This is a genomic window from Bacillus sp. Au-Bac7, from assembly GCF_021341655.1.
Lineage (GTDB): Bacteria > Bacillota > Bacilli > Bacillales > Cytobacillaceae > Niallia.
The window spans coordinates 1-49,034 of record NZ_JAJTTG010000022.1 but is presented as its reverse complement, the minus strand read 5'-3'; the positions used below and the strand labels follow the sequence as shown (position 1 = coordinate 49,034).

Below are 49,034 nucleotides of genomic sequence, written 5' to 3'. Positions count from 1 at the left end.
CCTTAGATACTGTTGAATACGACCTTGAATAGTCACCTAAACAACTATCAATAAAGTCAGTTATGCTAATTTGATAATGGTTTAAAATAACATCAATCACTCGAAACTTATCAATGTCCCTTAAAGCTGCGTAATTATTTGTGAAAAGGGAGAGGTATCCCTCTTCCCCTATAGAATCAAGAGCTCCTTTGATTACATTATTAGCCGTAGTATTTTCAATAAAATACATGTGATTTTCCAATAAATTAGCCCCTTTATAGAAATTTTAGACATAAAAAAAAAAGACACCTATTTTAGAGTGACTTAGATTGCAATATTCTTCCGTGATCTTCCACTTAAAATATTGTAAACAGATATTTCGTCCATTCCATAGTGTTTACTTATTTCCCTTGCATATGTAGTAACCGCAATACCAGATTCCTTTTGTTTCTTTCTATGTTTAATTACATCCTCATCACTCATTTTCTTAGGAGAACGTCCTTTTGCCTGCTCTGACATTTTCCTTCTAAGTTCCTTATCATGTTGATTTAAGGTAGGGGTGATATTGGAATAGTGGTTGTTGTAGACGTTCCCATCTCTATGGTGTAAAGTAACTCTTTTCCCGTTCTCATCTTTCGTCCAGGAGCCGATAGATACCCCCTTATTGACACTATGAGAAATCCAATGCGTGTATACCGTTTCCTGTCTACCTTTATAATCAGCGGGCGTTAAACAGTAAAATAAGTAACCTCCAAATGATTGAGTCACCTTTAATTTTTTAATCTTATTCTTTCTTAGGCTATACAATTCTACATTATCCTCATCAAAATAATACCCTACAAATCTTTCGTCAGGTATTTCTTTTAATTTAAGATCCTTTATCATTTGTTCTTTAATAAGTGCGAATTCCTCTTTAGTCATTAACTTTTTCTGTTCCACAATCTATGTTTCAGTCCTTTTCTTAGTTTTTAAATAGGTCTACTTCGATTCCTTGCTGTTGTAACGATATAATCATTTCCTTTTGTATTTGAATGGTATCCTTAAATAACCGCTCTCTTTCTGGATCTGGTGAATATAAGTAGGTCTGCTTAGGTTGTTGCAGGATTACCGCTTCATTTTTAGGCTTAAATAGGTAATCTCTAATAAAATTTCTCATAAATATCCCCTTACTTATTAATTAATAAAAGTTATGTTTTATTGTAATTCTTCGTTCTTTTCTTCCTCTTCGATCATCTTTTCAATTCTCATTTGGAGCTTATCCAACATACCCTCTTCCTTAGAATCAATAAGAGTATTCATGTTGTGTTGGAATTTCTTCATCATTTCCTCATACAGTTTGATACTTTCTGCAGGGTAAGCACTAATTATGTCTTCGTAATGGTCGTATCTTAACAATTCATCAAATGCCAATACCTTTTTACTAAATACGCTTGGAATACCAAGATCAGCAAATTTATAAAGCAATGCAAAAGTAGCCCAATCCGTCATATTAATTTTCTTAAATGCTTTTTGATTCTCTGCGAATTCAGTAAATGTTTCTCCTAACAAATTCATTACATCTTTCTTAGAAAAGTTAGGATAAATAAATACATGGTTTCCGTCTGGTAGTTCTACACGTTTCTTTTCATCGAATTTCTTATTAATTTTCTTTACTTCTGTTAGTGTTAATTTATTAGCCATATGTACACGCTCCATTAATTTTATTTTTAGTATTTATAAGTATTGATATTGCTATTAATCTAGGATAAAATTAAAATGAGTGAGTTTATCCTCTAACCATTTATCGAAATTAGGATCAGTTTCTTTTAATCTGTACAAAATTTTCTCATTCAAAGAATTAACTTTTTCACCTGTAACCCTTTGACTTTCCTTTAGTTCCTCTATATTCAATTCAACTAATTCAGACATTAATAATTTCCTCTCTGCTTATAAATTTCAGGGCTTCATCCAGCCTCTATCCAGCATTGCTGCTAACCTTTTTGTCTTTCTATAGATACAGATATTTTTACCACTCAAACTAAAACCTACGAAAAATGGCTTAATTCCCAATTTCTCTAATCTATTACTTGTTTCATTTGAATAGCAAAAATACATGTCCTTTTTAAAATCCTCTAACACCAGGACACCCTCCTTTTGCTCCTATACATCCTTAAATCGTCCTATCCCTTGATAAAATCCAATTAAACTCCCTTATTAATAAGTGATAGACAATATCCTCATCCTTGCTATAATCACCTCTTGTACTCACGTTATATTCGTTTTCAGTAAGCTCTACATAGCTATTAAAATTAATTCTGTCTCCTGTGTATTCGTAAAATATTTTCACTGTGTCATCGTGCTTATCAACTTTAGTTACTTGAATCATACAAATTCACCCCTTTTCCATAAAAAAGAGTATGCCATTTAGCACACTCTTAATCTTCTAATGACTGCATTGCACTTTCGTACGTATCACCATATAAACCTTCCTCATAAGCAGCTATAATGATTTCAGCAAGTTTCATGTAGGCATTACCCTTGATATGTCTTAATCCCTCTGTCTGAGCAAGGAATGCAATTATACAGCCCATTTGCTCTTGTTTGGTTTCTGCACATTTTAACTGCATACACAAACCTTCAAGTTGCTCCTCAAATGGATCTTCTTCAATTGGCAGTTTCACCTCTTTTTCTTCTGACTTATCTTTATAGACTTGTGCTCGCTCAATCCCTGCTGGTGTAAGTGAAATTTCCCATTCCTCAGAATCAATAATTTCATTAATAACAATTAAGTTTGTAGCCTCTAAATACTTATAGTCTTCTTTTCGTTCTTCCATATTGTGAGCATACATAATACTAGGATAAAAGTAATTTTTATTTTCAACAGCATTATTAAAAATCTCGACCATTAACTCTCTTCTTGTTTGTCTCATTAAACCATCCCCCTAATTTGTACAGTTTTATATTCAACATCTAATTTTAAATCTGGATACTCAGAAACAAAGACAGGTAATACTGCTCCCTCTTTAATGAAATCAGTTAATATGTAGTGATAATTATTATTGAATAAAATAAAATCTGCCATCTTGTCAAATAATTTCACAGAATAAAGATCTCTGTCCAAAATGTCTTCATAAACAATATGAGAAACTAAATTTTTAAATAATTCATTTGATCCATATCCCATTTGATAAACCCTCATTGCTGACGCTAACTGAATATATGCTTTCTTTAAATGTTCATTATTTTTTACTTCTTGAATTATATTGATTTTAACCACCTCTTATTTTTATTAACATTCATTAACGGCTTTTTACTTTGAAAAACCTCTAAAAAACCAATTAACTCCTTTTGCGTAACCCCATAATCTGTTGTTTTTTGAACAGTCTTTATTAATTTTTCTGATATTTAATCCTCTCCTTTAATCAATTTGGTAAGTGAATTCTGTTTCGATCATGTACAAAACACTTTCTATATCCTCAAATGTATCGTAATAAGATGTTTGGTAACTTCCTATTTTCGTATTGTTATGTATTACATATATAGTTGCTATGTCATATTTTAAAAATGTTCTAATGGCTTTACTTCTTTTTCGTATGTATTTCTCATCTGGTTCACCAGGATTAATTAAGTAGCTAAATTCTGAATTCACTTATTGCTATCCCTCTCCTTAGTAAAATTAGTTTTTATTACAATCGCATTGACAACCACATTCTCCGCAAGGAGGTATTTCGTAGTCGTGAACTAGCTCATATATCCTTTTCTGTATATCTGGAGGGAAATCATATTTCGACTTTAAATACCTCGTTATTAACGATGCACTCTTGCCTACTTCCTTAGCTAACCACACTCGTGTAATTCCTTTTGCAGCAATTAACCGAACTAAATCTAACCTTTCCTCTTTTGTTAAACGCACTTGCCTATTCCTCCCACTTATTCATAATTTAACTTCAAAAACGAATAAAAATTTTATTATTTTTATTGCTTTTTTATTTTAAAAGTGATAAATTATTATTGATTGCCTATTTTATTAAATAAAAGATGTAAAAAGAAGTGAAGGAGCCCATCTACTTTACTCAATGAGTTTTACTTCGATGCTGCGACATTGGGTACCGTTCGCATTTGAACCTTCACTCTCTTCATCTAGTCAGCCTAAAAAAAGGAGAAAACACTGATAACACTAGGTTTCTCGCAATATAGTGGTGCATTTTTGCCCTTTTTAATTTTCATTTTTTCCTAGTTTAAAAGCTTCTAAGAATACATTTGGACTAGATTTGTATAAATGACTCATCAACCTAACACAACTGTTATTCTTTTCTTTAGTTTCTCCATTTGACTTTAACTCCGTTTTTTCATGAATCTTCATTAAAATTGCGTACATGGTATTAGAATTCACTTTGATCTTATCAAACTTATCATGTTGCTCATCGATAATATTATCCAATATCACTGATAATTCATCTTCATCAGAATAAGCATGAGTAGCATTAATTAGATTCTGAGTTTCTTCAGCAACCTCTTGTACCTCTTTAATTTGTCTGCGATTTCCTTTTCTAACATCTTTATCAATTAATAACCAACCTAGCTTTTTAGGTTTAATTGTTTTAGGAGCTGGAGTTAAATTACTGAATTCATCATATAAGTAATCCATGGGAGTGTTGTAATGTGTTCTTACTAATCCATCTTTCTTTTGTTTCTCTCCGTCAGACTCTTTAGTTTGATCTTTTTCCGCTTCTATATTTGATACATCTTTCTTTTTGTATTTATCATTTTGAACATATACCCAAAAATTAGGCTTCGCTTCTTCTCCGTTATCATCTAATTTCAAAGCCAATCCTTTAGTTAACTCTCTAAGTTGTTGACTAGCTTTAACTTTATATTGACGTTTGCTGCTATCTATAGCAATTCCTGATAAAACAGAACATATTTGAAATACATCCGTTAAATAGTCTAATGTTTCTTGGTTAGGACTATCTTTAGAAAGTTCATTGAAATACAGGCTTAAAGAAAGTATCCCTTGATTAGTAATTTCTCCGATTTCAGTAGTAGCAAGGGCATTTTTACTATCAACCAGTGCCATATCCTCTGGAGTGAATTGATATTCCGTTTCCTTTGAGTTTTCCATTAGAGGTATTCTATTTACAGGTACTTTATACTTACCTAGATTATCTCTAATGGATTTTCTAATTACTTCGTTATCTGTCAAAAGGCAAGAATCCGAGTCAAAGTCGCACCCATTTAACTGATCCATTAAAATATGAGAAATGGAATTGATTAACACAATGTTTTTTGTTAGCTTAAAGTACTTTAAATACTTATGATATTCATTAGATTCCTCATCTATTGAAACACTGTTGAACAATATAGAATTTGCAGGTGAAACGTGTGGGTTGCGAAAACCCGCTAATTCACCAGGAGGAAACATGGTTGTAATTATCTCATTTCCCTTCAGTGCTAAAGGTTTTTCTATTTCCCTCTTATCGTTTAATTTGATTTCTCCTACTGACACGAGAAAATACTCAGCCAAATTTGAAGCCATAATAGCATAGTCTCCACACACTCTAATTCCACCTGATTGGACTTGCTTTCTATATTCCTTAATTTTGTATGCTTTGAAATCTCTAAACACCTTATTTTCAGCAATTTTATTGTTACGATTATATAAAGATACAAACATTTCATTGGCGTTTACTGTAGTTTTTGTAAAGTCGAGATATTCAATAAACTTTTTAGTGTCATTCTTCAATGCAGAAATATAATTCAATTCATATTGAGCTAGTTTTTTAATCTCTTCTTTTGTAGTTTTAGGAATCAAGGGAAGAGAATTAACCATTTGATATGACATCCTTTGGAGAGGAAATCCTTTATCCTCACCTCTTCGTGATATTTTTTCCGCCTTACAAATTCCAAAGATTGAGCCATTTGCCTTTGTTTTCTCTTTCCATCTTTCCCACACAGCCTTTTTACTTCCCAGTGTATAGTCATACTTCCCAATTAATTTTAATGTGCTTGGATTTGCAATCATGCGAATTTTGGAAGCCTTAATTGAATCTCCAAACATGTCCTCTATATACCAAGTATCAAAATCAATGCCTTTTTCAATTGCATAGGCTCTAAGCATATCCTGCAGCCTAGTGTTGAAAGCAGCGCCTTTGAACCAAAATCCACGCAATAACATAAAACCTTTCTTTGCATAGTCACCTTTAAAGCAACTTTCATCTAACAATAACTCACCGTCAAAAATTTCATTTTCAATCGTAGCTTTTCTTGGTGTCCTAATTAATTTACTTTCCTTAATTTCTTTACCCTTTGGAGTAACAATTGTATTTTCCTCTAGTTCTATCACGTCAACTTCATGTTCAAATATACTCATTACTTTATCAATCATCAGGATTGAAGAAGGATTAATCTTCACAGTTCCTTCAATAGCTGAACAGATTAAGCTTAAATAACTTTGTATTCCACTTAAATCAACTGAGCCGGTTTTCTTACTGAAATCTAACTCCAACATCATCCATTTGAGCATATCATCACGTAAACTTTCCTTGATCATTAGGCATTCGCCTTTTCTACTTTTGGAGGTTGTTCTGCAAAAAAACTTAAAAGTGTCTTTACTTAATATTTCACCAGTTTTATAATCAGTTTCAATTACAGTTACACCATGCTTATAAATTTCTTCTCTTAATTGTTTAGAATTAAAACCTCTCCATTTTGGGTTTTCTATATCAGATTCAATTTCTTTCTTTTTATTTTCCCAATAACTCTTAGATTCTTCATCACACACCCCTGTTTCATTTTTTTCTTTTTCCAATTCATCTAGTTTGTCATTAGCTATTTTGATTAATTGTTTACCGCTTTTTACTTTTTGCGTAAATTTAATCGCAATGATATCTCTTGTTGAATTCTTTTTTGTTCTTCCAGTAGTAAATTGTATGTAATTATCTTGTTTTTTCAAATGGCGTACCATTAAGCTATCTGGTAATGACCCTTTATATTTAAATTGAATTTGTTTGCCTCTATGTTCGTTTTCCCATAGTAATGCTGCCTCAATTTGCGGAATGTATGTAATTTTATTATTTTGTTTACCCATTATTGTTTAACTCCTTATTTGTAATTAATTAATTTTTCACTGTTTAATATGTATAACTGTATAAGTGTTACTTTGTTTAATTATCTAATCCGTTATGTTGTCTAATGATTTTGTTTACTTCATCTGTCCTGAAATACTGCCAATACATCCTACCTTCCATGCTGTAGGCTTTAGTTATGTAGCGGATATGCGCTTGTTTTAACTTTTTATGTAATTGGAAATCGTAACAGAAAAAAAGAATGCTACTATCAAACTGTCGCATTCTCGTCACCTCCTGTTTATTCAATTAATTAATTTTCATTAAAAATTCATTTGCTCTGTACAATCAGTTTAGGAAAGCTGGCTGCAGGTAATTGATCTTCCGTAATATTTAACTCTACTTTAATTGCTTTAGTGCAACCGACTCTAACTAAGTCATACTTATCTAACAAATCACCTATACAACGCTTTATTTGAGCCTCTTTGTGCTTCTTTTGACCTTTGTAATACAATTTAACGTTATCCAAAATTTCACGCTCATACGTCCATCCTTTGGCTTGTACAAGCTCCATTGTCGATTGCTCAATCAGAGAAACAATTTCATCGTTCAACTGTTCTGTTTTTTGATTCTTTTGTTGAGGGAATACTCGATTAGCTTCTTCTTGACCAAAGTTTCTAAGGATTCCTTCATAGTTCATTGTTTTAGTTGTTAACCCTTTACTAATCCAAACTTCACAACGTTTTTCTAAGTCGTCAAAAAAGTCGAGCGTTTGTTCTTTAACTTCATATGTACTAGCCATATACTTATAGTTTTTTAATTTTTTTCGGTTTTTTAACATTTTGTAAATATTGGAAGGGATTTCTTTTTGATCCAATTTGTAAATCAATTCAAAAAATGAATAAAAGTTCATTCTCATATTGGTATTAGTTGTACTTCTTCTCATTCGACCAGCTATCTTTTCAGTTGATTGCCAAAACAAAGCTCTAGGATTTTCTTCATCAACTGAAATATTTTCTTTTACTAAATCAAGCAGTATGTAAAAGTCTTCAAGAAATCCATTGTTCTTAAACAACTTATAAAAATTAGGATATATGTCAGCTAAAGTTGAGGATTGAAGCATAATTTTATATTCATCAATTTCAGCTTTTACTCGTTTCTGAGTATCACTTTCAACAATTTCAATTTTATAAAGTTCCATCAAAAACAATTTAGCATCTAAAGGTTTACTATTATGTAATTTCTGTACAATTTGAATAATACTTCCAGTGAATGAATGAGAAGAAGAATGACACTTATATAACCAATGTCCGTCTCCTTGATTAGATTGAAATATGCTACCACTTGGACTATTTTCATCATGAAATATGTCATAAATGTGATTAGATGTTGTTCCAAGAAACTGTTTCAAGTCACATTTACATAAGTATTCATTAACTTGACTGTTTGTATATACTGTTGTTGATACTGGATTAAGCCGTTTTTGTAACTCTTTAATGTTTCTACTTTTAATTAAATCAATGTTACTTGTTTTATGATAAGTATTATTAACTGGTATGTATTCACTCTTAGTTACACTTACTGGATTATCAACTTTACTTAACTTGTAATCATCTAAACTAACTACCGTTGATTCTGTGCTGATGCTCGACCCTTTGGTAGGATATATATTGTAGTTAACCCTAGTATATTCTCCCAAAGGGGTAGTTAGGGGGAGGGTGTTCGTGTAGGCATTTATCGGTATTATTTCCTTACCACCGTAAAATAACCTAGTTCCATCACTACAAGCTTCATCTGCATCAGGGTACATTTTAAGTAGTTGCTTAATGGTATCCTCCATTTTTTCTCTGTCATATATCGGCTTATCTAAAACAAACACAACTCTAAATTTAGGATGTTCGTCAGTATATGAAAAAGTCTTATAAGCAAACGCAGCGTGAGATTGAATGAATTCATCTTTCTTTATAGTCTCGATAGTTGTAGTTACGTGTTTTACTTTTATGTATTTATTATTTTCATCTCTTAGGATCTCACCTTTATTATTCCGTAGGAATATTTCATTATCGAAGTCTAATGCAATTACCTGTTGAGAATTCCAATATTGTTTATTCCTTTTTGGCAATCCTTCATTATCAAAAAGAAAGCTACAAAGAAAAGTTTTACCTTTTAATACCTCTTCGGCTAATTCCTTAGCGTCAATAGTCCTTGGATACCTAACAATATTCTGATTAATACCTGCTGTTTGTCTCGGTGTAGGTTTATTGCTGTATGTCTGTGAATCAATCATTAATTTAACTTTCAATCCCATTTTCTTAACTCCTCTGTTTAAATTATTAAATACTTGTTTACCTATTATTATTTATTCACACTAAAAGTTACGGCTTGCCTCGGATACTCATATTCCTTTCACCTCCTTAAAAATTTGTATACAAAAAAGGAACCTGCATAATTGCAAATTCCTTTTCTCGTCTATATATTCATTTTTTAACTTCAGAAATGAATAAAAAAAAATAAAGAAAAACGTATTCCCTACCAAATAGTACTAGTTTACCTATTTTGCTATCAGCCCAGATACAGCAGGCACTATGACAAGTTCCTAATGCGTTACATTTCTATTCTTATATTACAAGGTTGCTTAAATTGAATTTATTCCAAGTACAGAAAGGATTTCAGCTTCTGTCTAACTGCTTAGATATTCACGTAGTACAAGTTTACCTAATTCTTCATGAAGCCATGTAGCTCAACTGAAACAGCGTTTTAATTACTGTCCACATTCCCTATCATAGGTACAAGTTTACCTACTGCCTTTTAAAGCCGCTTATAATGCGATATACAGCGTTTTTCTATTTTCTCGCTTACTCGTATTCTTGTAGTACTTGTTTACTCATATCGGCTGAATATGCGACTATAACAACATTCTGGACATGGTTCTGTTTTATAATCACTTCATTTAGTACAATTATTCCTATTGACTTATGAATCCATGTTTATCAATTGATGAGAGGTCATCAAACTTTCTTAACATCCTATTCTTATAGTACTTGTTTTCCTTTGGGTAGCTTAAACCCTATTCAAACCAATGATATCAACGTACTGCTAAACCGGTAGCAATATTTCGTTTTCGCTACTGACTCAATGGTTGAATACTCTCCTTTAAAGAGGATTATCTAAAAAACGGCTCAATCGCTTGGGAGAGTAAGGATGAAGACACTTTTTTCACACTGGTAAATTACACAGAATCACCAAACACCTTGGCGCTCTAAGGCTCGTGGATTTCCAGAAACGTACACTCTAAGAATTACCGCTGTTCCTAAATAGGCAATTAACTAAGTGAAGTGCAAATTACTTACAGGAGTAAGACGGATTATGTTTTAGTACGTTTATTTATTTGCATCTGAGCGTCATTTATTATCCATACTGAGATATAAATCATTTAACGGTCTTATCTATACTGATAAATACCATTAACTGTCCATATACCATACTGAGACATAAGCTTTAATGCGTTACATTTAACTTATCCATTTGCACACTTTCGGATTGCTTATGTGACTTACCTTTGAGCTTTGTTCATCGGAAAATTAATTTAATTTTTTCTCTATCAAATGTACAAGAAAACCACACCTGCTAAAAATCCTTTAATATCAACCCTTACAGCAATTTTCTATTTTTCTTCCTGATTGAATTCCTATCTTATAGTACAAGTTTTCTATTTAGTTTTAAATTGATCCACAAATCCAACTCCTGTAAGGGTTTGTTAGTTGTAAGTACTTTGTTTCTGATGGTGGTTAAGCCTCTGCTACTTAGTACAAATTTTCTCCCCTATACTCGTGACCTTTGATAACAAAGACTTTATGACTGTTTTCTATTTCCCTAAACAACGCTCAGGCGGTCATATCAGCCTCGTATGAGCTTTTAATTATCAAGGTAATATAAGTGAAAGCACAAACCTGTAAAAGCCCATATAAGACCTAATAAAACTTGTCTTTTATTGATTGAATATTTAATTCTCACAATCATTCAAATTTCATTCTCTCAACATAATCTGAATACTTCCTCATGACACCTAATAGAAAATTCATATCCTTAAGTACCGATTCTCTCTGCAAGACAATCCTATCGACATGTGTATTTTCTAGCTTGTTTCGTATTGATATAATTGATTTCAGCCTGTTGATATAATTCTCATCACCCAGCACTGCTTTATTAATGTAATACAGCCTCTCATAACCCTTCAGATTACCTGGTAAATTAGTGAAATATATATATCTAATAGCCCTAGAGGTGATTTTCACCGTATCAATCAAGGAAACCATCTGTACTTTAATTACTTCTTCCAATGCACCAGTTAGCATTCCATCAGCAGCAAATGGTAATTTACTATTCTTCTTATAATATTCTATTTGGTCAAAGTGAGCTTCAATCAGTTCAATACCTTGCTCGAATTTTTCATACATAGTTGGAATATTTATAATGATCTTTTGATTAACCTTAGAAGTCATAATGTCACCCTTTTCGCATTTTCTAAGATGATGTTACTTCACTCGTCTTAATAATGGTTTAATCTCATCTTCTTTTACTGTTACCTTAGTGTGATCCTTAGTCCTAAGAACATATTTTTGTTCCCACTCTTCATTTATGTAATCAGATACTACTTCGGCGACTTGACCGTTTAGAGAATTTTCTTTTGTTATAATCACTTTTTGTTTAGGCATGGTTTCTGCCTCCTTTAAATCTTTGTTACTTGTTTAGCATTTTAATTTCAATACCTACAGCATACATAACTTTCATTAAATCTGCCACGCAATGATCGAAGATAGCACACAAACGTCAGAGTGTATAAGTGCGCTATTCCAAAAATAGATAAAGCTAATTCTTTTTTGTAGTCCAATTCCTACGAGATGAATTATTAATATTTTCCAATTTGAGAATGAATGATTTTAATATTAGGCGTTTTCTCTCACTCACTTTTCTCCATCGAATACCTTCTTTAATGAAATCAATGTCTACTCCTAAGTAATTTAATTTCTTAATAATTACTTTCCTCAGTTTCGCATCTTTATTTTTTGCATATCGCCATTCACTTATAACATCTTTAATTTCGTTTAATTGATCCTTATTAATATCTTCTCGTACAATTTCAATTTGGTCTGCAACAGCTAAAGTTCTGTTTTTCCCTGCATATAACATACCTTTATTAAAGAAAACTACACCTTCAAACTTTTTACCTGTCGCTTTATTGCCCGAAAAGTATTTAACCCTATCACCTTCGTAAACTTCCTGACCAGTTATGTCTGTTATCTCAGAACCTCGTTTACTTTCTTTAATTAAGTTATTTAGCTTTCTTTTTGTATACCAACCTGCTTTTAGTTCCATCTTGATTAACACCTCCGATTTAATTAATTTAATTTCTTATATTTGTTAAACACTAATAGTTCAATTAATTTAATTTCTTATAAATTTGTTGACATACGTAAACCGATTGTAGTATTATTTCATTATCTAGTACATCACTACCCACTTTTCATGGGCTTTCTATTGTTTGAGTTTGTCGGGATTTTTAAGACGAAAAAAGACAATATTCAGTTTTCAAGGAGCGGGATTATCTCAAATATCAAAATAATTGAGGCAAACGGTCGGGAAACTGAATGTCAATTTTTTGATATTGTTTTTTTTGATACTTATTTCTAGTGTACTACTGTTCTCTCAGAAGAACAACCATTTAATTAATTTAATTTCAATAAAATATTCATATAGGTCAAGATACTAGAATATCTTAACCTATACTAAGTTTAGGAATCTGCAAATTCTTAAACTCTAACGGGAACATTAATTTACTTTTCTGTGGTAGGGAAAGGGATTATCGTTCCTTTTTTATTTGCCGTTTTGTTCTCCCATCGTTCTTTAGCTGCTGTATATTCTTCCTCTGGTATAAAATCGCTATTTGCAATATCTCCATAAGCATCCATTAACCCCCATTGAATGAATGAATTTGTATCAAATGAATTAAGAATATGATCCTGACCGTCTGAAGTTGTTATTTCTAATCTTAAATTACTTATATTCTCAGGATGAAAGAAATCCTTTAACTGTTCTAAAGATTCAATATCTCTGTAGTTCTTTGAAGATGCGATAAAAGTAGTGCCGCCTAAGTTTGCCAGTATGCTCATTTGTTTTCCCCTCTCAATTTCTGACCAGTTCCAATTTTTCTATTGGTCTCGTACCTTCGATTTTTTTGTAAAGCAAGTAACACTACCCTATTGAGTAATGTTTTCCTGCTAATTTCTACTATGCTATTAAATTAACCAGCTTTAGGCTCCTGAATAGCAGCTTTGTATGTATCTTCATGTTGTTTTGCAGCTTGTTCAGTACCCTTAAATCCAACTGCACTTGCAGCTCCAATAACTCCAACTATTGCAATAATTGCGATTATCTTTTTCATTTAACGTTCACCTCCTTTCAAGCGTTGATCCGCCTCCTTTCTGGATGATGAACGATTACTTTAATTTTTTTGGTTAAAGAATAAATCTACAACTATTTCATTTTCACCAAGTTCAATCAATGCATTACGAGAAAGTCTAGCTAAAAACTTATCCCCCCTACTTTTAAACATAGATAAGCTTTTCCAGTACAGATTAACTTCTTTTGTTGCAATAGCACGGAAGTAAACTGTTTCGGCTGATTCTCCATGTTTATCCTCATAGTCGTTGATAACATAAATAGCTTGTTCAGTATCACCTGATACGGCTAAATGAAAAGCTCTAATTTCTTCATTTTCATAATCACAAGTTAGTTCTTTATTGTGAAGAATTTGAGCGAATTGGATATTGTGTCTAATGACATTAGCACCGAATCCTAATTTCTCATACTTTTTACAAGCTACACCCATATACTTCATGTACTTATCATAATTTTCTTCTTCTAAAAGGTAACTTAAAGCCAGATAGTTATAACCGAAAGCTTTATGTTTTTGTGAATCAGTTGTTTGAATTAACTCTTTCATCATGTGTCTAGCTGTCTTAATATCATTCTGCACACGTAATTTAACAAATACCATAAACTCCATATATCTAACTTTGTATGACCTTTTGAAGAATGTATCTTCCAGTAATTCAATATCATCAATAAGACTAGATGCCGTAAACATAAGAAAATCATAATGTTTTTGAGCTAATAATGAATAACATTCTAATAGTCTAATCATGATTTTTGCATCACCGTACTTAATGGATGTTTCACCTTTAACTACTCTATATAACTCTTCAGCACCAAACTCTTCAGTGTAGTATTTATATAGAATCTTATATACTCGGCAAAACTCTTCAAGTTCAGCGTTTCTATCACATTCATGTTTCTCAATAAGAAGTTTCAAGAGATTGTATTTAGAACGTGTAGCAGCATATTCCATGGCTGAACGAATATTCATTGGAGATCTTAGTGTTAAAGAGTACTCATGAAAAATTTCATCAGATAGTTGTACATCATCACAAATGAATTCAATTATCTTATAAGCTCTTTTGGGATGTATCTCTCTGCTACCATTAAGCAATCTTGTTACATGAACAGTATTGCATCCAGTATGCTCACCGATATCAGATTTCTTGAATCCTTTTTCCAGTCTCTTTTGCTCTAATAGTTCTCTGAAGTTTTCCATTCTAGCCACCTCCTCGCTCGTCCTTGTTAATCCTTAATACTATAATACCTGATTTCGGTATTTATATCAATAGCTATTTCCAAGTTTTATTAAAATAAGCTATAATTTTTTTAGATATTACAAAGGGGAATGAGAACGTGAGAAAAATTGAAATTAGACTAAAACAGATACTAAAAGAAAGAAATATGCTTCAAAAAGAATTAGCAGAACTTTGCGGAGTTTCACCAAATGCAGTGAGCATGTTAGCAAGAGGTCATGTTAGTCATATATCAGTTGAAATTCTTGAAAAGATACTTAATGTACTGGAAGATGTTGAACTAACAGATATCATAGTAGTAAAAGAAATCAAAGAAGCTGATCCACGTTAAAATTAAAATCATCTCGCCAATCAGTATTATCTATTTCGGATTTGAGTAGTTCATAAATTGATTTTATTTTTATTAAGTGAAGGATGGATTTTAACATTTCTATGTCGTTATTAACGGTATCACACAATATTGCGGTTCCGTTATTCTTATATAGATTAAGTTTGCTTTTTTCTTCTTTGCTTATTTTCACTAGGTAAACTTGGTTATCATCGTCCCAAATGGCATATTCATCGTCAAAGCGATAAACGTTTTTGTAAATATCGCACTCATAAGTCGCTAAATCATACAAAATAATCTTTTCAAACATACTTTACCCACTCCTTTTTATTGGTTACTACAGGAGTAAGTTTAGACTAACTACAGGAGTAAGGCAAGTGCATTGAAATTATTTCCATTCTAAGGAGTACTATTATGTCTTATCGTTACAATTTACAATCCATTATGAATGAGCTAGGTATAGAAAAAAGTTACCATTTAACCATGCTCACTAATAAGAAAGTACGTCCACAGACCATCGATTCTTTAGTTGAAGGTAAAACACAACGACTTGAATTGGACACTATACATACACTGTTAGATGTCTTAAATAAGATTGCTAATGAAAAAGGATTAGATAAAACATATACAATAGATTCATTGATTACATATGTGAAAGATTAAGAATACAAAGAACAGTAACAGGCTGTACAAGGTACTAGACCATCATTATTTAGATGGTCTTTTTAATATTAAAATAATTTACCTGCGTAGTCTGTGATTAGGTTTGTGACTCGATCTGTTATGGCAGACTCACTTGCTGTGCCAATTATTCTGGCAATGACATTTAAACCTGTTTTAATGACTCCTGGTTTCGGATCGGTTTCTTGTAACTCACTTTCAATAGTTGTTATCTCATTTTGAATCTCAGTATTGTTTTCTGAGCTTAAGTTCATTTTGGAAATATGAGATAATACTAAGTCCAATAGCTCTTTCACTTCACTGATATTTACTCCAACACTTAATGTCTGCTCAGAATTAATTGAACCCTGTTGCAATTGAGAATTATACATATTATGAATAATCGTTGTATAGCTTTGTTGAGCAGCCTTTTCTTTTTCTTCTTTAGAAAAAGTCATTCCTTCTCCTAAAATTCCGTCTTTTTCTAATTTTAATGCCCAATCAAGTATTGTTGATTTTACTGATTCGATGATCTGGAGGATACCAGATTTCGGGAATACTAATAATGGCTCAACTCCATATTCATTGTATATATCATCGACCAGTTCTAGGGGAACTTTTGTGGTAAGATCTCCTTCACCTAGATACAAATCTTCTAATTGGACAACAGATTGGCTTAACTTTCTAATTGAAGCAATATGCTCATCTTCAATACTACCGAAATAGACATTCTGCCAACCATGATAACGATTAAAAGCTCTAACTCTTCCTTTGACCTCACGGTAAGCTGGAATGCTTGAAGGATTATCTTTATAACCGTGCATTTCTGATAAAATCCAATTTTCAAAGTCCTTGATTTCTAACTTTTTAGCAACTACAAGTGCTTTTCTCAATAGGTTTGTGACTTTTTCATCACTATCCCATACGGCAGCTTGTAGTTCAAGCACTAAAGATTTCATCTTTCGGTCTCCTCATTCTATAAATTTAAAACTCTATTTTTTCTCCATAATCCAAATCTCTAAAAATCCCCTTGTTTGTTTTGCGGGATAATACCACTTGTTACCTACTTTTCTCTTTGGAAATCGTGAATCATAAAAGAATTCTTTTTGAATTGTATTCATGCACATACATGTCCTTTTTTCTAATTCCTTTGTATCCCAAAAAACCAATTCAGAATCAACTTTATCAATGTGCTTTTTTAATTCCTCTAAGAATAATTTCCTTACTTCTTTATCATCTAATTTTACTTCTAACATTCCTACTCCTTTACTCAGTACCTTTTTTCCTCTATCCAAATTAATAAAAATTCTTTAGCTTTCTTTGCTGGAAATAGCCATTTTCTGCCCAGTTTAGCTTTTGGAAACCTAGGATCATATAGGAATTCTTTTTGGATTGTACCCCACGACAACCTTGTTTGTTTAATCAAGTCAGTGGTATCCCAAAACAATGTTTCTGTCTCCATTCTCTCTAAATGTTTTTTAATTTCTTCAAGATAGATTTTCTTTGCTTCTGTTTCATCTAAGTTAATTGTTAACATTTCAAATCACCAACCACAATTTAATCAGGTTACAATGACAATTTTTTCATTCTTCAAGCCAATTGTAAAAAGGGACTTTCTTAATTTCCATATTGCTTAAACGATTAGAGACCAATCCCTTATTCGTCTTCATTTGTTGTTTAGCATTTTCTTTTTGTCTACGTAACTCTAAATCCTCAATTTTTTTAATAAGTGAAGTACATAAATAATCTCTGAAACTGTTCACATTGCCTTGATTATATTTATCTATAACCTTTTTAATAACAGCTTTAAATGATCTCTCTGATAATTCAGCTTTAGTGGCTTCTCTAAAATTACTTATAATTAAATTAATATTTTCTTGGTTATGTGGTGCCGAAGTATTCGGTATATCATCATCTAAATTATGTATATCTTTATTATTAAAATTACTTTTAGTCTTAGTTGAGTTAGTCTTAATATAATCATTCTTAATAGTCTCCGATTTTCGGAATTCTGGTTCTCCACTTTTCGGAATTCTAGAATTCTGTTTTTCGGAGTTCACTACTCCCCCAACGATTTCCGAAGATTCCGAAGTATATTCCGAACTTTCCGAAGGTGTATCTTCGTCATTCGATATATCTTCGTGATCATTGTTCGCTTTATAAACATCTGCTTCGGAATACTCCAGTTGAAGGATATAAAGTCTATTCCCTTTCCCTTGTCCAAGGCGCATTTCTTCAAGTAAACCAAATTTAACTAATTCCTTTTTTAAATTAGTCGCTTTAGTGTTTTGACAGTTCATTCTATCTTTAATAGTTTCAATGGACATTTTTATATAATAACGCCCTTTTTTATCTTTCCATCCTTTTTTCATCGATAACTTAATCAAGTCTAAGCAAAGCATATAGAAAAGTTTACTGTCACCTGACATACTCTTGTATTTTTCACCATACATTAGTAATTTAGGGAATTGGAAATATATTAAATTTTGATGGTCTACGTTAGTGAAATATCTACTCATGAAAGCTTGTCTCCTTTTAGAGACGAAAAAAGAAGCATAAAATCCCCAAATTTCAGTAGAATAATAGTGAAAAATGGTAAATCATGCTTCTTTTTGTTATACAAAAATGTAGGACATTCTGTTGTCAACTTCAAATAATGATGTTATAATAACGCTATATCAAGCGATATAAAACAATTATAATGAAATCAAGAACTATCCGAACAACATGTTTACCAGGTGTCTTCTGGTATCCGTTAGTAGCGAGCGCCAACTCGACTATTAACAGTTTGGGTGGTTCTTTTTTCGTTCAGTTTTATTACTTGTAATTCTACTCTTTGTGGACAAGTTACGCAATAGCAAAATTGAGTTATCCACATAATTTGGCAATTTTTCAGTGAAATCAACTATAATATTATAATTTCAGACTAGTTATCCACAACAAAGAAAAGGAACACCTTCAGAAAGATGCTCCGTTAATTCAATCTATATGTTATGCCACCATTACTTTTAATAGGTTGTGAGACTGTTATATTTGGCTTATTTGGCGTTTTAACCGCTATCGCTTCTTTAGTTACCTTTTTCTTTTCAGAAGCCTTAAAATAGGCTATTGCAGGCTCTAAATCGGATATCTTATTAACCCATTCTATAGTAAAGTCATATATCGACTTATCAAACTTTGAATTTATATGCCCTACGATTAAAATGTTGGGGAATTCCTTATATACCTCTTTCCATTGCCCGCTCTTGTACCACTTTTGATAAGCGCTAAGTTTTGTTTCAAGTTGCTTTCTGGAGAATAAGCTATTCTGAACCTCGATAATCCAATCATTGTCTAACCAAGTACAAGCGATATCAGGTCTAAATTCCTCTGCTCCTGGTATCTTCTCTTCAACTTTTAAATTAGAAACATGCGAATACTTGTTCATAGCGATGTGTGTAGAGGCTATTTCAAGGTAATGATCTCTCTTTTGGGAGTTTGATTTTACTTTTGAATCCTTTAGATAATAAATGTAACTCTGGAAGCTTCGGTCTGTAATAGCTGCTATCTCTGAATTAGGTCGAAGTCTCATGCGATTAAGAACCCTATTTGCATTAACTCTTGGATAGGTTAAATTATTGAAGTGTAATTCGCAAATTTGTTCTGTAGATAGGAAAGTGAAGGTTTGAAGTGATTTAAGAATTGCTAAGTCACGTTTTTTCATATTACAAACAACTCCATAAAATAATTTTACGCAATCAACCTTTCTTATTAAACAAATCTATAAAGGGGATAACATTATCAGGGGCAATTTCTGTTTGTTTTTGTGGTTCTTGTGGTGCTTCCATCTCAATAACTTCCTCTGGTTCGGTTTCTAATGGAATAGGGATTTGATACTTTTCTAATAGCTTCCACATTTCTTTATGTGTTAAAAATGGTACTTGCATTTCCCTTAATTCGTGAGTTTTAAATAATGCTCTACCTTTGATATTAGACGGTAATTTCTCCGCTCCTGTGCTGTCTATTGCAACTCCTGAAGCATAACCGGAAGGTAATCGGAAAGTTATCTTAGCATCTGCATTTTGCTTAATCTGACGAGGCATGGTGTCGCTTGTTGGATATTGAGTTGCGAATATTAAACGATATCCCAAACTACCTCCCACACTGGCGAGTCGAGACAATTTAGATTGACATTCGGTTAACATTTTCTTTTCATAATCATGCATGAATTTATCAGGAGCTAGTTGAGCACCTTCATCCACAATAACGAATTTTCTCTTAGGATTAGGGGTCTCTACGATATTGCTGATGCCTTGTTTTCTAAACTCAACATACTCTTGTTCAAGCAATCCGTATTTCTCTCTTCTCTTTTTCTTTGGATACTGGTTAGTTAAATAAGTTAACAATGCGTGAGATTCCTCTAGGTTACTTGCCACCGCTTTTACTTGTTTAATACTTTCGTATTTGCTAAATTCCAAGCCTCCTTTGAGATCAATAATGTAAAACTCTACATCTTCTGGGTGACACTCAATAAGATAAGTCATTATTACTCTTAATAAAACAGTTTTCCCAAATCTCGTGGTACCCGCTATTGTCATGTGTGGAATTTGATCAAAGTTATGCCAAATCATTCCTCTAACTGATTTTCCAAGTGGAATAACCCATTTATCTTTAATTTTATTTATCGTCTTATATGGTACTAAGTCAGGTAGGTCATTGTCATATACGTTTATATTCAGTGTTTTACCTGTCATTGGATTAGCTCTACCAAAATCTATATCAACCGGCTTTTGTAAACCGTCAGCAAAAACACTTATCTGAGATTCTACATCGTCTAATTTAGTTGCTGGTAATCCTAAAGGTACAGTGTACCTATAAGTCGTTCCGATTGGAATTTCCTTAGTTACCTCTTTCTCCTCTCCGTTTTCTTCAACTACATCAATATAGATATCCATAATTACATCTTTTCTTCTGTATTTTGGATATTCTTTATCCCCGCTTTTCTTTGCAATTCCGTAACCTATATTCTCCATGATGATTTTTAACTTTTTCTTATCGTTTTTCTTTACTCCAGGAAACGCTGCAGCTCCAGCAATAAATAGGGCAGGTGCAATCCATTCAATCATTAAACTCCCTCTTTTCTTCAGGTAAGTTATATAAACGGTTAATCCACTTAGTGCGTTGTTCGATTGTTGAATCTTCAATTAAATCAAGGATCTCATCTTCCCCTAATCCCATGTCATCATGATGGTCAAAGAACATCTCGTCAATTACAGAATTAAATTTCATACCCAATCTAACCAATCGTCATCTTTTTTCTTCTTTTTCTTGGTTAGCATATCTTCATACTCATCTGTGGTGTGCTCATATAGTTTGTCACAAAAGGCATAGCCGTTTCCTGAAAGGTTAAAGCGATCCATGTAATTAATAAGAGTTTCATAATCTTCCCTTGTATCGAGCTCCAAATATAATTCTTTTAAATACTTGTCGCTAAATAAGAATGGAGTGTGGTTCAATTCATCAAACTTACGCTTATGTTGTCTTTCTTGAAATGCTGGACTACTCTTGTAACCTTCAAACATACTACGGATAATATCAGCCATACTCATGCTATCCTGCTCCCTTTTCTTAATTTACAAACAAACTTGGTAACTTGACCGTATCCTTTATATATATACTTGGGTTAATGTTCTTGTCTCGTTCTACTGCTGTTACAATCTGATTCATAGCTGAATACTTATTAGAAAACTCTAAGTATCTATCCATTCTTTTTACTTGTCGTCTAAGATCCGCTATCTTACGAAAAACCACATAGCTCTCATATGAAAGGTAAGCTAACCCACTTATGAACACCCCAGTTGAAATTAACATGTTGCACTCTCCTATCAGTCAATTAAAATCCTGCTACTAATCTCCTGAACAATGGATTTTTGAATATAACCCATAAGAATGAAAATACTAGCCCGCCTACGCACATCCATTTAACGACTGTTTGGTTAATAGGAACACCGCACTTTTCTAAGATGACCAAACCTAATAAAACAGCCCCTGTACTTACGAAGAAAGTTAATCCCCCATCGAGCATTTGTTCAATTGGTATACTGGGCGAAATGTTACCCGCTACGAATGATTTAAAAGGAATCGTTTCATACATTTTCTATCTCCCTCTCCTTATGAAAATCACGACAGTGCCCACTTTACGTTGCTTTTTTTGAAAAGATTTTTGTGAGAGTAAAAAGCTACACCTTTCATTTGGAAAATGGGAAGGTGAAAAAAAGTAAGAGCATAAGGGAAAACTGCAACCAAATGATGGTTGAAGCCGCAGTGCGACTTGTTTTTTCGTGGTGGCACTTTTTTTTCCAAATGTGCACATTTTCGTTATTTTCACACACGTTTTTTGTGTAAAAAACACCTATTTTTACACATTTACATTGAAATACACAAAATGAGCCGAAAATGTGTGCAAACGTGGTAAATAATGCTGGAGCATTGGACTAAAGAAAAGAGAATAGCGAACAGAAATTAAAGAGTAGTTTTAATGAAATTGAATTGAAAATTAGTGGATTTTTTAGATGGAAAAAAGGTATTAAGTATGGATTTTAGAGGACGGTTGAATTATTGATATTATAATGTTTAGGTCAGCACCGTAGGGTAGCGCAACCCTAGACGAATTGAACCTGAAACCTCGGATGCAACCTGGGGTCTTGACCTGTTCGCTAATAAGTTATCAATTAAGAACTAAAATCACGCTCTTTAAGCAATCCCTTAATCAAATTCAATTTCTTTTTACTTTTTCTTTTATTATGGGTGCGTAGAATTAATTTTTTTTAATCATTTTCTTTCCCTCTTTCTTGTACTTGGATTAGTTAAATACCAACGTTTCTATATGTGTATTGGTAAATGTCATTTAAGAAGCCTTCTAGTTGGTTATACGAGCTATCATTTTCATTAAGCTCCTCTAGATATGCAATTAGTAGCTCGGTTAGTAAATGGTAAAAGTAATCCTCGCTTATGCCGCTCCTCCGTAATGACGAAATCAAATGTTCCATTCGATTCTCCCCTTCCTTAAACAAATTTGAAAGTTTTTTAACCATGCAGAATGTACAAACTAATAATCTATTTCGGCTAAATACATTTTCTGATAGACAGTTAATCTTTCTGGAAATGTATTTGCTGATACTTAATCTTACTCCCCTAACTTGTACTTGTTGCCCATTTTTTTGAATTAATTTCAATTAGTTGAACTATGTATAATCTCTTAAACTTTTGGACAAACAAGTAACATAATAGTTCAGGAGTGTGGATTTAAATGAAAAAGCACGGATTAGGCAAGGAAAGGTCAAAATTAGGTCGTTACATTGATCGCAACTCAATAAATCAGTCTGAGTTAGAAAAAGCCGGAGTCAGTAAGGGTACAGTAAGTCGGCTCTGTAGCAGCAATAAGAACCAGCCAAATTTAAAAACGGCGAAGAAAATTATAAATTTCCTCAAAAAATATGACAAATCCATAGATTATAAAGATTTCTTTGACTTATAAAAGCAGGATTTCCCTCTGTTCTTGTATAATGTTATTGAGTAACACATACAGAACGGAGGATTTTTGTGTCAGAAATAATAGACATACCCTTTAGTAATCCAGAGGTTGCAGAACAATTAGGAGTTGCTACATCGAGTCTTAGAAAATGGTGTTTAGCACTCGAGGAACAGAACTATAGCTTTGAAAGAACAGATCAAAAAAAGAGGTTGTTCTACCATAGTGACATTATTGTTCTTAGGTATTTCAAGGAACTAGTTACCACTAAAAATATGTCATTAAAAAATGCAGCGACCGTCATTACAGATAGATTTATCAAGGAAAATAACAAGGTGTTCTTCAATGGGACGGAAGTAGAACACTCGACAGGATTAGCGTTCTTTAACGAGACGGAAAACGAACAGACAAATAATGAAGATCAATTAATACTTACTAAAACAGAGCTTACGAACATACTTAGAACACAACAAGAACAGTTATTTATACAACTAAAAGAACAGTTAAAACATGAGCTTATCCAAGATATAAAGGAAGAAATAACGACAATCCAGCAAGATAATAATGAAGAGTTATTACATAAGATTGAAGCCGCTCTTGGTAATCAAGAAACCGCTATTAAAAGTAATTTAGAGAAGCGGGATAAGTACCTTATGGAATCCTTAAAAGAGTCCATGGAGGTAAAGAAACAACTTGCAGCTACTGAAGAACAATCAAATAAGAAGAAATGGTATCAAATATGGAAATAGGCGCTTTTTAAAAGTGTCTATTTTTATCCCCTGAAATTAATACGCACAGTTGTGTACTTACTGGAATATTTAACTAGACGTGATTAGAAAGATATGGCATAATGAATTTAACAAGTCGACACTGTTGTGTACTCAAAATAAAAAGGGAGTGTATTTAAAATGAAAATTGAAAGAGATAATAATGATTACGGCAACTCTACAAGTAATTTTCTATCCGATAGCTATTATTATGAAACTAGCACGGCTGTAGCTGAATTAACGCAACAAGAAGCAGAATCACTATTCACTAATCCAACTGATTCAGTAGACGATCTATTAGACCGTTTATTAATTTCTACTATTATTGATGATAAAGAACGTTTCTTTTTAATCGGTAAATTAGCAGAAGGGCATGCAAAAGCAATTAATGTTAACGGTCATATGCATGATAAAATAAACAGCATAATACCTTATGTTACTTTCTTAGCTAAAACGGCTTACTATTACAAGTTAAAGGATAATGAAGGAAAATTAGAAGATACAATTGAGATTGAGAATAAAAAAATGATGTTACCTATCTGGTTATTAAAGAAAGAAGACAAATTCTCTACCGCTCAAAATAAAATGGCAAACCGCTTCAAAGGGGAACATAAAGTAAGTTTATTGACACCTGGACAACAAGTCGATTTAACTATTAATGTTGAAGAATCTAAGTGCTATATCGAAAGTGAAGTAGCAAGATGGGCTATTAAGTACAAAGCAGTAAACGATGATGACAACAAAACAGTTATCAAGAAAAGAACAGAAGTTAAGAAATTCGAGAACACTGAAACAGTATTTGTAGATATTGGTGGAGGTTCTACGGATGCGGTATTACTTGCAAAGGGACTAAATGCTCCAATCAGCAAAGACAGTTTCCAAGTAATTAATATCCAACCATTCTTGGGTAGATTAGAAGTGTTAATGAGAGAAAAACTATTAGAGCACTTCAGCAGCGTGAAAGCATTAGAAAAGTTCATTGTAGATAATTATAAAAAGCAAAAATACATTCTAAGTAATCCGAATACTGGACAGAAAGTTGATCTGACTGAACCAATTACAGCTATGCTTAGAGAATATGCAGAACTACTTGTTATACGAGTTAGTGATACATTCAACACTATTGCAAATAACAGAGAACTGAAATATATATACTTTGGTGGTGAAGCTCCAATACTTGCACCTTATATCAGAGAATTTATATCTAACCGCTTCAGTGAGGATATTCTAGAAAGAAATCATTATTTCTTAGCGGATATATTAGAGGAAGATGGAACTGAGTTATTCCGTCCCACTAGCAGAACAATTAATATTTCTGCACTTGAAATTCTAAGCTTGAATGAGAAAAAAGCAGCAGTTACTAAGTAGGTTTAAACTATGACTGATAAAAAACGTCTTACTTTAACCGGAACAAACATCCCTGAAGAGATTTATGATAAGTTGGCACAGTTAGGCAATGAACGAAGACTAACACCTTATATCGTACATCTTATTGAAAAGGAAGCAATGATGGATAAGTTAATAGCTAGTTTACCGTCCTTGCTTTCTAAGATGGATATTCTTGAAAATCAATTATCTAATATTAATGGAAAGCTGGATAACGCTAATGCGGTGTCCGCTCCTGAGACAAAAGAAGATATGCCAGCAGAACCAAAAGAAGAAATTATAAAAATAGGGGAAATTGGTGTATCTGAAGAAATTGAAAGCGAACTTGATGAAGAAATAACAACCGATTATGACTTTTGATTTCTTATAAGGAGGCTAGTTATATGGAGGAATTTGAATATAGAACTGGTGATTATTTCTTTAAAATAGATGCTGACCATTCCGTAATCAATGTAGAGAAGAGTGAAAGGGATTATGACAGTATCCCTAATAACTACAATAGAGAAATAACCCAAGGTGAATTCATGCAATTGGTTCATCACTATACAATCGAATATGTTAAATACTGAAGCATCCTATACGGGGTGCCTTTTTTAACTATAAAAGAAAACCATCTTCCTGAAAAGGTTATAAGAAGATGGCTAGGGAATTCATACAAACGGTTTGTGAAATAGAATAAGAATTCCTTACTTAGTAAGATAACCCAATCCAAATTAAATATTCCTAAATTTTAGAAAACCTTATATAAAAGAGGGAGGGGTAAATATTAGCTAATGTGAAAGTATCCCCTCCCTATATATCGTATTTAGCTATCGGAACCAGGGTATAAAAGTGCAGAAAATAGCTCTATATCAACGTTTTCAAGGGTTTTTGATACTTATTATAGAGTGTTTTATCGTATAGGTTATTTACCTCAAAGCTTGAACAAATTTTAAAGGGAATTTGGCATATTTTAGAGTAATCAAAAGTGCTGAAAACGTTGATATACCAAGGTTTTTCCGATACCCTTCCGATAGAAAAACGATGTAAAATCAATCGAAAACAGAAAATAACCATGGTGTGTGGTTAGAAGTGTTAGGGGTATTTAGCGAGATCCGCTTCTAATTAAAAATGTTAAATATCCCCCCCTATATAGGGTAAAACGGCTCTAATCCCCCTTAAAATGGCTTAAATTAGGTGTGTTTTTATACAGAAAAGGCGATAGAATAGTCATTCCATCGTTGTTATGTAAATAAATACCAGTAAAAATAAAGTTATGAATAATATGCAACAAGGTATACTCGGTATAAAATTACACTTTGTATTAAACAAAAGGACACTTAGTAAATAGTGTATTCTCCATAAAAACAATGCCTATCGCAATCGAAAGCTTAACAACGATATCGGAATAGATGACATATTTATTCTATTTTACGTATTTTTATACAGTATTATTAATGTTATATACACTTTATCCGCTCCTTTATTCACCTAATACAAGGCTCTTTAACCAGCTTACAAAAATATTGTAATCATGATTAGTTAGATGACCATTCCTATAAAATTCCATGAAACATGAGTGACATAAAAAGAAAGCGACAAGCCTTGATAAAAAGGTTGTTGCTTTCTTTTTATTATAATTAAGATTTAAATGGTGGCACAAATAACCCCATTCTAAGTTTTATTTTACTGATAGTTTCTTTCTATAGATTAACAAGAATATTGCTCCTAATATCAGTCCGACCAAGCCTATGATAATAATATTGTAATTACCACTAAAAGTATCAGGTAAACTGTTTCCCTTACTTGTAGTTTCTTTACTTTCCTCATAAATTTCTGTTGACTGATCACTATCACTCTTAGTATCTTTATCACTTACCTCATTGCTATTTACCTCATCATTATCTTTTGTCCCGCCTACATCTTCCACTTTACTTTCTTCCTCTTTAACTTCTTCTACTTTATCTTCCACTTTACTTTCTTCTTCATCCTTATCTTCAGTAGAAATTTGCTCATGAACAACAAATTTACTGAAGTGGTCAGTATAACCATATACAAACCCTTTGTCGTACTTACTTTCTATTTCATTCAAATTTTCACCATTATCTAAATAATAAACAATTGGCGAGACTGCACTTTCATCAACGGTAAACTTAAGTGTTATTTTATCTTGGAAATTATGCACCAATTCACCATTTTGTAAAATTGAAAATTCAAAGACATTAGTTAAAGAATCTTGAAAAGGATCTAATTTCTCGATTCTTATAATAGTATCCAAATCAGCTAAATTAGATAATGACGTAGTTAAACTAACTTCATTATTGCCAAATTCAATTGTAGCTTGATTTCTGCTCTTTAAAGTTTGTAGTTGTTCTTTACTTAGTGCGACTTCAATGGCATCTAAATGATCAGCATTCGAAAACAAAAGTTGTACATTGGGAGTGTTTCTAATGTAATCTTCAAATGCAGAAGTATTCGTAATAACCTTACCTACATTATTGACAACTTGTAGTTCTGGCTGAGTATAGGAATCCTCACTATCCTGTTCAGGTTGTCCAACATAAATTGTTTTAAACTCTCCTACATCTGATCCAGTATAGACACCATTCCCTGTGTTATCTACAACTCCCCACACTCTCAATGCAATAGTTCCATTTTCCACTTCACTTGGAACAGTAATTGTAGCAATATATTTAGTTGTACCAGGAACATTTTTTAAAGTTACATATTCGGCAACCATTTTATAACTATCATCAATCCTCCGATTTGTAAAACTAACAAAGACTTCATTTGGGTCAATCCCTGAATCTTCATCTATTGCATCTATTACTACCGTAAGGTCATCTCCTCCCTTAACATAGATCGGTTCTGATTGATAAGGTTGATCATGTGAAGCTTCGGTATAAAAACTTATGTCTTTAACTATAGGTGCAATTACATCAGTAAAATCGCTTTTTACTTGGAATGAGTTTTCTAAATCTATCAAAGTATTATAATAACTGTAAGCAGCATTAGTTAATTTCCATTCTCCATTTGTAGCCTTCTCAGGAATATACATAATTCCTTCATAATTATTATACTCATCATTATATTCTAAGTTTACGTCAATACTAGTATTTCCATTATAACTTTGTTTTCCCTCATTCTCTTCTGCCCACACTATGCTTTCATATGTAAGTCTAATCTTCTTTTCAAAAGAGCTTTCAGGCATATCTAATCCTGATATTGTTATCTTAATTTCGTCATTTGGCTTTGCAATTTCACTACTTAACTCAATAACTCCCCCTGTCTGCTTACTATTAGGTTCCTCTAAAGGCATTTCAGCGGCTAACAATTCTTTACCACTTGAAATCCCTATTATTAATAAAACCAGTAATATTGATACAACTTTTTTTAACATGTAATTCCTCCAAGTATATAGTATTAGGTAAATTATACTTTATTTACCTAATACTATATATATTTTTTTTCAATCACCATGATTAACACCTACTAAATACCTAATTTAAGTTTAAAGTAATACAAATATAACTATTATGTATGATGATATACATTTACATAAAAATTAAACTAAAAAAGACTACAATATGTAGTCTTTGATGATCAATTTTCAGTTGTTTTCTCTTTCTCCATATCTTCCTTAATTTTCTTTACGTCGGAAGGTAAAGTTATATCCAGTTGCTCGACTTTCTCCTCAAAATCACTATATAGCTCATTAACATTTTTATTAAATTCTATTAACGATCCACTCGGTGATTCAGCTTGTTCCATAATCCTTGCGTATGTACCATACATTTCTTTTAATACATTATAAGATTCTGTGTAATTTTCTGGTGGATTCTGTAATAACTTCATGTTTTCTTTTATAGACTCTTGCTCATCTTTTCTGTCCTTTAATGCATTGTCTTCTATACTGGATTTAAATTCCGAAATAGCTACATTGAAATCATTACCGTTATCTATAGCATTGTCCCATACATCAGAATACGACCCAACAATTAAGGTTGCCATTAGAAAAGAGACTCTCATATCAACGATTGTTTCAGCTTGTAATTTAGCATAATCCTGTTTTTTCTTTTCTTGATATTTAATCCAACCAAAAATACCAGCTGCAATTAATACAAGAGCCAGTATCCCAATAAATATCATTTTCTTTTTTCGTTTTGGTTTTTGTATTTCTGTTAAAACAGTTTCCTCCATTAAGAATTCCCCTTTTTATCTACATATTACCATGAATGTAAAATATATCATATATAATGTTATGAGCATATCAACAAAAATATTGAAGCTAAAATGTTAATTTTCATTTAGACTATTAGTTTGTATTATTTAAAATATATAAGGAGGAAACCATGATTAAATTTGATGAAAAAAGTGGTACATATTACTTTGTTTATGAAGCTGGAAAACATCCTTACACTGGAAAGCGAAAGCAAATCCGTAGAACTGGATTTAAAAATGTTAAGGATGCCAGGCAATCATTAAAACAAGTAATCTTAGAAACAGAAAAAAATAAATATGCAGACTTAAACATGACATTTGAAGAGTTTGCAACTAAATGGCTAGAAAATAAGAAAATAAGTATTCAACATAATACGTATATCAATACCATTCAAAACTTCAAAAATAATGTCTATCCTTATATCGGTAATATAAAATTTAAGGATTTAAATAACGATGTTCTTCAAGAATATATAAAGAATTTATCAGGGAAACAAACAAGAAATGGAGGTATTATATCTTCACATACTGTCCATCGAGTGTGGAAATATGTTAGGGACGTTTTCCAAAAGGCTGCACGTAGAAATATGTTTGATCTTATGGAATTAGAGGGTCTATATTTACCACCATTAGAAAGTAATATTAATGTTTGGAATGGAGCAGAAATTAACGCTTTTCTAAATGCATCAAAGACGAATACTAACTTACCACGTACATATACAGCAATGTCTATAAGTGCTTTAACAGCAATGAGGCAAGCTGAGGTTTTAGGACTTACATGGAAAGATATTGATTTTGAAAACAGAACAATAAATATAAGACAAACTCTAGTTTTAAATGAGGGGACTTCAAGATATAAAATTAAACAAAGAACTAAAACTCGAAACTCAAAATCCTCCATTATCATACCAAGAAGATTAGTTACAATATTAAAAGAACAGAAAAAATTGATACAAAATGAAATTAAAATGGCTGGTTCAAATTATCATAAAAATGATCTAGTCATTTGCACTAAACTCGGAATGCCTATTTCACCACAAAGTTTAAGAAGAGATTTCCAACAATTAGTGAGCAAATTAGGATTACCCAAAATAAGATACAATGATCTTCGTCATTCTCATGCCACTTATCTCATAAGCCAAGGTGTTAATCCTAAAGTTGTACAGGAAATCCTTCGACATACAAATATTAGAACTACACTTGGATATTACAGTCATGCTCTTCCCCAAATGCATGAAGAGGCAATGGATAAATTTGATTTACTATAGGTCTCTTTTATTTGAGTCCTTTTATGCATATAAAAACTGTCCTATAAAAATCATACCGAGAAAACTCAATATGATTTTATGAGTAATGTGAATAACGAGTAAAAAGCGTTCCCTCAGGAACGCCTTTTATGGTAAAACTTATTCAACATCTTTTAAGATTTGTTCAACTTTTGCTAGTCGTTCTTTTAGTTCTTTTAATTCCTCATTTTCTCTTTTGAATTTTTCTTCAGCTAATTTACTATTTCTAAAATAAACTCTAATAATTTTGAGTAGTATTACTATTCCTAGGATAAAGAAAGTCACCATTAATAAATAGTAAAACGGTAATAATAAGGTTACTATCTCAACAAACATTTTTTTAAATCTCCTTAAAATTCGTATTTTGTTTTTCTAATTCTTTTAATAAGTTGTTATCGATCAGAAAAGTAAATGTATTTATGTAGTAGTATTTTAGTGCTTTACCATCTGATGATATTTTTGAATCACTATAAACAAGATTAGCCTCCTCTAGTTTTTGTAAGTGTAAATAAAGTACAGCTCTGCTAATTTCTAACTTACGGGCAAGTTGACTCACATAATCTTCACCAGCAGATAAAATAGTTAAAATCTCCAAACGAATAGGATTTCCTAAGGCTTTTGCGACTAGTAGTAGTTGGTTAATATCATTTATATTATTCATATGTAGCATTATTATAACACATGTTGATTAAAAATGTATATCTTTTTAATCACTAAATACTTTTTTTAAAAATAATATTCGGTTATAATTACCAAGGTAAATTATTCTAATTGAGGTATATTTATAGCTTTTTTACAATTAGATGGTTTATAAAAAAATAAAAAAATGCTATCGGGGGAAAGAAAATGAGAAAATCTATTTGTTTATCCTTACTAACATTATCATTAGCTTTTACATCTAGTGGTTTTGCTAGTGCAGCTGAAGTAACAGAAGGCGCAACTTTAGAAACACAAATCCAGAATTTATCAGAAAGTAACTTGTCTGATAACAAGAAAGAAACTGAGTTTCTAAATATTGTAGAAAATGCACCGAAAAGTGAGCAAGAAGCATACATTGAAGATGTAGCACAAACTGTTGAAGAAGGATTACAAAATTTAGATGTTGATGTTGAACCAGGGAAAGATGTAGAAGTAGATTTAGGTGACAATATTACATTAGATTTCTCTTCAGATGATACATCTGAAGGTGGAGCAGCTTCTAATGGTATTACGACATATGCGTTAAATGGATATGATTATTCTAATGGAAATGTATTGTCAAAAGCTTATGGTAATCGTAGGTTTACTGCTACAGTTTCTGTAAAATCATATGGAGCAACAATTGGATCTTTGAAATTAGTTAATCGCTATTCAGTTGGAACATATGGATTAAAATTCAGAGAAGTTTCTACTGCTGGTACATCTGGAGTTGAACCTTTTGTTTATATTAATAGCTCTAGTGCCAAAGTAACTGATAGCAAAGCTGAAAAAGTTGGTTATAACATGAATGCTAGAGGAGAGTATTCATGGAAGATGGGAATCGGTGCAGTAACTAAATCATTCACTTCTGAAATCTATAGCACCATTAAATTAAGAAGTTGGGATAAGAGCAAAAAGACAGTTGTAGTTGGACAATCTTATAGTTTCACAGAATAATATTGTATAAAACAAAAAAACGTTCCAAAATGGAACGGTTTTTTTTGTTTATAAGTGTGGAGAATCTCTAAATTGCTTCTCATCACCAACGCACCATGAAGCTGTAAATCAAGCCATTATTTTCGACTGTTAATGTTAAATTAGCGTTACCTTGCTTCTAGCATCAATATCAGATCTAAACGAATTATCATAAACACTAATTATTTTCTTATTACTTTTTAATATTCCAATTTCAAAACTTAATTACATTGTCTAAAAGTTGTAAGTTTTAGACCATTAATTAGACATTCTAAAATCAGCTTAAAATTATTCGATTTTATACTTGAATTAGTCTAAAAGTTAGTCTAAAATAAAAAGTGTAGAAGTTATATATCTTTTAGACGAAAGGTGATGCAAAATGGCTATTATTGGATATGCGCGTGTGAGTTCATTAGGACAGGATTACGAACAACAAGTTGAACAATTAAAAAACTATGGTTGTACTAAAATTTTCAGTGAGAAACAAAGTGGAGCTAAAAAGGATAACAGAAAAGCTTTAAGGGAAGGAATGGAATATTTAAGGGAAGGAGATAAGCTTGTAGTAACTAAAATTGACCGATTAGCTAGATCAGTTCGTGACTTGCAAAACATAGCTAATGAATTAGATGAAAAAGGAATTGGATTAGTTTTTTTAAAGGAGAATATTGATTTTTCTACACCTGCTGGCAAGTTAATGTTTACAATGTTAGGAGCGATTGCAGAGTTTGAACGTGACTTGATAAACGAAAGAACATCTGAAGGAAGAGAACGAGCGAAGAAACAAGGTAAGCATATGGGTAGACCTGCTATGCCAGAAAAGGATATAAAGAGAGCATTGCAATTGTACAATGAAAGAGAAACTAATGGGATGAGCGTAAATGATATTATACAATTAACTGGCGTTCCAAAATCAACTATATATGCTGAAATAAAAAAGCTAAAGGATAAAGAACAACAATAAGCCTTTACATAGAAATGTAAGGCTTGGGTTTTTATCAATTTTCTACTTTTCTTTATAATTCTTTGTTTAATCTTTTACAAGTAAATTAAGAATTGTTTCAGCATACGTTTTTGTGTTATGTAACCCAGATTCTAACCCATCCACTATCCATTCCTCTACAGTCATAGGAGCATCGTCAGTTAGTCTTACTTCACTTGGATTCTTACTCCAGTATTTTATAGCGTTCTTAACACCTAATTTTATATTGCTACATTTTTCACCGAACCAGGGAGTATAATCAATTCCACTTCCACTAATAATTTCTGTTAAATCTTTCGCATTAATAACTGCTTCTTTAGGTAAACCGAAATACTCTCCTCCTGTTTTACTAGGATTAAATAACTCGTTTAGATCATCGCTAATATTTAAAATTGTTAACAGTTCTAAAGCTATATCAGGTTTCTCTTGTGTTGTACTTAGATATCCCTCAGTCTTTGACATCGCTCTTTCTGTCAGTATTATTATTTCTTCTAACTTCGGTTGAAAATATTCCTTTAAGTTTTCCATAATTCCGCTCCTTAAAAACAATTTTTCTAATTAAATATCTCTTATATTTGAATTGTTCTTTACGTAAAATATCATTTCATTTAGTGATTTTTATAAGTCCACATGTTTATGCGTTATTAATCTAACAAGCTCTCTTCGATCTACAAGTTTTACATTTACTTTATTAGCTAAGTTTATTGCTGGTTGTGTAAAATAAGAGTTTGTGACTACGTACGCTTCGTTACAATCATAAAATATTTTACCAGTAGATATTTCTTGAACTGCAGAGTTGCTTATTTTATTTTTATATCTTTTTGCTTGAACAGCTATTTTTCTTCCAGATTTTCTTAGGATAAGATCTACTCCCTGATCTCCACTTGCCTTGGTCGACTCAACATCATATCCTTTCTCTTGAAAAACCTCTTTAAGAAATTGTTCAAATTCAGTTCCTGTCATTATATCTATTCTATAAAAACTTGTCGGAGTGTTAAAGTTGTATACTTCATCTTCAAAAATGTAAGTGTCTATCGCATATTTAACTGCTTCCTCATAATAATCCAATGAATAACTTTGATATTTTTGATCTACTTCACCTAATTTCTTTTTAATTGTTTTTAGGTTGGCAGTTGAAACAATAAAATTGTCCCTTTCATATTTACTCATAAACTTTACATGGTAGTACACTGTTCTAGTATTGCCTATTTTCCTTATGATGAAATATGGATATTTAACTACACAGAGTATGATCAGTACCCCGATTAAAACAATTAACAAAAGAACTGACAATAAATCCACCTCATAAATACTTACTTTGTCTTCGTAACACTTAATCACATTCTTTTTGTACAGTTTAAATTATGAAAAGAAAACCTCCTATCTCATTTCTTTTAATCTATACAATCAAACATAATCAAAGTCCTCAAATTCTATCTTGCCAGGTCTTTTAGTGTCTTTGTAAATCACTTTTGCTGATCTTCCATATTCGTCCTTATGTATTCCTTTAAAAATTACAGTTCTTCCCCTATTCTTTAATTTCTGAGGATTTAAAGGATTCACGATATATTCATTTTCCGTTACAAGTTTAACTTTTCTAAGCAATTCATCTTTATTATATGTCTCAACCTCAACATCATTTTTTCTGATTTTAACTGAACAACCTCTCAATGATAACACCTATCTTCTATTTTTTTATAAAAATCCCATTATTTATCTGCACTTCTCATATTTTACTCCTTGTTTTAACAATGTGTCTATAACCATAAAGTATAATGTTTAACATATATTTCTCTGCTAATATCACTAAATATATATCCATGAATTTCTCTATTGTTTCTGATTATATCGTTTAATTTCCAATGACTTATTTTCGTATCAAGTAGCTTGTTATCATCTATCCACTGTCTAACTTCATACTTGTACATGAATACTTTAATAAGCTTATCCGCTTTGTAAACACCAATGTAATTAATAAACTTATCTTGTTCATGTTGTCCATTCTGAAACCTTATAGGAATGTTCCATTTCTGTAGATATCTTTTAATTGTTACATGGTTTAACCGCTTAATGTCAATTGCTTCAGCTATCTTGTGTATAGCCATCCTTTTATTAACATACATGTCTATAATCTGTTCCTTGTATTCTGCTGCTAATTGTTCTTTTTCCTGTGTTACTTTTTCGCTAAAAACATAATTCATATCCATTAAAAAAATCCCTCCAAATAATTTACTTTTTGTTTACATTGTAAACAAAATAGTGTATATTATAAATATAGAAAGCAACAAGAAATATCTTAAAAAGAAAACTAAATAAAATTGTTTACGGAGTAAATAATATGTGTTGAAATTAGTTTATAGAAAATGAACCACTCATATTTTTTAAATTTAATCGTGTACACCGTAAACAATTAGAGGTGATTAAAGTGCTAGAAGTTACATACCACAACAACATAATTGATTTTAATAAGAAAGCCAGGGAGCGTGAAGAAAAGAAAAAGAAAGAAAAAATGTACGATTACTTCCTTAAAAACATAATACCTTTTATGTCTCCGGAAGAATACGAAAGCTTATCAGCCGCTTTAAGTTCCAGTAGCAATGAAGCTGATCAAATTTGGAATAAGATAATTGTTTCAACATCCATTAGAAGAGCCAAAGCAGAACTTTAATAATAAAAAATCACATAAACTAAGGAGCGATTTTATTATGAAAACTTTAAATAACAACACTCAATTATTCACAGGATTAAACCTAGATACTCTTTGTAAGGCTGAACATGAGATTGATGCTATTAAGACTAGACAGTATGGAAAATTAGGTGAAATCATTGAATCCGATAATTACAGCGAGAAAGATGAAGCTTTTGTATGTAGGTCTGAATCACGTAAGTATAGAAGATTCCGTAAACTTGAGAAGTTATTAAAATATGCTATTGAATTAGCTTCAATTAATGAGGAAAACGGTCATTTTGCTTAATAATTTCGAATAAAATCACAGTTTTATTAAGTACTTAAAATAGGGGTATATACACCAAATATATCCCTAAATCTCACTTATAGGAGCGGAAATCATGGGATATTTATTCTTTGCGGGCTTAATGTTGGTACTAATTCCTCTTATCGGGCTATGGTTCAAAGCGTTTTTAGGAATATCTATGGAATGATACTTTAATATTGTGCTATCCTTAGAATAAGATTTTTATTCGGGAGCGGTTTTAATGACAAATAAACAAGAGATACCTGTTTTATTATCTAATATAGATTTAGCAACACGATGGGGAGTTACGAGACAAGTTACAGGTAACTGGTTTAAGCGTTATAGTGACAAGTTTCCTAATCCTGATACAGTTGTAGCTAATGGTACTATTCCTTTATACTTGGAATCTACAATAGTTGAATTTGAGTGCACTGATTTTTTTAAAAAACTTATTGAAAAAAATAAGAATCGTGCTAAAAATGAGTAAAAACCCTACACTTTAATTTGTTGTAGGGTTTTTTATATAACAGTATAACTAATAATCAGTCCATTTTCATTTCTTTGAAGAGTTTTAAACTGATTACTCTCATAAAAAGTATGCAGAGGTTCAATATCTTCAAATTCTACACATACAACTTCTAAAGCTGTAGATCGCTTTATATGATTTTTACAATGTTCTATAGTCAGATCAAGTATCTGTTTTCCACTAACTTTATCCTTATAAGCATCCGATCTAGCAAGTTGTCCTATTAATATCGTTACAAAAGAGGATGCCCTCTTGTTACCTGTTAGTCGCTTGCGAAGTGTAGCTGATACGTCTGTAAAGTCAAAGTTCTTAACAAGAACTGTAAAATAACCTATAATGTCATGATTGTTCTCTTCATCAATTACTAGACTTGTTCTTGAAAAGTTTCTTTTTTCATTTTCAATTGCTTTATTATGTAAGAAAGATTCCACGTCTTTGTTTTTCTCACATGAAAAAGAGGATAGATATTCGTACACTCTACCCTCCTCTTCAGTAGCTTCTAAAAATGAACTTAAACTGGTTACCTGCATGTTATCTTCTACTATTCAGAATATCTGCAGCACGCTTAATTCTGTCACTTTTGGATAAAGTTAAATCGTTTAGAACACCTGTTTCAACAACTTTTCTACGTGGAGTATCTAAAATCATTTTAGCTTCTGATTCGTTTAATGTATAAGTGGCATCTAAAACATAAGTTGCCATTTCGTCTTCCTCCTCATTACGCAAACTATATCACCCCTAAAAAGTTAAATTTCTTTACTTATAACTAATTAAACGGGATTAGTTTACGTTCCTTTATACAAATTATACTAAATTTTCTTCCATCATGGAAGAATTTAAGTGAAAATGTCGCACATTAATATTCTAGTTGAATATAATAGTAAATTACGACAATATAACTTAAAGTTCATTTAGAAATTACTTGTAACCAGTGCGAATTTCCCCGTTAATTATTTTATTAAATTCCCTAATCTACTGCCTTAAAACTTAGCTATATCTTAATGTAGTAAAGCTGGTTCTTCACCATAATAAACAGCTACCTTTAGTAATTCGATAAGATGTGTTTCAGGTAATGAATTCTGTTCAATTATCAAATCAATCCATTTATGAAATACATCTCTATTCACTGTGGGTGTATATGTACAATTAAATTCTAATATTTGATTTTCTAAAACTTCATGGCAATGAATCATATCAATATCGTCAAAAACATTTAACCCTTTTATCTTTGACACTATATCTATACGACCTAGTTCTTCTCTTTCTGTCATTTCCTCTAAATCAAAAATAGTGGCAAGATAAGGTTTATCAATAATCATGTTTCCTAAATTCGCAATGGAGTACATTTTCTTAAATTCCTTATATGTAGTTCTTCTTAATAAATCATCCCTGCTTATATGTTCTAAATGCTCACAGTAATATTCGTGCACCTTGTTTATCATTTCAGCTAATTTAGTCATCTTCCCACTCCTCATCATCGTCTAATAAACCCTCTTCACGAGCATATTCTAAATAATAATCATCCATAAATGATCCATTTTCTATCTTGGATTCCTCTAATTGATTGTATAAACTGTAAGCTTGTAAAATTGATACATTAAACTTTTCAGCAAGATACTTTATTTCTTCGTAAACCTCGTCTGCATCATCATGCCACCATTTCTTACCATAGACCTTTTCATATTTAGCCTTTATCGCTTTTATTTCTTCATATTTACCCATGTCCTTTTCCTCCTAATAAAAAAGACTCCCTAATTAAAGGAAGTCCTATAATCCTTTTATGAAATTTGCTATCTTTCTAGCTATTACAGCATGTCCGTTATTATTTAAATTCTTACCGTCAGGCATGAACTGCGTAATAATCGTTTGATTTCTTACACTTATTCCGCTTCCTTCGTACAAATTTAAGAAAGGAATAGAATAGTAAGCAGCTACCTCTTTCTCAGCTTGTACATATTGAGCTAATGTATCTTTATTTTGTATAGGGAATGGAGAAATAATACCTATCCTTTTACCAGGATACTTTTCAACAAGTCCACTAAATAAAACGTGACAAGCACCATAGAAAGTTGTGTTAACTTGGTCTGCCATTACTCCAAGCGGTATACTGTTTTCTAAATCGTTTGCTCCACCTAATACCAGAACAATATCAGCCGCTCCCATTGAAGAATACCGTTGTACAAAAGCATTAGTTTTCCCGCTACTCACCGCTATATTGCTTCCATTAACACCATAGTTAGTCACGTTCAATAAACCTAATTGTTGTAGAACATATTGCCAATAGAATTGATTTGTACTGGGAGAGGTACTTGAATCAATGTCACCTAAAATGTTAGCTGTCATAGTAAAATACTCTGTTCCTGGAACTGTATAACCTATATCAAGTACTCCAGAAGCATTTCTTATCGGAATAGTATTAGGGACATTTGCAGCACTAGCAGTAAAACCATTTAGAGAATTAGAAGAACCTGCATTTATATTTACTAATTCCGCATTCTCATTGGCAATTTTAATTTCTTTTGTACTTGTGTTAATGAATACTGTTTGAGTATCCTCAACTTGAACTGGTTCGGTATCAGCAGTTATAAAAGTTGTACCGTTTACTTTTCCAGACAACGCTCCATTTAGGTATCCATTCATCACAACCTCCTCTGAAGGTTTATAAGGAGAGGATGGTGAATTAACAATGTCAGAATAAATGATACGATTTTTACTAATGTCAGGATCCACTTGCCGATAAGCCCTAATTCCAACGGTGTGATATTTGTTGGCAACCGTATTGTTAAATGCTAATGTTCTATTAGTATATGATACTGTCATTTTCTCCTCACTTGCTAAAGTGGAACCAAATACATAAGAATCGTCTAATGGGCTTGTATATAGAAATACTTCAAATCCGTCTATATTATGAGCGTCGTTATTAGTACTTTCATAGTCTGGATATGACCAACTAACTGTTAAACTAACTGTTCCATCATCATTTGTATTATGTTTAATGTCTCTTCCATCTATGTTGAATGTAGGAGCGGCTGGTTTTGTGGATATACGATCATTTCTTGAATTGAAATTAGTAACTGCAGCAGCAATATCTGCTTGTGTATACTCATAATCCCTTTTTACCTTATCAGTACCTTTCAACATATTAGTAATCATTGTTATTGGATTCTTCGATATCCGCTTTCCTTCAGCTACATTAACATTTATAAAGAAATCTTCACCATAGGAAAGAGAAAACTGCTGTATCCTTGCTTTAACGTACGTCTCCAAGACATCATGTTTTACATAAACAATGTCTCCGATGGTAAAACGATTCCAATTATGCTGTTCTTCAACAACCTCAAAGAAATTAACAATACTCATATTCAAATCAACTTTTGGAGCGTTATTTTCTTTAAGATACTTAGTTCCTTCTTCTAATAAAGTATCTTCCTTATCTATATTAGTGTCTGACCATTCATCAATATAGATATACTCCTGCAATTCAACTAAAGACGCACTATCTAAATTCTTTTCATAAGATAAGGATTCAGCAAGTGTTTTTGAATTGGTATCTATATTTTTTACGGAAGCTTCAGTGCTTGATATTTGAGATTTCACATTATTAATTTCGCTAATTTTACTATCTCGCTGTGCAATTAACGCCTTAGTCGAATTACCACCATTAGTTGCAATTGTGATATTATCTAAAATTATTTGTTTTTCTTTTTCTAATGTAAAAAGGGAATTATTTAGCGTAGTTAGTGCTTCCTGCAGTTCCTTTTTATTCTTTAGTAATTCAGTTAATCCAGTCTTATTCTGCTCTAATTTTTCTGTATATTTCTCTAGACTAACCTTTAGTGCCTCTGACATTTCATCATAAAAATAGCTGAAGTCATCAATATAACTTTGTCCTGTGGGGTTAACTCCATTAACTGTTAAATCATCTTTCCCTTTGATATACAACCTTGTAATAATATCGTCATTGTCAATTGAGTCGTCTAGGGATTGCAAATAACGACCATATTCAATTTGAAACCCTTTGAAAACCGAAACTTCTTCTTCTTTCCAAAAGTTAATTTTTCGATTTATAGTGTCATATGTAATAACCGCTCCAAATGTTTCAGCGATATTTTTTATAAATTCTAAAGCGGTACTGGAGGATATAGTGAAACTTCTGTACATTTTATCGAATTCTGAATTAACGTATCCTACAGACCAACCGGTAGACTTTAAACAGTCATTTGTAACTTGCGATAGGTTGTAAGATATAACTTCATAACCTATGATTTTATATCTGTTTAAGTCATAACCTCTAGATTTACACTCTAATTGTAATTCTTCTCCGCTATCCCCAAACGACTTAACTCTTTTTATAACTGTATATATTTCCTCATAAATCTTTTCATTTTCCTCATTATAAATAACAGCTAAAATACGATTTTTCTTAGTTACCTTTTTAATATTAGGATTTATAATTCGTTTATGATTCCAATCCACCATATAAGGAACAGTAAAATTCAACTGATTCAAATCATTAAATATAAAAGTCTGTTGTTTATTATAAGAATCTACAGTTAATTCAGCTCGGATATTACCTTTTGCATTAAGCAAAAATAACCTAAGATCCCTCGGTTGCTTTTTATAGTCTATATAGAACATTAACGCACCTCTTTAAAACAAAAATAAAAAGAACCGATAATAAATACCGGATCTTTTCTGGATAAAACTATTATTTCATTTTGATTCCCTGAAGCTTCAGATTGTTTACTAATTCTGTACCAATATCACGAGCTTGTTGCCTAGTTGTATTGGAGGCATCTATTCTAACTTGGATAGTGTTATGGTAAGTGTCTCCTACTGTTGAAGTTACAGGATTTAATGTAGGCATTGACGGTATTTTAAAGTTAGTAAGTAAATTCATGGAAGCATTCGCTAACGTCTTACCTATGTCTAAAGATTTCAGAACATCTGTAAGTTTTGATGATTTTTCCATGGCGGCTAATAAATTCTTAGTATCATGCTCTGTTGAAATCATTTCATTTTCATGAAGCATCATTAACTTACCTGAACTACCCCAACCCGGTGTAATTCCACCTTCTTTAGCAGAGGCAATTTTAATTGGCTTGTAATCCTTACCATTCAAATACCTATTTGCTTGGTTAATTAAGTCAATTAAATTATTAGAAATTGCTTTACCAAGTAAGCCAGTATTAGATTTAACATTAGTGTAATACTTATCTAAATCCTTTTGAATTTGCTTTGTATTGCCATTAATGATATCGGAGCGCATTCGAGCAAATTTTCTCTCGTCATTAACTAAGTTTTCATAATTACTCTGGATAGTTTCCTTTTGTTCATTTAAGTTATCTATCCGTTGTTCCTTTGCTCTATCCGATTGCATATCAGTAATGGATTCATTTTGCTCATCTAGTTGTTCCTGCAAATCGGCAATTTTGGATTGTGATTCATAAGAATCGTCTAAACTCCGCTTTGCAATCTCATCCAGTAATTCTTGTCTATTCTTTTGTGCTTCTTCTAATTGTTTAGTATACTCTGCTTCATCATCAGCTTTGTTAATTTCGTCAATCATATCGTCAATAGCTTGTGTTTGAGCATCTTTAATTGCTTCCGCTGCTTGCTTATAGGAATCTATAATCGAATCAGCCATAGACGTTCTTTCCTCTAACAATTGCTGTTCAAGGGAAATCATATCCTGAGTACGTTGAAGCAAATCATCCTCTAATAATGCTTTTTGAGCATCCGTTAGAGCCTTGTTATTCTTAATCTGATCTTTCGTATAGTTGATTGCCTTCTTGTCTTGTTCTAGTTGTTTACGAACTATACTTTCCTTTTTAAGCTGTTGGTCTATCCACTTTTTATCTGTCTCAGCAAGAGAGGCTTGAACTAAATCAATTCGTGCAAGGTCATCATTATAAGAATCTCTTACACGGTCAAATCCTGCTTGAACAGATTCAATCAAATTCATATTTAATTCTTGGATTTGATCCTGGATTTGCAATGCTTCCTGTTGCATGGATAAAACTTCAGACTTAGCATTATCAATTGCGGCTGCTCGGTCTGCTGCATCACCAGAAAAGGCACTACGAGCGTCTTGAACAGACGACATAGGATCAATATCAGTTCCATATCCACCAGTTCGAACTTCATAATGAAGGTGAACCCCGTCAGAATCACCAGTGTTACCCATTGTACCAATAGTTTGGTTTACACCAACTTTGTCACCTTTCTTGACTTTTGTAGAGTCTAAGTGAGCGTATAAGTAAGTCTTACCGTCAGCAGCAGTAACAGCAACGACATTTCCATAGTTACCATATCCGGTACCTGCTTTACCCCAACCAGCATATGTAACTGTACCGGCAGTAGTAGCACCGATTTTGTCACCTTTATTACCAGCGATATCAATACCTTTGTGAGTTTCAGTTTTACCATTACGAGTACGAGTTCCGTAAGTGGAAGTGATAGTACCTGAGAAACCATCGATAGCTTTAGTTGCTTTAGCAGTAGATGCTTGAACAGCTCCACCATACTCATCAAAGTAAGTTAATACTTTATTTGCGTAGCTTTTAGCACCTTTCCACTCATTAGCAGAAGAATTGACGATGTTATTAACGTTGCCCATTCCAGCATTGTAAGCCCAAAGTGCTTTAGTAACAGATCCGTTGTATTTATCTAACAATTGAGATATATACTTGGTTCCACCCATGATGTTCTGGTAAGCATCGTAAGCATTGTTAACACCGAGCTCTTTAGCTGTACCTGGCATAAGTTGCATTAAGCCCATTGCACCGGCACTTGATTTAGCGTTAGCATTAAAGCTAGATTCTTGTTTAATAATGGCTGCAATTAGACTTGAATCTACACCGTACTTTGATGATGCTTGGTTAATATAAGATGAATATTGACCACTATATGAACCGCTACTTGTTGCTGAAGCGCTCTTAGTATTTGTTGTAACCTTTCCCGTTGGCTGAATATTACCTGACTTAATTTGCTTATTTAGTTCGGAAGTTTGCTTTTGATTCAATTTCAACTGCTGTTCAAGCAATTTAATTTCTTGCTTTATAGCATCCTGGTACTTCTTAGAATGTTGTGCATAATCACTTTTCTTAGCTTGTATTTTAGCCAATTCAAGGTTAAGTTTCTCTAATGATTGCTTGTATTTATCCGTAATATAAATGGAGCTTTCTGTAGCGTCATTAGTCTTTTCAGCGGCTTCCAATGCAGCACTACCTATAGAGTTTAAGCCGCCGGATGCTAGTTCACTTAATTCATCCATACTGTCACTCAGGTCAATAAAATCTTGGATAGCACCTGTAGTTTCATTTATTGCGTCTCTGGTATCCCAACTACCCATACCTGAGTTAGCTATTTCTTGATCTTGCTCCAGTTTAGCTAATTGAGCTTTTGCCTGAGCTACGTTCTTAATAGCATCAATTTCAAACTTATAACCCTTTAATTTTGAAATAGCCGCATTAGCTGTTGCCATACTCTCAGCTTTTACTGATTTAATCATGGAGTCATAAGAACTGATTTTACTATTTTTCAAATCCAGTACGGCTTTCTCGTTGACAGAAACCACACCTGAAGAAATAGAAATCATTGAAGCTAAACTTTTCTCCTTCGATATAAGGTTCATGGCGGCGTCTGCAGTAATGGTCTTACCACTAGCGAGATCATCCAACAATCCGTTAAGAGGTTCAATTTCATCTGCAAGAGCCTTGTAACTGTCAACCATGGCAATATTTTTAGCTGTTTCTGTATCCCCTGCTGCAGCTCTTTCTATAGCCAAGTCCCTTAATGCTGCGAAGTCTCCTTGAGCCTCTTTTAAACGCTCTGATAATTCTGTTACAGCATCAGCAGAACCTTCAATGGCATCTCCATTTTCATCGAAAACAGCATTTGCACTTTCCACATCTGTAGACAAGCCTTTTACACTGTTTTGTACATCGTCGAATGATAAAGATAATCTAGTAGCTTTTCCTTCCGAATCTGTAAACGAGCCAAGCAATTTGTTTAACTTAGTTTCTGCTTTATCAAAAGAGGCACCGTCGTTGTTTTCCACCGCTTCTTGCATATTAATCATAGCTTGAGCAACATTCTTAGAGAAATCGTTTAATTCTGTAGCACTCTTATCTGATACTTCTAAATCACTAATAACTTCATTTACTTTTGCAGTTATAGAGGTATCAACTGTAATATCAGTTTGATATGAATCTACAGTGCGTTGCATTTCCTCTCTAATTTTCATTTGCTGTTCTGCATATTTACGTTTTAGCTCAGTAATATCAATCTCAATTTTCTTTTTATCTTCGTCAGTTAAATATCCACCAATAGCGCCAAGATCATTTTCAATTCTGTCCTTTTGAGTGCCGATTTCTTTTAGTGTCTTATTTGCAGATTTAATGGAGGATTTGATATTACCTTGTGCTTCAAGTTGCTGAAGTTCTTTTTTCTGCCTTACTAATTCTTTTGTATATTCGATTTCCTGTTGTAATGCGTCACCATTCTTTAAAATGGCATTATTTTGTGAATCGTAGTGATCGACCATGGTTGGAAGCAGGGTAGCTAATTGTTGTTGGACTCTTAGATATTCTTCTTCCTGGTCACTTGTTAACGTGCCTTTCTCTTTGGCTTCATTTAACTCTTGGTATGATTTTAATAACTCATCCGTCTTTTGCTTATTTGTAGTAAGCGATTCTACAGTAGTATTTTGAATTTCCTCGAATTCCTGTTGGGCTTGTTTAGCTTCAGAAAACTTATTTATAACAGTCTCTAATGCCCAACCTATACCAACAAGAGCTATTCCTATTCCAGAGCTAATTAAAAGTCCTCTTAATGCTGTTTTAAACAACGTTGTAGCAATAGCAGCTCGTGACATTCCCGCTTCTAATCCTAAAGATGCTGCGGTAGTTCCTAACATTTCAATCTTCGTTGTTGCTAATGCAACCGCCAATCCTCTTGCAGTTTTACTGAATAAACCTACTGCAAAGCCAGCTGCTCCTAAAACAACTGGTAGTAAGCCTACTGTATCGACTACTGCTGTTACCGACTGAAGGAAGTCACCTAAAATTGCTGTAGATGCAATAAAGCTGTCTGTGATAACTGCATTTCCTGCACTTACTGCTAATTCAGTAAATTTGTTAGATAGGACATCCAATCTTGCAGCAAGACTATCGGCATACCGCTCCTGCTCTTGGGCAGATGATCCAAAAGAATTTGCTGCAGTATCCGCCGCTTCCTTAGCGATATCGTAATTATTTAACAAAGCCCCTAGTCGGTTCTGCTGATAGATTCCTCCGATGGAGTTCAATAATTCTTGTTGGGTTTCTGAATTAAAGGACTTCCACTTAGAGCCCAATTCATCCAATATATCTTGAGTAGGCTTTAAGTTGTTATTGATGTCTTTTATGTTTATTCCTACAGATTCCAAAGCCCCTATTGCTGCACTGTTGTTAGTTAGCCTTGCAAATATTGTTTTTAATGAGTTCATTCTGTTACTTTCACCATAAGGCTACTGACCATATTAGATTATGGCGGTAAGGCGCTTCAACCTTACTCTCTATGTCTCCATAGAAGCTCAGACTATCGCTTCATTCAAAATGAATGTCTCTTCACTTAGTCGTTCACGCTGCCTTTACGCTTGCGCCCTGTCTCCCTCGACTATACGTTAGGGGTTCCAAGTCAATCAGAAGAGATTTAACGTCAGCAATTATACGTCTACCGACAATGTTCCCAGATTCCCTCGTGCTGCTGGCAATAGCTGTGGAATACCCAATTAAATTATTTAAATCCACACCGTAACTTTGGGCACTCGCAGAAGCTTTCCTCATAGAATTTGCCAAATCCATCGTGGTTACTGAAAAGTTGTTGTCCACTTCATTTAGGCGATCTGCGATGCTCATTGCGTCCGTAGCCTGAATATTAAAGTTAATAATTCCTGACAGTAAACTTGATACAGAATCCGATGGTGTAAGGTCAGAGATGTTCCCCAAAACCTGAGCAGTACGTGTTAAACTAGTTAATTGTTCATCTGAGTAACCAGCCTGTGCAAATTGCTGTTGAATATCCAATACGTCTGTAACCTTATTGGACAATTCATTACTCATATCTATTGTTTCTTGTAACATATCGTTAAAAGCATACTCAGGTGTGTTTCCCATGACTCGTTGTAATGAGGTCATACGAGTGTCAATTTCAATCACTTGATTTGCCATTTCTTTAAATCCGTTAACTACACCATAAATCGAGGAATATACACTACTCCACATTACACCCCTAAACAATGTCCCTTGTAACTGTTCTCCGAAGGAAGCTGTAGCCCTCTGTGCAGTCTGTGTTTGGGAGGCGACCTCTCTAAAGTCTTGAGATAGCCTACGCATTTGCTGTGAAAGTTGAGGTGTGCGGCTATTCAAGTTATTTACCGATGTTATGTATCTATCTAAAGCGGCTTGTTGATCTTGAGAAATAATCTTATTTTGATTACTTTTCAATTTGTTATATTGTAAATTTGCAATTCGTTTATAAATCTCTAATTGTTCACTTAACTTTTGATTCTGAGCTTGTATGTTATTTACAGTCTTAACACCTGTTTGAGCATAGTTGCCATTTCTAGTTTGAGCAAAATTAAATTCCTGTAGCTTACCAATGGCATTCGTTACAGCAAGTGTGAATTTCTGTACTTCCTTAGTATTATTGGGATTAAGAGTTTGAGTTATCTTAACATTACCTAGTTTAGAATATTCCTTTACCGCTTCTTGAACAGACTTAAAAACAGTTTGAGAATTCTTAACATCTGCTGAGGAGATAATGGAGGATTTAGTTCCCTTATTCGTTAGCTTTTGTATTTCACTTAATTGCTTTGTAACTGCTTGTAGTGCTTTGTTATCAATTTGAGCGTTAACCTTTACAGTAACTTGTTTTAGTTTCTTTTCTATAGAATTTAAAGCTTTATTTATTTCACCAGTAGTCACGCCTTTGTTAATAGTACCGACTATCCTGACTTTCAAATCAGCCATTAATTAAACATCCTTTCCATGTAAAAAAATTACATTAAAAAAGAGATGCCAAATTAATGACATCTCCTCTTTAACCTAACTTTTTATTCGATTTCCTAATTGCTATCTCCATTATGCTATTCCAGTATTCGCAGCGTTCTAAAGCAATCTTTATTTCTGGTCTAGATTTATCATATCCTTTATGAAACTCAGTGATTGGAGGTAAAAAATCAAAGTAATAATTAGGATTTTTAATATCGTCCACAATTACCTTTAGAGTAATAGCTTGAACCTTTTCGTTTTGTGTCATATTTGGTGAACTTCCACCTATAATTGCTCCAACACCACCAGCCAAAGCTCCACCCACTAGAGCACCCGCTACCTGACTTCCTCTAGAGGTCTTATAGATTAAACTGTTGTCCATCTTGATTTCTGACTCAATGATTTTTTCAAATGGAATAGGGTATTCAGATATTTCCATATCATCATTTATTTTATAAATCTTTATCATTTCTTTCTTTTCGCTAACTGCAATTTTATACTTTATAGCAGCATAGTTGCTATCTGGCTCAAACTCTGTATCATAATCCTCTAACAATTGATGAGCTGTAACTTCATCCTGGCTTTTCTTTCTATTTGCTACCCTTTCTTTTCTCATGTACAACATGAATAAACCTACACCTGTTAATGATATTGCAAGCGCTAAAGTATCTTCAAAGAAATAAAGAGTAATTGTAACTAATGAATATATAAGCCATTTAACACCACTTTTACTCAATAAAATCAGCTCCAGACGTTAATTAATGTTAATTTTATAATATCATATAATATTTGTAATATTTAACATTAATTACGTCTGAAGTAAGTATTTATTTCAAATTTTTTAATTCTTCATCTAATTCAAACGACAAATGAGCAGAATGATCAATGATACATTTGATTAATAATCTTTTCTGAAGCCCTAAACGTTCCTTTGCTTGTATCCAAGTTCTAAATCTCATTAAGGATAATTCATCTTCAGTATCTGCCAAATGCTGCTTACGGGCTTTTCTAAGCT

General features: G+C 32.6%; 60 protein-coding genes. 13 read left to right on the top strand and 47 right to left on the bottom strand.

The window, feature by feature from the left end; all coding sequences use genetic code 11:
* The 19 genes from LXM54_RS25925 to LXM54_RS25835 form a co-directional block, all read right to left on the bottom strand.
* Positions 1-241 (bottom strand): hypothetical protein (locus LXM54_RS25925; RefSeq protein ID WP_233318958.1); only part of this gene is annotated, 241 nt, incomplete at its 3' end.
* Positions 242-303: 62 nt separating this feature from the next.
* Positions 304-900, bottom strand: coding sequence for a hypothetical protein (locus LXM54_RS25920; protein ID WP_233318955.1), 597 nt, complete (start codon positions 898-900; stop codon positions 304-306).
* A 40-nt stretch (positions 901-940) separates the two neighbouring features.
* On the bottom strand, positions 941-1,135 hold the full coding sequence (locus LXM54_RS25915; protein WP_233318953.1) for a hypothetical protein: 195 nt from the start codon (positions 1,133-1,135) through the stop codon (positions 941-943).
* 38 nt (positions 1,136-1,173) lie between these two features.
* Positions 1,174-1,659: a hypothetical protein gene (locus LXM54_RS25910; RefSeq protein ID WP_233318951.1), complete on the bottom strand. Its 486-nt coding sequence runs from the start codon at positions 1,657-1,659 to the stop codon at positions 1,174-1,176.
* 54 nt (positions 1,660-1,713) lie between these two features.
* Positions 1,714-1,887, bottom strand: a complete 174-nt coding sequence (locus LXM54_RS25905) for a hypothetical protein (RefSeq protein ID WP_233318949.1) — start codon at positions 1,885-1,887, stop codon at positions 1,714-1,716.
* 27 nt (positions 1,888-1,914) lie between these two features.
* Positions 1,915-2,097, bottom strand: a complete 183-nt coding sequence (locus LXM54_RS25900) for a hypothetical protein (RefSeq protein ID WP_233318948.1) — start codon at positions 2,095-2,097, stop codon at positions 1,915-1,917.
* A 31-nt stretch (positions 2,098-2,128) separates the two neighbouring features.
* Positions 2,129-2,344 carry a hypothetical protein gene (locus LXM54_RS25895; protein WP_233318946.1) on the bottom strand — a complete coding sequence of 72 codons (216 nt, stop codon included), beginning with the start codon at positions 2,342-2,344 and terminating at the stop codon, positions 2,129-2,131.
* Between the two features lie 49 nt (positions 2,345-2,393).
* Positions 2,394-2,888: a hypothetical protein gene (locus tag LXM54_RS25890; protein WP_233318945.1), complete on the bottom strand. Its 495-nt coding sequence runs from the start codon at positions 2,886-2,888 to the stop codon at positions 2,394-2,396.
* Positions 2,888-3,142 (bottom strand): hypothetical protein, encoded by a 255-nt coding sequence (locus tag LXM54_RS25885; protein WP_233318944.1) that lies wholly within the window; start codon positions 3,140-3,142, stop codon positions 2,888-2,890. Before LXM54_RS25885 ends, LXM54_RS25890 begins: the two co-directional genes overlap by 1 nt.
* Before the next feature lie 234 nt (positions 3,143-3,376).
* Complete coding sequence (locus LXM54_RS25880) at positions 3,377-3,607, bottom strand: hypothetical protein (RefSeq protein ID WP_233318941.1); 231 nt, start codon at positions 3,605-3,607, stop codon at positions 3,377-3,379.
* A 567-nt stretch (positions 3,608-4,174) separates the two neighbouring features.
* Complete coding sequence (locus LXM54_RS25875; RefSeq protein ID WP_233318939.1) at positions 4,175-7,045, bottom strand: hypothetical protein; 2,871 nt, start codon at positions 7,043-7,045, stop codon at positions 4,175-4,177.
* 76 nt (positions 7,046-7,121) lie between these two features.
* Positions 7,122-7,307, bottom strand: coding sequence for a hypothetical protein (locus LXM54_RS25870; RefSeq protein WP_233318937.1), 186 nt, complete (start codon positions 7,305-7,307; stop codon positions 7,122-7,124).
* Positions 7,308-7,353: 46 nt separating this feature from the next.
* Positions 7,354-9,330: a hypothetical protein gene (locus tag LXM54_RS25865; RefSeq protein ID WP_233318935.1), complete on the bottom strand. Its 1,977-nt coding sequence runs from the start codon at positions 9,328-9,330 to the stop codon at positions 7,354-7,356.
* A gap of 1,708 nt (positions 9,331-11,038) precedes the next feature.
* Positions 11,039-11,524, bottom strand: coding sequence for a hypothetical protein (locus LXM54_RS25860; RefSeq protein ID WP_233318933.1), 486 nt, complete (start codon positions 11,522-11,524; stop codon positions 11,039-11,041).
* A 33-nt stretch (positions 11,525-11,557) separates the two neighbouring features.
* The gene (locus LXM54_RS25855; protein WP_233318931.1) at positions 11,558-11,737 is read right to left on the bottom strand and encodes a hypothetical protein; all 180 of its coding nucleotides are present in this window, start codon (positions 11,735-11,737) and stop codon (positions 11,558-11,560) included.
* A 154-nt stretch (positions 11,738-11,891) separates the two neighbouring features.
* Positions 11,892-12,398 carry a hypothetical protein gene (locus tag LXM54_RS25850; protein ID WP_233318930.1) on the bottom strand — a complete coding sequence of 169 codons (507 nt, stop codon included), beginning with the start codon at positions 12,396-12,398 and terminating at the stop codon, positions 11,892-11,894.
* 458 nt (positions 12,399-12,856) lie between these two features.
* Positions 12,857-13,192, bottom strand: coding sequence for a hypothetical protein (locus tag LXM54_RS25845; protein ID WP_233318928.1), 336 nt, complete (start codon positions 13,190-13,192; stop codon positions 12,857-12,859).
* 131 nt (positions 13,193-13,323) lie between these two features.
* Positions 13,324-13,464 carry a hypothetical protein gene (locus tag LXM54_RS25840; protein ID WP_233318926.1) on the bottom strand — a complete coding sequence of 47 codons (141 nt, stop codon included), beginning with the start codon at positions 13,462-13,464 and terminating at the stop codon, positions 13,324-13,326.
* Between the two features lie 60 nt (positions 13,465-13,524).
* Complete coding sequence (locus LXM54_RS25835; protein ID WP_233318924.1) at positions 13,525-14,676, bottom strand: AimR family lysis-lysogeny pheromone receptor; 1,152 nt, start codon at positions 14,674-14,676, stop codon at positions 13,525-13,527.
* A 137-nt stretch (positions 14,677-14,813) separates the two neighbouring features.
* Here LXM54_RS25835 and LXM54_RS25830 point away from each other — a divergent pair, with 137 nt between their 5' ends.
* Complete coding sequence (locus LXM54_RS25830) at positions 14,814-15,044, top strand: helix-turn-helix domain-containing protein (protein ID WP_233318923.1); 231 nt, start codon at positions 14,814-14,816, stop codon at positions 15,042-15,044.
* On the opposite strand, the gene LXM54_RS25825 is transcribed toward LXM54_RS25830, so the two are convergent.
* A complete protein-coding gene (locus LXM54_RS25825) occupies positions 15,022-15,351 on the bottom strand; it encodes a hypothetical protein (protein WP_233318921.1) in 330 nt (109 codons plus the stop codon). The two genes, LXM54_RS25830 and LXM54_RS25825, sit on opposite strands and share 23 nt — an antisense overlap.
* Before the next feature lie 104 nt (positions 15,352-15,455).
* On the opposite strand from LXM54_RS25825, the gene LXM54_RS25820 reads away from it, so the two are divergent.
* Positions 15,456-15,704: a helix-turn-helix domain-containing protein gene (locus LXM54_RS25820; protein WP_233318919.1), complete on the top strand. Its 249-nt coding sequence runs from the start codon at positions 15,456-15,458 to the stop codon at positions 15,702-15,704.
* Between the two features lie 68 nt (positions 15,705-15,772).
* Here the strand turns inward: LXM54_RS25820 and LXM54_RS25815 are convergent, their stop codons facing one another.
* From LXM54_RS25815 to LXM54_RS25770, 10 genes are all read right to left on the bottom strand, one after another.
* Complete coding sequence (locus LXM54_RS25815) at positions 15,773-16,660, bottom strand: AbiTii domain-containing protein (RefSeq protein ID WP_233318917.1); 888 nt, start codon at positions 16,658-16,660, stop codon at positions 15,773-15,775.
* A 33-nt stretch (positions 16,661-16,693) separates the two neighbouring features.
* The gene (locus tag LXM54_RS25810) at positions 16,694-16,957 is read right to left on the bottom strand and encodes a group-specific protein (protein WP_233318914.1); all 264 of its coding nucleotides are present in this window, start codon (positions 16,955-16,957) and stop codon (positions 16,694-16,696) included.
* Between the two features lie 14 nt (positions 16,958-16,971).
* Positions 16,972-17,238 carry a group-specific protein gene (locus LXM54_RS25805; protein ID WP_233318912.1) on the bottom strand — a complete coding sequence of 89 codons (267 nt, stop codon included), beginning with the start codon at positions 17,236-17,238 and terminating at the stop codon, positions 16,972-16,974.
* 46 nt (positions 17,239-17,284) lie between these two features.
* Complete coding sequence (locus LXM54_RS25800) at positions 17,285-18,220, bottom strand: replication initiator protein A (RefSeq protein WP_233318910.1); 936 nt, start codon at positions 18,218-18,220, stop codon at positions 17,285-17,287.
* A gap of 455 nt (positions 18,221-18,675) precedes the next feature.
* Positions 18,676-19,404 carry a replication-relaxation family protein gene (locus LXM54_RS25795; RefSeq protein ID WP_233318908.1) on the bottom strand — a complete coding sequence of 243 codons (729 nt, stop codon included), beginning with the start codon at positions 19,402-19,404 and terminating at the stop codon, positions 18,676-18,678.
* 34 nt (positions 19,405-19,438) lie between these two features.
* Positions 19,439-20,806, bottom strand: a complete 1,368-nt coding sequence (locus LXM54_RS25790) for an FtsK/SpoIIIE domain-containing protein (protein ID WP_233318906.1) — start codon at positions 20,804-20,806, stop codon at positions 19,439-19,441.
* Positions 20,799-20,984: a hypothetical protein gene (locus LXM54_RS25785; RefSeq protein ID WP_233318903.1), complete on the bottom strand. Its 186-nt coding sequence runs from the start codon at positions 20,982-20,984 to the stop codon at positions 20,799-20,801. The genes LXM54_RS25790 and LXM54_RS25785 overlap by 8 nt, the downstream gene beginning before the upstream one ends.
* Positions 20,966-21,289 carry a hypothetical protein gene (locus tag LXM54_RS25780; RefSeq protein ID WP_182103179.1) on the bottom strand — a complete coding sequence of 108 codons (324 nt, stop codon included), beginning with the start codon at positions 21,287-21,289 and terminating at the stop codon, positions 20,966-20,968. Before LXM54_RS25780 ends, LXM54_RS25785 begins: the two co-directional genes overlap by 19 nt.
* Positions 21,290-21,573: 284 nt before the next feature.
* On the bottom strand, positions 21,574-21,834 hold the full coding sequence (locus LXM54_RS25775; protein WP_233318901.1) for a hypothetical protein: 261 nt from the start codon (positions 21,832-21,834) through the stop codon (positions 21,574-21,576).
* Between the two features lie 712 nt (positions 21,835-22,546).
* Positions 22,547-22,729: a hypothetical protein gene (locus LXM54_RS25770; protein WP_233318899.1), complete on the bottom strand. Its 183-nt coding sequence runs from the start codon at positions 22,727-22,729 to the stop codon at positions 22,547-22,549.
* Positions 22,730-22,989: 260 nt separating this feature from the next.
* Here LXM54_RS25770 and LXM54_RS25765 point away from each other — a divergent pair, with 260 nt between their 5' ends.
* The 5 genes from LXM54_RS25765 (at position 22,990) to LXM54_RS25745 (ending at position 25,933) form a co-directional block, all read left to right on the top strand.
* Positions 22,990-23,217, top strand: coding sequence for a helix-turn-helix domain-containing protein (locus tag LXM54_RS25765; protein ID WP_233318897.1), 228 nt, complete (start codon positions 22,990-22,992; stop codon positions 23,215-23,217).
* Between the two features lie 65 nt (positions 23,218-23,282).
* Positions 23,283-23,960, top strand: a complete 678-nt coding sequence (locus LXM54_RS25760) for a DUF3967 domain-containing protein (RefSeq protein ID WP_233318895.1) — start codon at positions 23,283-23,285, stop codon at positions 23,958-23,960.
* A 159-nt stretch (positions 23,961-24,119) separates the two neighbouring features.
* Entirely contained in the window at positions 24,120-25,346 is a 1,227-nt protein-coding gene (locus LXM54_RS25755) for an Alp7A family actin-like protein (protein ID WP_233318892.1), read from the top strand.
* 9 nt (positions 25,347-25,355) lie between these two features.
* Positions 25,356-25,724, top strand: a complete 369-nt coding sequence (locus LXM54_RS25750; protein WP_233318890.1) for a hypothetical protein — start codon at positions 25,356-25,358, stop codon at positions 25,722-25,724.
* Between the two features lie 23 nt (positions 25,725-25,747).
* The gene (locus LXM54_RS25745; protein ID WP_233318889.1) at positions 25,748-25,933 is read left to right on the top strand and encodes a hypothetical protein; all 186 of its coding nucleotides are present in this window, start codon (positions 25,748-25,750) and stop codon (positions 25,931-25,933) included.
* A 1,091-nt stretch (positions 25,934-27,024) separates the two neighbouring features.
* Here the strand turns inward: LXM54_RS25745 and LXM54_RS25740 are convergent.
* Together LXM54_RS25740 and LXM54_RS25735 are read right to left on the bottom strand one after the other, a co-directional pair.
* On the bottom strand, positions 27,025-28,743 hold the full coding sequence (locus LXM54_RS25740; protein ID WP_233318887.1) for a hypothetical protein: 1,719 nt from the start codon (positions 28,741-28,743) through the stop codon (positions 27,025-27,027).
* A 203-nt stretch (positions 28,744-28,946) separates the two neighbouring features.
* Entirely contained in the window at positions 28,947-29,543 is a 597-nt protein-coding gene (locus tag LXM54_RS25735) for a hypothetical protein (protein WP_233318886.1), read from the bottom strand.
* 152 nt (positions 29,544-29,695) lie between these two features.
* On the opposite strand from LXM54_RS25735, the gene LXM54_RS25730 reads away from it, so the two are divergent.
* On the top strand, positions 29,696-30,832 hold the full coding sequence (locus tag LXM54_RS25730; RefSeq protein WP_233318884.1) for a site-specific integrase: 1,137 nt from the start codon (positions 29,696-29,698) through the stop codon (positions 30,830-30,832).
* Positions 30,833-30,970: 138 nt separating this feature from the next.
* On the opposite strand, the gene LXM54_RS25725 is transcribed toward LXM54_RS25730, so the two are convergent.
* Both LXM54_RS25725 and LXM54_RS25720 read right to left on the bottom strand, forming a co-directional pair.
* Complete coding sequence (locus LXM54_RS25725; RefSeq protein ID WP_233318882.1) at positions 30,971-31,186, bottom strand: hypothetical protein; 216 nt, start codon at positions 31,184-31,186, stop codon at positions 30,971-30,973.
* Between the two features lie 4 nt (positions 31,187-31,190).
* The gene (locus LXM54_RS25720; protein ID WP_233318880.1) at positions 31,191-31,520 is read right to left on the bottom strand and encodes an ArsR/SmtB family transcription factor; all 330 of its coding nucleotides are present in this window, start codon (positions 31,518-31,520) and stop codon (positions 31,191-31,193) included.
* A gap of 176 nt (positions 31,521-31,696) precedes the next feature.
* Here LXM54_RS25720 and LXM54_RS25715 point away from each other — a divergent pair, with 176 nt between their 5' ends.
* On the top strand, positions 31,697-32,485 hold the full coding sequence (locus LXM54_RS25715) for a hypothetical protein (RefSeq protein ID WP_233318877.1): 789 nt from the start codon (positions 31,697-31,699) through the stop codon (positions 32,483-32,485).
* Positions 32,486-32,882: 397 nt separating this feature from the next.
* Positions 32,883-33,464, top strand: a complete 582-nt coding sequence (locus tag LXM54_RS25710; RefSeq protein ID WP_233318874.1) for a recombinase family protein — start codon at positions 32,883-32,885, stop codon at positions 33,462-33,464.
* 66 nt (positions 33,465-33,530) lie between these two features.
* On the opposite strand, the gene LXM54_RS25705 is transcribed toward LXM54_RS25710, so the two are convergent.
* The 4 genes from LXM54_RS25705 to LXM54_RS25690 all read right to left on the bottom strand — a co-directional run bounded on the left by LXM54_RS25705 (position 33,531) and on the right by LXM54_RS25690 (position 35,689).
* Positions 33,531-34,010, bottom strand: a complete 480-nt coding sequence (locus LXM54_RS25705) for a hypothetical protein (RefSeq protein ID WP_233318873.1) — start codon at positions 34,008-34,010, stop codon at positions 33,531-33,533.
* Between the two features lie 90 nt (positions 34,011-34,100).
* Positions 34,101-34,775 carry a restriction endonuclease gene (locus LXM54_RS25700; protein ID WP_233318870.1) on the bottom strand — a complete coding sequence of 225 codons (675 nt, stop codon included), beginning with the start codon at positions 34,773-34,775 and terminating at the stop codon, positions 34,101-34,103.
* Positions 34,776-34,889: 114 nt separating this feature from the next.
* The gene (locus tag LXM54_RS25695; RefSeq protein ID WP_233318869.1) at positions 34,890-35,153 is read right to left on the bottom strand and encodes a hypothetical protein; all 264 of its coding nucleotides are present in this window, start codon (positions 35,151-35,153) and stop codon (positions 34,890-34,892) included.
* Positions 35,154-35,239: 86 nt separating this feature from the next.
* Positions 35,240-35,689 carry a hypothetical protein gene (locus LXM54_RS25690; RefSeq protein ID WP_233318867.1) on the bottom strand — a complete coding sequence of 150 codons (450 nt, stop codon included), beginning with the start codon at positions 35,687-35,689 and terminating at the stop codon, positions 35,240-35,242.
* 218 nt (positions 35,690-35,907) lie between these two features.
* Here LXM54_RS25690 and LXM54_RS25685 point away from each other — a divergent pair, with 218 nt between their 5' ends.
* The 3 genes from LXM54_RS25685 (at position 35,908) to LXM54_RS25675 (ending at position 36,944) form a co-directional block, all read left to right on the top strand.
* Positions 35,908-36,150 carry a hypothetical protein gene (locus tag LXM54_RS25685; RefSeq protein ID WP_233318865.1) on the top strand — a complete coding sequence of 81 codons (243 nt, stop codon included), beginning with the start codon at positions 35,908-35,910 and terminating at the stop codon, positions 36,148-36,150.
* Positions 36,151-36,187: 37 nt separating this feature from the next.
* Complete coding sequence (locus LXM54_RS25680; RefSeq protein ID WP_233318863.1) at positions 36,188-36,457, top strand: hypothetical protein; 270 nt, start codon at positions 36,188-36,190, stop codon at positions 36,455-36,457.
* Between the two features lie 241 nt (positions 36,458-36,698).
* Complete coding sequence (locus tag LXM54_RS25675) at positions 36,699-36,944, top strand: hypothetical protein (protein WP_233318861.1); 246 nt, start codon at positions 36,699-36,701, stop codon at positions 36,942-36,944.
* Between the two features lie 32 nt (positions 36,945-36,976).
* Here the strand turns inward: LXM54_RS25675 and LXM54_RS25670 are convergent, their stop codons facing one another.
* From LXM54_RS25670 to LXM54_RS25625, 9 genes are all read right to left on the bottom strand, one after another.
* Positions 36,977-37,459 (bottom strand): hypothetical protein, encoded by a 483-nt coding sequence (locus LXM54_RS25670; protein WP_233318859.1) that lies wholly within the window; start codon positions 37,457-37,459, stop codon positions 36,977-36,979.
* A gap of 55 nt (positions 37,460-37,514) precedes the next feature.
* A complete protein-coding gene (locus LXM54_RS25665; RefSeq protein ID WP_233318856.1) occupies positions 37,515-37,685 on the bottom strand; it encodes a hypothetical protein in 171 nt (56 codons plus the stop codon).
* Between the two features lie 296 nt (positions 37,686-37,981).
* Positions 37,982-38,443, bottom strand: a complete 462-nt coding sequence (locus tag LXM54_RS25660; protein WP_233318854.1) for a hypothetical protein — start codon at positions 38,441-38,443, stop codon at positions 37,982-37,984.
* A complete protein-coding gene (locus tag LXM54_RS25655; protein WP_233318852.1) occupies positions 38,436-38,705 on the bottom strand; it encodes a hypothetical protein in 270 nt (89 codons plus the stop codon). Before LXM54_RS25655 ends, LXM54_RS25660 begins: the two co-directional genes overlap by 8 nt.
* A gap of 45 nt (positions 38,706-38,750) precedes the next feature.
* A complete protein-coding gene (locus LXM54_RS25650; protein WP_233318849.1) occupies positions 38,751-41,621 on the bottom strand; it encodes an SGNH/GDSL hydrolase family protein in 2,871 nt (956 codons plus the stop codon).
* Between the two features lie 70 nt (positions 41,622-41,691).
* Entirely contained in the window at positions 41,692-46,473 is a 4,782-nt protein-coding gene (locus LXM54_RS28365) for a transglycosylase SLT domain-containing protein (RefSeq protein WP_325169598.1), read from the bottom strand.
* Positions 46,474-46,606: 133 nt separating this feature from the next.
* A complete protein-coding gene (locus tag LXM54_RS25635; RefSeq protein WP_233318846.1) occupies positions 46,607-47,998 on the bottom strand; it encodes a phage tail tape measure protein in 1,392 nt (463 codons plus the stop codon).
* Positions 47,999-48,068: 70 nt separating this feature from the next.
* Complete coding sequence (locus LXM54_RS25630; protein ID WP_233318845.1) at positions 48,069-48,755, bottom strand: hypothetical protein; 687 nt, start codon at positions 48,753-48,755, stop codon at positions 48,069-48,071.
* 91 nt (positions 48,756-48,846) lie between these two features.
* A partial coding sequence (locus LXM54_RS25625) for a hypothetical protein (protein ID WP_233318843.1) occupies positions 48,847-49,034 on the bottom strand: 188 nt, incomplete at its 5' end.

Bases quoted from the DNA above. Each gene is read 5' to 3' on its own strand.
- LXM54_RS25920 (WP_233318955.1), bottom strand. From the start codon at position 900: ATGACTAAAGAGGAATTCGCACTTATTAAAGAACAAATGATAAAGGAT.
- LXM54_RS25915 (WP_233318953.1), bottom strand. From the start codon at position 1,135: ATGAGAAATTTTATTAGAGATTACCTATTTAAGCCTAAAAATGAAGCG.
- LXM54_RS25910 (WP_233318951.1), bottom strand. From the start codon at position 1,659: ATGGCTAATAAATTAACACTAACAGAAGTAAAGAAAATTAATAAGAAA.
- LXM54_RS25905 (WP_233318949.1), bottom strand. From the start codon at position 1,887: ATGTCTGAATTAGTTGAATTGAATATAGAGGAACTAAAGGAAAGTCAA.
- LXM54_RS25895 (WP_233318946.1), bottom strand. From the start codon at position 2,344: ATGATTCAAGTAACTAAAGTTGATAAGCACGATGACACAGTGAAAATA.
- LXM54_RS25890 (WP_233318945.1), bottom strand. From the start codon at position 2,888: ATGAGACAAACAAGAAGAGAGTTAATGGTCGAGATTTTTAATAATGCT.
- LXM54_RS25885 (WP_233318944.1), bottom strand. From the start codon at position 3,142: ATGGGATATGGATCAAATGAATTATTTAAAAATTTAGTTTCTCATATT.
- LXM54_RS25875 (WP_233318939.1), bottom strand. From the start codon at position 7,045: ATGGGTAAACAAAATAATAAAATTACATACATTCCGCAAATTGAGGCA.
- LXM54_RS25870 (WP_233318937.1), bottom strand. From the start codon at position 7,307: ATGCGACAGTTTGATAGTAGCATTCTTTTTTTCTGTTACGATTTCCAA.
- LXM54_RS25865 (WP_233318935.1), bottom strand. From the start codon at position 9,330: ATGGGATTGAAAGTTAAATTAATGATTGATTCACAGACATACAGCAAT.
- LXM54_RS25860 (WP_233318933.1), bottom strand. From the start codon at position 11,524: ATGACTTCTAAGGTTAATCAAAAGATCATTATAAATATTCCAACTATG.
- LXM54_RS25855 (WP_233318931.1), bottom strand. From the start codon at position 11,737: ATGCCTAAACAAAAAGTGATTATAACAAAAGAAAATTCTCTAAACGGT.
- LXM54_RS25850 (WP_233318930.1), bottom strand. From the start codon at position 12,398: ATGGAACTAAAAGCAGGTTGGTATACAAAAAGAAAGCTAAATAACTTA.
- LXM54_RS25845 (WP_233318928.1), bottom strand. From the start codon at position 13,192: ATGAGCATACTGGCAAACTTAGGCGGCACTACTTTTATCGCATCTTCA.
- LXM54_RS25840 (WP_233318926.1), bottom strand. From the start codon at position 13,464: ATGAAAAAGATAATCGCAATTATTGCAATAGTTGGAGTTATTGGAGCT.
- LXM54_RS25835 (WP_233318924.1), bottom strand. From the start codon at position 14,676: ATGGAAAACTTCAGAGAACTATTAGAGCAAAAGAGACTGGAAAAAGGA.
- LXM54_RS25825 (WP_233318921.1), bottom strand. From the start codon at position 15,351: ATGTTTGAAAAGATTATTTTGTATGATTTAGCGACTTATGAGTGCGAT.
- LXM54_RS25820 (WP_233318919.1), top strand. From the start codon at position 15,456: ATGTCTTATCGTTACAATTTACAATCCATTATGAATGAGCTAGGTATA.
- LXM54_RS25815 (WP_233318917.1), bottom strand. From the start codon at position 16,660: ATGAAATCTTTAGTGCTTGAACTACAAGCTGCCGTATGGGATAGTGAT.
- LXM54_RS25810 (WP_233318914.1), bottom strand. From the start codon at position 16,957: ATGTTAGAAGTAAAATTAGATGATAAAGAAGTAAGGAAATTATTCTTA.
- LXM54_RS25805 (WP_233318912.1), bottom strand. From the start codon at position 17,238: ATGTTAACAATTAACTTAGATGAAACAGAAGCAAAGAAAATCTATCTT.
- LXM54_RS25800 (WP_233318910.1), bottom strand. From the start codon at position 18,220: ATGAGTAGATATTTCACTAACGTAGACCATCAAAATTTAATATATTTC.
- LXM54_RS25795 (WP_233318908.1), bottom strand. From the start codon at position 19,404: ATGAAAAAACGTGACTTAGCAATTCTTAAATCACTTCAAACCTTCACT.
- LXM54_RS25790 (WP_233318906.1), bottom strand. From the start codon at position 20,806: ATGATTGAATGGATTGCACCTGCCCTATTTATTGCTGGAGCTGCAGCG.
- LXM54_RS25780 (WP_182103179.1), bottom strand. From the start codon at position 21,289: ATGAGTATGGCTGATATTATCCGTAGTATGTTTGAAGGTTACAAGAGT.
- LXM54_RS25775 (WP_233318901.1), bottom strand. From the start codon at position 21,834: ATGTATGAAACGATTCCTTTTAAATCATTCGTAGCGGGTAACATTTCG.
- LXM54_RS25770 (WP_233318899.1), bottom strand. From the start codon at position 22,729: ATGGAACATTTGATTTCGTCATTACGGAGGAGCGGCATAAGCGAGGAT.
- LXM54_RS25765 (WP_233318897.1), top strand. From the start codon at position 22,990: ATGAAAAAGCACGGATTAGGCAAGGAAAGGTCAAAATTAGGTCGTTAC.
- LXM54_RS25755 (WP_233318892.1), top strand. From the start codon at position 24,120: ATGAAAATTGAAAGAGATAATAATGATTACGGCAACTCTACAAGTAAT.
- LXM54_RS25750 (WP_233318890.1), top strand. From the start codon at position 25,356: ATGACTGATAAAAAACGTCTTACTTTAACCGGAACAAACATCCCTGAA.
- LXM54_RS25745 (WP_233318889.1), top strand. From the start codon at position 25,748: ATGGAGGAATTTGAATATAGAACTGGTGATTATTTCTTTAAAATAGAT.
- LXM54_RS25740 (WP_233318887.1), bottom strand. From the start codon at position 28,743: ATGTTAAAAAAAGTTGTATCAATATTACTGGTTTTATTAATAATAGGG.
- LXM54_RS25735 (WP_233318886.1), bottom strand. From the start codon at position 29,543: ATGGAGGAAACTGTTTTAACAGAAATACAAAAACCAAAACGAAAAAAG.
- LXM54_RS25730 (WP_233318884.1), top strand. From the start codon at position 29,696: ATGATTAAATTTGATGAAAAAAGTGGTACATATTACTTTGTTTATGAA.
- LXM54_RS25725 (WP_233318882.1), bottom strand. From the start codon at position 31,186: ATGTTTGTTGAGATAGTAACCTTATTATTACCGTTTTACTATTTATTA.
- LXM54_RS25720 (WP_233318880.1), bottom strand. From the start codon at position 31,520: ATGCTACATATGAATAATATAAATGATATTAACCAACTACTACTAGTC.
- LXM54_RS25715 (WP_233318877.1), top strand. From the start codon at position 31,697: ATGAGAAAATCTATTTGTTTATCCTTACTAACATTATCATTAGCTTTT.
- LXM54_RS25710 (WP_233318874.1), top strand. From the start codon at position 32,883: ATGGCTATTATTGGATATGCGCGTGTGAGTTCATTAGGACAGGATTAC.
- LXM54_RS25705 (WP_233318873.1), bottom strand. From the start codon at position 34,010: ATGGAAAACTTAAAGGAATATTTTCAACCGAAGTTAGAAGAAATAATA.
- LXM54_RS25690 (WP_233318867.1), bottom strand. From the start codon at position 35,689: ATGGATATGAATTATGTTTTTAGCGAAAAAGTAACACAGGAAAAAGAA.
- LXM54_RS25680 (WP_233318863.1), top strand. From the start codon at position 36,188: ATGAAAACTTTAAATAACAACACTCAATTATTCACAGGATTAAACCTA.
- LXM54_RS25675 (WP_233318861.1), top strand. From the start codon at position 36,699: ATGACAAATAAACAAGAGATACCTGTTTTATTATCTAATATAGATTTA.
- LXM54_RS25665 (WP_233318856.1), bottom strand. From the start codon at position 37,685: ATGGCAACTTATGTTTTAGATGCCACTTATACATTAAACGAATCAGAA.
- LXM54_RS25660 (WP_233318854.1), bottom strand. From the start codon at position 38,443: ATGACTAAATTAGCTGAAATGATAAACAAGGTGCACGAATATTACTGT.
- LXM54_RS25655 (WP_233318852.1), bottom strand. From the start codon at position 38,705: ATGGGTAAATATGAAGAAATAAAAGCGATAAAGGCTAAATATGAAAAG.
- LXM54_RS25650 (WP_233318849.1), bottom strand. From the start codon at position 41,621: ATGTTCTATATAGACTATAAAAAGCAACCGAGGGATCTTAGGTTATTT.
- LXM54_RS28365 (WP_325169598.1), bottom strand. From the start codon at position 46,473: ATGAACTCATTAAAAACAATATTTGCAAGGCTAACTAACAACAGTGCA.
- LXM54_RS25635 (WP_233318846.1), bottom strand. From the start codon at position 47,998: ATGGCTGATTTGAAAGTCAGGATAGTCGGTACTATTAACAAAGGCGTG.